This window comes from Arthrobacter subterraneus (genome assembly GCF_900099735.1).
GTDB lineage: Bacteria > Actinomycetota > Actinomycetes > Actinomycetales > Micrococcaceae > Arthrobacter_D > Arthrobacter_D subterraneus.
In genome coordinates, this window is sequence record NZ_FNDT01000005.1 from 1 (window position 1) to 55,835 (window position 55,835).

At 64.4% G+C, this 55,835-nt stretch carries 57 protein-coding genes (1 of these 57 running past the window's edge); 38 read left to right on the forward strand and 19 right to left on the reverse strand.

Annotated features, from left to right (window positions below):
* The first annotated feature begins 161 nt into the window (after window positions 1-161).
* Window positions 162-677 (forward strand): hypothetical protein, encoded by a 516-nt coding sequence (locus tag BLS52_RS07280; RefSeq protein WP_090585541.1) that lies wholly within the window; start codon window positions 162-164, stop codon window positions 675-677.
* Complete coding sequence (locus BLS52_RS07285) at window positions 670-1,002, forward strand: hypothetical protein (protein WP_090585542.1); 333 nt, start codon at window positions 670-672, stop codon at window positions 1,000-1,002. Before BLS52_RS07280 ends, BLS52_RS07285 begins: the two co-directional genes overlap by 8 nt.
* Window positions 1,003-1,063: 61 nt before the next feature.
* Here the strand turns inward: BLS52_RS07285 and BLS52_RS07290 are convergent, their stop codons facing one another.
* From BLS52_RS07290 to BLS52_RS07310, 5 genes are all read right to left on the reverse strand, one after another.
* Window positions 1,064-2,026, reverse strand: a complete 963-nt coding sequence (locus BLS52_RS07290; RefSeq protein ID WP_139186235.1) for a DUF6414 family protein — start codon at window positions 2,024-2,026, stop codon at window positions 1,064-1,066.
* A 724-nt stretch (window positions 2,027-2,750) separates the two neighbouring features.
* On the reverse strand, window positions 2,751-4,286 hold the full coding sequence (locus BLS52_RS07295) for a PTS ascorbate transporter subunit IIC (RefSeq protein WP_090585546.1): 1,536 nt from the start codon (window positions 4,284-4,286) through the stop codon (window positions 2,751-2,753).
* A 39-nt stretch (window positions 4,287-4,325) separates the two neighbouring features.
* Window positions 4,326-4,598, reverse strand: coding sequence for a PTS sugar transporter subunit IIB (locus BLS52_RS07300; protein WP_026545189.1), 273 nt, complete (start codon window positions 4,596-4,598; stop codon window positions 4,326-4,328).
* Window positions 4,599-4,636: 38 nt separating this feature from the next.
* Window positions 4,637-5,092: a PTS sugar transporter subunit IIA gene (locus BLS52_RS07305; protein ID WP_026545188.1), complete on the reverse strand. Its 456-nt coding sequence runs from the start codon at window positions 5,090-5,092 to the stop codon at window positions 4,637-4,639.
* Window positions 5,093-5,211: 119 nt separating this feature from the next.
* Window positions 5,212-6,372 carry an ROK family transcriptional regulator gene (locus BLS52_RS07310; RefSeq protein WP_090585548.1) on the reverse strand — a complete coding sequence of 387 codons (1,161 nt, stop codon included), beginning with the start codon at window positions 6,370-6,372 and terminating at the stop codon, window positions 5,212-5,214.
* Window positions 6,373-6,455: 83 nt separating this feature from the next.
* Here BLS52_RS07310 and BLS52_RS07315 point away from each other — a divergent pair, with 83 nt between their 5' ends.
* Complete coding sequence (locus BLS52_RS07315) at window positions 6,456-8,477, forward strand: transketolase family protein (protein ID WP_175460108.1); 2,022 nt, start codon at window positions 6,456-6,458, stop codon at window positions 8,475-8,477.
* Window positions 8,478-8,487: 10 nt separating this feature from the next.
* Here the strand turns inward: BLS52_RS07315 and BLS52_RS07320 are convergent, their stop codons facing one another.
* Entirely contained in the window at window positions 8,488-9,411 is a 924-nt protein-coding gene (locus tag BLS52_RS07320; RefSeq protein ID WP_090585552.1) for an acetamidase/formamidase family protein, read from the reverse strand.
* A gap of 144 nt (window positions 9,412-9,555) precedes the next feature.
* Between BLS52_RS07320 and BLS52_RS07325 the strand changes: the two genes are divergently transcribed.
* Window positions 9,556-10,335 (forward strand): alpha/beta fold hydrolase, encoded by a 780-nt coding sequence (locus tag BLS52_RS07325; protein WP_090585554.1) that lies wholly within the window; start codon window positions 9,556-9,558, stop codon window positions 10,333-10,335.
* 39 nt (window positions 10,336-10,374) lie between these two features.
* Here BLS52_RS07325 and BLS52_RS07330 read toward each other — a convergent pair whose 3' ends face one another.
* From BLS52_RS07330 to BLS52_RS07345, 4 genes are all read right to left on the reverse strand, one after another.
* Complete coding sequence (locus BLS52_RS07330) at window positions 10,375-11,571, reverse strand: type II toxin-antitoxin system HipA family toxin (RefSeq protein ID WP_090585556.1); 1,197 nt, start codon at window positions 11,569-11,571, stop codon at window positions 10,375-10,377.
* Window positions 11,568-11,774 carry a helix-turn-helix transcriptional regulator gene (locus BLS52_RS07335; RefSeq protein WP_035778704.1) on the reverse strand — a complete coding sequence of 69 codons (207 nt, stop codon included), beginning with the start codon at window positions 11,772-11,774 and terminating at the stop codon, window positions 11,568-11,570. The genes BLS52_RS07330 and BLS52_RS07335 overlap by 4 nt, the downstream gene beginning before the upstream one ends.
* 280 nt (window positions 11,775-12,054) lie before the next feature.
* Window positions 12,055-12,279, reverse strand: coding sequence for a helix-turn-helix domain-containing protein (locus BLS52_RS07340; RefSeq protein ID WP_090585558.1), 225 nt, complete (start codon window positions 12,277-12,279; stop codon window positions 12,055-12,057).
* Window positions 12,276-12,905 (reverse strand): hypothetical protein, encoded by a 630-nt coding sequence (locus BLS52_RS07345; protein WP_090585559.1) that lies wholly within the window; start codon window positions 12,903-12,905, stop codon window positions 12,276-12,278. Before BLS52_RS07345 ends, BLS52_RS07340 begins: the two co-directional genes overlap by 4 nt.
* Window positions 12,906-13,095: 190 nt before the next feature.
* Here BLS52_RS07345 and BLS52_RS07350 point away from each other — a divergent pair, with 190 nt between their 5' ends.
* The 7 genes from BLS52_RS07350 (at window position 13,096) to BLS52_RS07380 (ending at window position 23,423) form a co-directional block, all read left to right on the forward strand.
* On the forward strand, window positions 13,096-14,538 hold the full coding sequence (locus BLS52_RS07350; protein ID WP_090585561.1) for an HNH endonuclease signature motif containing protein: 1,443 nt from the start codon (window positions 13,096-13,098) through the stop codon (window positions 14,536-14,538).
* 75 nt (window positions 14,539-14,613) lie between these two features.
* Window positions 14,614-17,472 carry a PD-(D/E)XK nuclease family protein gene (locus BLS52_RS07355; RefSeq protein ID WP_090585563.1) on the forward strand — a complete coding sequence of 953 codons (2,859 nt, stop codon included), beginning with the start codon at window positions 14,614-14,616 and terminating at the stop codon, window positions 17,470-17,472.
* Window positions 17,469-20,762, forward strand: a complete 3,294-nt coding sequence (locus tag BLS52_RS07360; RefSeq protein ID WP_090585564.1) for a UvrD-helicase domain-containing protein — start codon at window positions 17,469-17,471, stop codon at window positions 20,760-20,762. The genes BLS52_RS07355 and BLS52_RS07360 overlap by 4 nt, the downstream gene beginning before the upstream one ends.
* Window positions 20,763-20,813: 51 nt before the next feature.
* Window positions 20,814-22,484 (forward strand): NERD domain-containing protein, encoded by a 1,671-nt coding sequence (locus BLS52_RS07365; RefSeq protein ID WP_090585565.1) that lies wholly within the window; start codon window positions 20,814-20,816, stop codon window positions 22,482-22,484.
* 9 nt (window positions 22,485-22,493) lie between these two features.
* A complete protein-coding gene (locus BLS52_RS07370; RefSeq protein WP_090585567.1) occupies window positions 22,494-22,850 on the forward strand; it encodes a hypothetical protein in 357 nt (118 codons plus the stop codon).
* 64 nt (window positions 22,851-22,914) lie between these two features.
* The gene (locus BLS52_RS07375) at window positions 22,915-23,166 is read left to right on the forward strand and encodes a type II toxin-antitoxin system Phd/YefM family antitoxin (RefSeq protein WP_090585569.1); all 252 of its coding nucleotides are present in this window, start codon (window positions 22,915-22,917) and stop codon (window positions 23,164-23,166) included.
* On the forward strand, window positions 23,163-23,423 hold the full coding sequence (locus BLS52_RS07380) for a Txe/YoeB family addiction module toxin (RefSeq protein WP_090585570.1): 261 nt from the start codon (window positions 23,163-23,165) through the stop codon (window positions 23,421-23,423). Before BLS52_RS07375 ends, BLS52_RS07380 begins: the two co-directional genes overlap by 4 nt.
* Window positions 23,424-23,451: 28 nt before the next feature.
* On the opposite strand, the gene BLS52_RS07385 is transcribed toward BLS52_RS07380, so the two are convergent.
* Entirely contained in the window at window positions 23,452-24,936 is a 1,485-nt protein-coding gene (locus BLS52_RS07385; protein ID WP_090585572.1) for a PucR family transcriptional regulator, read from the reverse strand.
* A 95-nt stretch (window positions 24,937-25,031) separates the two neighbouring features.
* Here BLS52_RS07385 and BLS52_RS07390 point away from each other — a divergent pair, with 95 nt between their 5' ends.
* From BLS52_RS07390 to BLS52_RS07410, 5 genes are read left to right on the forward strand one after another with little or no spacing between them, the layout of a single operon-like run.
* Window positions 25,032-25,787, forward strand: coding sequence for a 5-oxoprolinase subunit PxpA (locus BLS52_RS07390; RefSeq protein WP_090585573.1), 756 nt, complete (start codon window positions 25,032-25,034; stop codon window positions 25,785-25,787).
* Window positions 25,788-25,823: 36 nt separating this feature from the next.
* Window positions 25,824-26,063, forward strand: coding sequence for an acetyl-CoA carboxylase (locus tag BLS52_RS07395; RefSeq protein WP_090585575.1), 240 nt, complete (start codon window positions 25,824-25,826; stop codon window positions 26,061-26,063).
* Window positions 26,060-27,418, forward strand: a complete 1,359-nt coding sequence (locus BLS52_RS07400; RefSeq protein ID WP_342707433.1) for an acetyl-CoA carboxylase biotin carboxylase subunit — start codon at window positions 26,060-26,062, stop codon at window positions 27,416-27,418. Before BLS52_RS07395 ends, BLS52_RS07400 begins: the two co-directional genes overlap by 4 nt.
* Window positions 27,415-28,317, forward strand: coding sequence for a 5-oxoprolinase subunit B family protein (locus tag BLS52_RS07405; RefSeq protein ID WP_090585576.1), 903 nt, complete (start codon window positions 27,415-27,417; stop codon window positions 28,315-28,317). The genes BLS52_RS07400 and BLS52_RS07405 overlap by 4 nt, the downstream gene beginning before the upstream one ends.
* Entirely contained in the window at window positions 28,307-29,287 is a 981-nt protein-coding gene (locus tag BLS52_RS07410; RefSeq protein ID WP_090585578.1) for a 5-oxoprolinase subunit C family protein, read from the forward strand. Before BLS52_RS07405 ends, BLS52_RS07410 begins: the two co-directional genes overlap by 11 nt.
* A 48-nt stretch (window positions 29,288-29,335) precedes the next feature.
* Here the strand turns inward: BLS52_RS07410 and BLS52_RS07415 are convergent, their stop codons facing one another.
* Window positions 29,336-30,379 (reverse strand): LacI family DNA-binding transcriptional regulator, encoded by a 1,044-nt coding sequence (locus tag BLS52_RS07415; protein ID WP_090585580.1) that lies wholly within the window; start codon window positions 30,377-30,379, stop codon window positions 29,336-29,338.
* A gap of 180 nt (window positions 30,380-30,559) precedes the next feature.
* Between BLS52_RS07415 and BLS52_RS07420 the strand changes: the two genes are divergently transcribed.
* Genes BLS52_RS07420 through BLS52_RS07445 form a run of 6 tightly spaced genes read left to right on the forward strand, consistent with a single transcriptional unit; the run spans window position 30,560 to window position 35,757 of the window.
* The gene (locus tag BLS52_RS07420) at window positions 30,560-31,585 is read left to right on the forward strand and encodes an asparaginase (protein WP_090585582.1); all 1,026 of its coding nucleotides are present in this window, start codon (window positions 30,560-30,562) and stop codon (window positions 31,583-31,585) included.
* 33 nt (window positions 31,586-31,618) lie between these two features.
* A complete protein-coding gene (locus BLS52_RS07425) occupies window positions 31,619-32,503 on the forward strand; it encodes a polysaccharide deacetylase family protein (protein WP_026544554.1) in 885 nt (294 codons plus the stop codon).
* A gap of 2 nt (window positions 32,504-32,505) precedes the next feature.
* The gene (locus BLS52_RS07430) at window positions 32,506-33,888 is read left to right on the forward strand and encodes an MFS transporter (protein WP_090585584.1); all 1,383 of its coding nucleotides are present in this window, start codon (window positions 32,506-32,508) and stop codon (window positions 33,886-33,888) included.
* The gene (locus BLS52_RS07435) at window positions 33,881-34,645 is read left to right on the forward strand and encodes an SDR family NAD(P)-dependent oxidoreductase (RefSeq protein ID WP_090585586.1); all 765 of its coding nucleotides are present in this window, start codon (window positions 33,881-33,883) and stop codon (window positions 34,643-34,645) included. Before BLS52_RS07430 ends, BLS52_RS07435 begins: the two co-directional genes overlap by 8 nt.
* A 37-nt stretch (window positions 34,646-34,682) precedes the next feature.
* On the forward strand, window positions 34,683-35,399 hold the full coding sequence (locus BLS52_RS07440; RefSeq protein WP_090585588.1) for an SDR family NAD(P)-dependent oxidoreductase: 717 nt from the start codon (window positions 34,683-34,685) through the stop codon (window positions 35,397-35,399).
* Between the two features lie 10 nt (window positions 35,400-35,409).
* Window positions 35,410-35,757 carry a hypothetical protein gene (locus BLS52_RS07445; RefSeq protein ID WP_139186236.1) on the forward strand — a complete coding sequence of 116 codons (348 nt, stop codon included), beginning with the start codon at window positions 35,410-35,412 and terminating at the stop codon, window positions 35,755-35,757.
* A gap of 6 nt (window positions 35,758-35,763) precedes the next feature.
* On the opposite strand, the gene BLS52_RS07450 is transcribed toward BLS52_RS07445, so the two are convergent.
* Complete coding sequence (locus BLS52_RS07450; protein ID WP_090585591.1) at window positions 35,764-36,126, reverse strand: hypothetical protein; 363 nt, start codon at window positions 36,124-36,126, stop codon at window positions 35,764-35,766.
* Window positions 36,127-36,238: 112 nt separating this feature from the next.
* Between BLS52_RS07450 and BLS52_RS07455 the strand changes: the two genes are divergently transcribed.
* From BLS52_RS07455 to BLS52_RS07470, 4 genes are all read left to right on the forward strand, one after another.
* Window positions 36,239-36,937, forward strand: a complete 699-nt coding sequence (locus BLS52_RS07455; protein ID WP_090585593.1) for an HAD family hydrolase — start codon at window positions 36,239-36,241, stop codon at window positions 36,935-36,937.
* A 105-nt stretch (window positions 36,938-37,042) separates the two neighbouring features.
* Window positions 37,043-37,711, forward strand: a complete 669-nt coding sequence (locus tag BLS52_RS07460) for a maleylpyruvate isomerase family mycothiol-dependent enzyme (RefSeq protein WP_175460110.1) — start codon at window positions 37,043-37,045, stop codon at window positions 37,709-37,711.
* A 71-nt stretch (window positions 37,712-37,782) separates the two neighbouring features.
* Window positions 37,783-38,919, forward strand: coding sequence for an alcohol dehydrogenase catalytic domain-containing protein (locus BLS52_RS07465; RefSeq protein WP_090585596.1), 1,137 nt, complete (start codon window positions 37,783-37,785; stop codon window positions 38,917-38,919).
* Between the two features lie 45 nt (window positions 38,920-38,964).
* Complete coding sequence (locus BLS52_RS07470) at window positions 38,965-39,672, forward strand: endonuclease/exonuclease/phosphatase family protein (RefSeq protein WP_090585598.1); 708 nt, start codon at window positions 38,965-38,967, stop codon at window positions 39,670-39,672.
* Window positions 39,673-39,792: 120 nt separating this feature from the next.
* On the opposite strand, the gene BLS52_RS07475 is transcribed toward BLS52_RS07470, so the two are convergent.
* On the reverse strand, window positions 39,793-40,443 hold the full coding sequence (locus BLS52_RS07475; RefSeq protein WP_026544564.1) for an SDR family oxidoreductase: 651 nt from the start codon (window positions 40,441-40,443) through the stop codon (window positions 39,793-39,795).
* 217 nt (window positions 40,444-40,660) lie between these two features.
* Between BLS52_RS07475 and BLS52_RS07480 the strand changes: the two genes are divergently transcribed.
* The 9 genes from BLS52_RS07480 (at window position 40,661) to BLS52_RS07520 (ending at window position 49,666) form a co-directional block, all read left to right on the forward strand.
* Complete coding sequence (locus BLS52_RS07480; protein ID WP_139186237.1) at window positions 40,661-41,734, forward strand: matrixin family metalloprotease; 1,074 nt, start codon at window positions 40,661-40,663, stop codon at window positions 41,732-41,734.
* A 158-nt stretch (window positions 41,735-41,892) separates the two neighbouring features.
* A complete protein-coding gene (locus tag BLS52_RS07485; RefSeq protein WP_090585599.1) occupies window positions 41,893-42,156 on the forward strand; it encodes a hypothetical protein in 264 nt (87 codons plus the stop codon).
* Between the two features lie 21 nt (window positions 42,157-42,177).
* Window positions 42,178-42,843, forward strand: coding sequence for a class I SAM-dependent methyltransferase (locus BLS52_RS07490; RefSeq protein ID WP_245702748.1), 666 nt, complete (start codon window positions 42,178-42,180; stop codon window positions 42,841-42,843).
* A 64-nt stretch (window positions 42,844-42,907) separates the two neighbouring features.
* Complete coding sequence (locus BLS52_RS07495) at window positions 42,908-43,444, forward strand: GNAT family N-acetyltransferase (RefSeq protein WP_245702749.1); 537 nt, start codon at window positions 42,908-42,910, stop codon at window positions 43,442-43,444.
* A 162-nt stretch (window positions 43,445-43,606) separates the two neighbouring features.
* Complete coding sequence (locus tag BLS52_RS07500; protein WP_090585601.1) at window positions 43,607-44,443, forward strand: ABC transporter ATP-binding protein; 837 nt, start codon at window positions 43,607-43,609, stop codon at window positions 44,441-44,443.
* Window positions 44,440-45,291, forward strand: a complete 852-nt coding sequence (locus BLS52_RS07505; protein ID WP_216699039.1) for an ABC transporter permease — start codon at window positions 44,440-44,442, stop codon at window positions 45,289-45,291. Before BLS52_RS07500 ends, BLS52_RS07505 begins: the two co-directional genes overlap by 4 nt.
* Before the next feature lie 41 nt (window positions 45,292-45,332).
* The gene (locus BLS52_RS07510) at window positions 45,333-46,415 is read left to right on the forward strand and encodes an ABC transporter substrate-binding protein (protein WP_090585602.1); all 1,083 of its coding nucleotides are present in this window, start codon (window positions 45,333-45,335) and stop codon (window positions 46,413-46,415) included.
* 69 nt (window positions 46,416-46,484) lie between these two features.
* A complete protein-coding gene (locus BLS52_RS07515; RefSeq protein ID WP_090585604.1) occupies window positions 46,485-48,446 on the forward strand; it encodes an aconitate hydratase in 1,962 nt (653 codons plus the stop codon).
* 38 nt (window positions 48,447-48,484) lie between these two features.
* A complete protein-coding gene (locus tag BLS52_RS07520) occupies window positions 48,485-49,666 on the forward strand; it encodes an MFS transporter (protein ID WP_175460111.1) in 1,182 nt (393 codons plus the stop codon).
* 72 nt (window positions 49,667-49,738) lie between these two features.
* Here the strand turns inward: BLS52_RS07520 and BLS52_RS07525 are convergent, their stop codons facing one another.
* Together BLS52_RS07525 and folE are read right to left on the reverse strand one after the other, a co-directional pair.
* The gene (locus BLS52_RS07525; protein ID WP_090585607.1) at window positions 49,739-50,971 is read right to left on the reverse strand and encodes an NAD(P)/FAD-dependent oxidoreductase; all 1,233 of its coding nucleotides are present in this window, start codon (window positions 50,969-50,971) and stop codon (window positions 49,739-49,741) included.
* Window positions 50,972-51,000: 29 nt separating this feature from the next.
* Window positions 51,001-51,603, reverse strand: coding sequence for a GTP cyclohydrolase I (gene folE, locus BLS52_RS07530; RefSeq protein WP_090585608.1), 603 nt, complete (start codon window positions 51,601-51,603; stop codon window positions 51,001-51,003).
* A gap of 91 nt (window positions 51,604-51,694) precedes the next feature.
* Here folE and BLS52_RS07535 point away from each other — a divergent pair, with 91 nt between their 5' ends.
* Complete coding sequence (locus BLS52_RS07535) at window positions 51,695-52,441, forward strand: helix-turn-helix transcriptional regulator (protein ID WP_090585610.1); 747 nt, start codon at window positions 51,695-51,697, stop codon at window positions 52,439-52,441.
* A gap of 123 nt (window positions 52,442-52,564) precedes the next feature.
* Here the strand turns inward: BLS52_RS07535 and BLS52_RS07540 are convergent, their stop codons facing one another.
* Window positions 52,565-53,143, reverse strand: a complete 579-nt coding sequence (locus tag BLS52_RS07540; protein ID WP_026544576.1) for a helix-turn-helix domain-containing protein — start codon at window positions 53,141-53,143, stop codon at window positions 52,565-52,567.
* Between the two features lie 66 nt (window positions 53,144-53,209).
* Between BLS52_RS07540 and BLS52_RS07545 the strand changes: the two genes are divergently transcribed.
* Window positions 53,210-54,229, forward strand: coding sequence for an NAD(P)/FAD-dependent oxidoreductase (locus BLS52_RS07545; RefSeq protein WP_051470545.1), 1,020 nt, complete (start codon window positions 53,210-53,212; stop codon window positions 54,227-54,229).
* Window positions 54,229-54,888: a class I SAM-dependent methyltransferase gene (locus tag BLS52_RS07550; RefSeq protein ID WP_026544577.1), complete on the forward strand. Its 660-nt coding sequence runs from the start codon at window positions 54,229-54,231 to the stop codon at window positions 54,886-54,888. The genes BLS52_RS07545 and BLS52_RS07550 overlap by 1 nt, the downstream gene beginning before the upstream one ends.
* Window positions 54,889-55,025: 137 nt before the next feature.
* On the opposite strand, the gene BLS52_RS07555 is transcribed toward BLS52_RS07550, so the two are convergent.
* Window positions 55,026-55,460, reverse strand: a complete 435-nt coding sequence (locus BLS52_RS07555; RefSeq protein ID WP_026544578.1) for an SRPBCC family protein — start codon at window positions 55,458-55,460, stop codon at window positions 55,026-55,028.
* Window positions 55,461-55,518: 58 nt separating this feature from the next.
* On the reverse strand, window positions 55,519-55,835 hold the 3' end of the coding sequence (locus BLS52_RS07560) for an NAD(P)/FAD-dependent oxidoreductase (RefSeq protein ID WP_090585612.1). It continues 904 nt past the right edge of the window; the window shows 317 of its 1,221 coding nt (coding positions 905-1,221); the start codon falls outside the window, past its right edge; its stop codon occupies window positions 55,519-55,521.

Here is a 55,835-nt window from a genome sequence, read left to right on the forward strand (position 1 = left end):
CTCTTCGGGAAAGGCCTTGGGCATGATGAACATCCTTCCACCCGCGAGGTTAATCCTCACAGGTCAGGAGTCAACCAAACCTTCAGCAGTCCCTTGATCCCGATTACATGTAGTTCGAGTTGAGCATCAGGAGGCACCGTGCAGGTCTATAGGACCGTGCGATGACCTCGGACGAAGCGTGGATCATCGTCGAGCGTGCAGGCTTGATGGTGGGTTTTGTGGGTCTAGCCATTGCGATATGGCAGATAATCAAGACCAGGGGTGCGGTCGAAACAGCAAAGACAACAATCGAAGAATCGGTTTCGGGTCTGAGGGCCGGCTCTTTGCTTCTGTTGACTCAGCAACTCGGTGCCTGCGAAGCAGAGTTGGTGCAAGCGATGCGCGCCTCCAATGGCAGTCTCTTTGTCAAGCTTTGCAGTCAGTGGAAGTCTGAGGCTAGTCAGCTGAGAGGACTGCTCAGCTCAGATGAAACGATCGAGAGCGATTACCTTCGGGATATTCAGCACTCAATCGGCTGCGCTGGCACCGTCGGCATTCATTACGCTGAGACCCCTGAGACTGAATCGTTCGAACTGCAGGACCAAGCCCACGCCGTTCTCCTCGCCGTTGACAAAGTGACTGGTGAGTTTGGTTTCATCGCACAAAGAGCACTTGAGAGGTCAGTTGGCAATGTTTGAAGTGAACGACTACGTCGAACGAACCATCCGAAAGCTTATTCATCTCACGAAAGCTGAGCGGGTCAAATGGAAGAAGACAGGAGAGAACAGCTACTCCTATTCGACGAGCAACGCAACGGTCACCATGTCTAAGAACTTGTTTGTGGGAAGCCCTGTTTTCACCATGCTCGATTCCGAAGGCGAGGAAATTGAGCGCATTGATCGACCAAGGATTGGCCTCTCGTCCGGAGTCGAGATTGAAATGCTCTGGGACGCGATCATGTCGCAGGAAAGCGCCTCACAGGACGCAGTAAAACGATTCCTCAATGATCTCGACAGCCTCTGACCTCTCCCTTGGCGTTTCTTGACACATTCGCAAAGCGATCACCCTGCGCCCGTCCAGGCCGCTAAACGAAAATCGCCATAGGCAGTATCTGCACGGCTGGTCCAGCAACGATTACAGGTTCGGGGCTCCCCTCAGACTGCATCTGACTGAAGCCATCGATAACGCCCTGCGCGAGTTCGGCATTCACTGCGCCGAGGACGGTTCGTCGAGAAAGGTTGATGGACTCGTCCGCTGTGAATACGCGGGTAACCTTCCCCACTACTGTGAAATCGCCAGACTTCAAGTACTCGTTCGTCGCGGATGTGTAAAAATCGGACGAAACCGTCAGAACTGAGGAAAGACCTTCATCAGTCCTCATCAGCAGATCGTGGACATGGGCAGATCGTATGTCTTCGGCCATCTTGGCCACGAGGGCAACACCTTCCGATTCCAGTCCTGAATTGTTCTCAGGTTCTTTCGTATCGGTCGTTGCTGCTGATCTTACAGCTGGGTTGCCTGAGCGCTTCGCTTTGGCCCGGGTGGGCTGCGCAGGTCCAGGGGAAGCGTCTTGCTGCGTTTTCAAGTACCCAACCAGCGAGTCGACAAAAATCAGCATGTCCTCTAAGGGATTGCCGAGATAACGTCCATTGATCTCGACGAGACGGCCACTCGTGATACCGGCCAACTCTGAATTGTTTGTGACCGACGTTAGCTGACCATCTTCCCGCAAATACTTGTATAGCGCGTTGAACAAGCTCGCGGATGTGTGGTGGCGGTTGGTGGTGACCTCGCTGTTGGATTCATCTCTACTTTGAGTTGACCCATCACCACCCACGTTGACATCAGCAACAAGGGGGAGGTTGAACCGGAAGCCGGTCCGAGCGGCTAAAAGACGGTCTCGAAAGCCACCTTGGCGTGTGACTTCCTCTTCATCTGTGGATATGCCACCCTCAAGGTGGGCCAAAAAGCTAGTCATCATAGGCGTGTCCAGATACACAGGATGGTGCAGAAAGTATGGCGGTTCCTCAATAGCGTCAGCGGTCACTAGCACTTCTCCATTCCGTCCGTGTATGAGCCGTTGACCATGGTATCGACGCGTGGCCTGGCCAAGGCCTCCGACACCCCGAGAATGCCTGAGCCTAAGCTAAGACGAGGTACAAATGTCTGTTCATGCCCGGCACGGTTTCCGACTTTCGTCGGAGGGGATTTGGAGGGGATGCCCCGTTCTCGGGCAAAAGAAAACCGCCCAGCGACTGAGCTACTTCCCAGTGCTTGAGCGGTTCTTGATGGAGCCCCCTGTCGGATTCGAACCGACGACCCCCGCTTTACAAGACAAGAGTAGCTCCAAGAGTGCTGTGGTTCGCGGGACATTGTCGATCAGCATTCGCTGACCCGTTCACACGGATGGGACCGTGGCCGTCCATCATCGACAAACTGAGCACCTTCGAGTGCAGCTAATGTCGAAGAACTTCCCCTACATCTCCTGCTGGGGAATGATGAACGGGTGCGGCACGCCCTGCGCGATCGGGTCTGCCGGTTCTCGGTCCACACGATCTACCGGTCCCACTCGGACCGGCACCGCAGCGCGCACCAGGTGCCCAATCAGTTTCCCGAAGACCTTCGATCCGTGGCGAGTAGCATCGCGATCTCCATAGCCACATCCCCGCAGAGCGGTAGTGGCTGACGCCGTCGTCGTCGTTCAATCCATCAGTCTCTAGGGCAGAAAAGGCGGCACCGCCTTCGGTGCCGCCCTTCCCTGCCTCTAGCTCCTACTCAGCCTTCTGAGCCACGCTCGCCGACTTCCGCTCCTCAGCCTTGCGGGCCTTCTCCGCATCGAGGCGTGCCTTCTCCTCAGCCTTCAAACCATCCAGCCATTCCTGGCGGTTCGAGCCCGGCACCCAGCCCGTATCCACGAACTTCCGCTGGAAGAAGATGGCCGCGGTCACCAGTGCCACCGCAATCAGGATGGTCATGATGACGCTCAGCGTGGTTCCGCCCAGCAGGCTGACACCGATCAGGGTGCCGAACCAGCCGAAGTCGGCATCGCCGAACGTGCTGTTGGAGAACCCGAGCTCGCCGAGCACCAGCAGGAGGATCGCCGGCAGGATGGTGATGATCACGCCGTTCACAAAACCGCCGATCACAGCGCCCTTGCGGCCGCCCGTCGCGTTCCCGTACACGCCGGCACCGCCGCCGGTGAAGAAGTGCGGAACCATGCCGGGCAGAATCAGCGCCAGCCCAAACATCGGGTTCAGCCACAGTGCAAGGATTCCGAGGCTGATCAGGCCGCCGGCGAACGAGCTGAGGAACCCGATCAGCACAGCGTTGGCACCGAAAGGGAACACGATCGGGATATCCAGCGCCGGCTTCGCACCGGGCACAACCTTCTCGGCGATGCCCTGGAACGCGGGAACCAGCTCGCCCAGGACCGTGCGGACGCCATACAGGATGACCGCTACACCAACACCGAACTGAAGCGCCAGGCCAAAGCCTTCCATAATGAATGCGCCGGCGTCTGCCACACCGAAGATCGCCAAGGCCTCATCCAGCGGAAGGGCAATCAATCCCCAGACGGCGAAGACAAGGTAGATCAGGACCATGGACAGCGAGGTAGCAACCATGGAGTCACGCAGGAACTTGAGGCCCTGCGGGAACTGGATGTCCTCGGTGGACTTGCTCCGCCGGCCGACAACCTGGCCCGAGGCGCCTGCGGCGATGTAGCCCAGGGTGCCGAAGTGGCCGATCGCGATGGTGTCATTCCCCGTGATCTTCTTCGTCCAGGGATGGGCGAACGCCGGCATGACCACCATGATGACGCCGAGCAGCACCGCTCCGATGAGCACCACCAGCCAGCTCAGGCCGTCCCCGAATCCGACCGATAGCACCACAGTAAGCATGGTCGCCATGAACACCATGTGGTGCCCGGTCAGGAACACGTACTTCAGCGGCGTGAAACGTGCCAGCAAAAGCATCACGATGAACCCGAGCGTCAGGACGTAAGCGCTCTGCGCACCGAACTCTTCCTGGGCAAGCGCGGTAATGACCTCATTGGTAGGGATCACACCCTGCGCACCGGTCACGGCGAGGATCAGGACGCCCAGCGGATCCAGCGAACCGACCACCACCGTTGCGCCGGCACCTAGGATGAGGAACCCCAGCGCTGCTTTCAGTGCGCCTCCGATGACCTGCCCGGAATTGCGCCTCATGGCCATCAAACCAATGGCGGTGATGATGCCGATCAGGTAGGCCGGCACATTGAGGATCTGCTGACCAATAAAGTTCAGTACTACGACGAGCCACTCCATTGTGGGTGCTCCTTTTCTTCTAATTCGGGAGGTGAGGTCTTACTGGACGGCCGGAGTGAGTTTTTCGGTGATCTCATCAAGGTCAAAGAAGTTTTCGATGATGATGACCTCGGCGGGAACGTCGCCGATCTCCGGTGCCAGCTCGTCAGAGGTGAGGACAATGTCCGCGGTCTGCGCTGCGCCTCGGGCCACCCCAATATCCGCGGCCTCAACATCTGCGTCGATGCCCAGTGCTGCGAGAACTTTCTCTGCGTTCATCTTGAGAAGCACTGAGGTACCAATGCCCATTCCGCATACGGCGACGATCTTCATGAGATGCCTTTCAGGTCCAGGTTGAGTAGGGAGAACATCTATTTGGTGGCGAGACTGCTGAGGACGTCGCGGACCTCGTCCGGGGTGTCCGCTGCTTCGAGCCGTCCGCGAATCTCCTTGTTGGAGAGGACACCGGCGACTGCCTTGAGGACGTCAATGTGCGCGGACTTATCCAGCGCTGCCAACCCGATGACCAGGGTCACCGGATCATTCGACGCGTGGCCGAACTCGACGGGTGTTTCCAGGCTCACCCAGCTCAGGCCGCTCTTGAGAACCGAGTCCGCCGGGCGTGAGTGAGCCAGCGCGATACCCGGGGCGATCACAATGTAAGGTCCGTGTTCCTCGACAGCAGTGATCATTTCTTCGGTGTACGCTTCCGTGGTTACACCGCCGGCCACCAGGCCGTCTCCGGCGAGCCGGATCGCCGCCCTCCAGTCCGAGGCCGCCGCTTTGGTAGTGATCGACGACAGCTCCTGGGCAAGATTCAAGGTCACAGCAAATTCCTTTGGTAGGTGAGGGGTGCGTGGTGGCGCACGTCACACTCTATCGACAAAACGGGGCTTATGTCTACAAATATCCCAAAGTGCCTTAAATCACGACGACGGCGGGAGGCTCAGCCAGTTGGTCCAGTCCGGGTCAGCTTGCTGATCCGTTCGGCGTCGAACAGGGCGTCCTGGGCAAGCAGGGACGCTCCGGTGATTCCCGCTGCCAGGCCCAGCCTGCTGGGCTCGACCACCAGATCCCGCGTGGCGAACTCCCTGGCCCCCTTGAGGATCGTCTGCCGGATCGGATCCAGGAAAGAGTCCCCAGCCTGCGCGAGATTGCCGCCAATGACCACGGCCTCCGGATTGAGCAGACCGACCACATCGGCGAGGGTCTGGCCGATCGCCACGGCGGTCTCTTCGAGGAGTTTCAGCGTGATGTCGTCTCCGCTGTCGGCGAGGGCCACGATGTCGGCACTCGTGCGGACTTTGTAGCCCCGCTCCCTCAGCTCCCGCCGGATGACCGCACCGCTAGCCACCGACTCGAGCCGCTGAAGGCTCCCGCCGTACGGCGATGGTCTGCTCAGATCACCCGATCCACCCCGCGCACCACGGTAAACGCGCCCATCGAGGACAAAGGCGATGCCGAGGCCGATCCCGGCTTTCACCACCAGGAGGTTCTGGCGGTGGTTGCCGCCCTGCCGCGCCTCCGCGAGCGCCATGATGTTCACGTCCCGGTCCACTGCGAAGACCGCATGGTCGTAGCGGTTGTTGAAGTATTCGCGTGCCAGCACGCCGTCCCACTGGGGATCGATCTGCGGGCTGGCCAGTCGTCCGGTGGCAACGTCCACCGGCCCGGGCACGCCCACGCCGATTCCGACGACGTCCTGCCGCCCCTTGCCCATGGCCGGGAGCATGTAGTCGAACACCTGCCCGGCCCACTCGAAGATTTCGGCGGGACCTTCATTCAAGCCGATGTCGGCCTCGTCCACACTCAGCACCTTGGACACCAGGTCCGTGATGGCGAGGCGGGTGTGTGAACCGCCGATGTCCACCGCGAGGAGCAGCCCCGCATCCGCGTTCACTGCGAATGTTTCGGGCGGTCTGCCGCCGCTTGAGTCCAGCTGGCCTACGCTGACGATGATCGACGCTTCAAGCAATTCGTCGAGCCTTCGCGCCAGGGTGATGCGGGACCACCCCAGAGCCTCGACGAGCTCATTCCGGGTGGTGGCGCGACCCGACCGGATCAGGTCCAGCGCGACTCCGGACCCCGTTGCCAATCCCTTACCCATGTGCTCCCCTTCGCTCAGTCGATCCGCGACCGCACGCCACGCAACCATTGACTTAAGTACATGTGTATACCAAAGTGACGTCCGTGACTAGAGAACTTTCTACCGCCGTCGTCTTCCCCGCTGCACTTGATGCTCGCGCAGTCGCGGCCGCTCAGGCGATTCCACCCTTCCTTGTGCAGCAGAAAGGGCATGGGCACGCCGGGACCGCAATGGCATTGGCGCCATTGTCCCATGTCCTTTTCTCCAGGGTCCTGCGGCACTCTCCCCGGCATCCCCAGTGGCCGGCAAGGGACCGGTTTGTCCTGTCCGCCGGGCATGCGAGCCTGCTGCTCTACATCCAGCTGTACTTCACCGGGTATGGCCTGACGCTGGAGGACCTCGCGGCCAGCCGTTCGCTGGGGTCACGGACGCCGGGTCATCCCGAGGTGCACCACACGGTCGGTGTTGAAATGAGCACGGGACCATTGGGGCAGGGTGTGGCATCCGCCGTCGGCATGGCTATGGCGGCCAGGCGGGAGTCGGCTGTTCTCACGCCGGGCTCGGATCATCTGGAGCACACCATCTGGGCGCTGGCCGGTGACGGCTGCCTGCAGGAGGGGGTGTCCTCCGAGGCCTCCAGTCTCGCGGGCAGCCTGGGTCTGGATAACCTCGTGCTCATCTGGGATGACAACGGGATCACCATCGACGCCGACACCAGCGGCACCTTCGCCGAGGACGTCCGCGCCCGGTACCGGGCCTACGGGTGGCGGGTCCTCGAAATTGACGACGCCACTGACCTCGACGGAATCGAGTCCGTCCTTCGCACTGCCGCCGAGCGGACCGGTCAGCCCACGCTTGTTGCGGTGAAGACCGTCATCGGAACGCCGTCGGCCAGGTTCGGCGGTACGCCGGCAGCCCACTCCGGCGGGTTCGGTGCGGACGAGCTCGCGCGCGTGCTGGAATCGCTGGGCTATGCGCCCGACGCCTCCCTGGAGGAATTCGCCGACGCTGAGGTTCTTCGCCACACCCGCGCGGCCGCCGACCGCGGGGATGAGCTGTACTCCGCCTGGCAGGACCGGCACAATGCGTGGGCTTCGGAGCAGCCCGATGCTGCTGCGCGCTGGGAAAGCTTCCGTGCCGGCCATCTCGACTCCTCGACCCTGTCCCGAGTGCCTACCGGTTCGCCCGGAGACCTGGTGGCTACGCGCAAGACCAACGGTGCGGTCCTCACTGCCCTGCAGGACACCGTCCAGCTCTGGGGCGGCTCGGCGGATTTGAGCGGCTCGACCAATGTCAGCGTGGCAGGCAAGCCGTTCTCGGCGTCGAACCCTGCCGGAGAGTTCATCCGATTCGGCATTCGCGAGCACGCCATGGCCGCAATCCTCAGCGGCATCGCGCTGCATGGACCGTGGCGTCCGTTCGGATCGACGTACCTCGTGTTCAGCGACTACATGCGGCCGAGCATCCGGCTGGCTGCGCTCATGAAACTCGGCGTGATCTACGTGTTCACCCATGACTCCGTCGCCGTGGGCGAGGACGGGCCCACGCATCAGCCGGTGGAGCAGATTGCCTCCCTGCGTACGGTCCCGGGGCTCGACGTCGTCCGGCCTGCCGACGCGGTGGAGGTCGCGGCGGTGTGGCAGCGGATCATTGCCTCGCCGGATCGTCCGGTGGCGCTGGTGCTGAGCCGGCAGGATGTGCCGGTACTAACGTCCGACGACGCCACCGCCGACGGTGCCAGACGAGGCGGCTTTGTCCGCTGGCAGAGCGGCGAGGGGAACGAAGTCGCGCTGCTTGCCACCGGCAGCGAAGTGTCCCTGGCGATCGAGGCGGCAAGCGTACTCGAGGCCGACGGCATCGCGGCGAGAGTGATCTCGATACCGTGTGTTGAGTGGTTCAGCGAAGCGGACGGTGACTATCGGGAGTCGGTGCTTCCGGCGTCGTTGACGGCGCGGGTGGTGATCGAAGCCGGCAGGGGTGACGCCTGGTACCGGTGGGCAGGGTCCGCCCGCGAGGTGGTCTCCATCGAGGAGTTCGGTGAGTCCGGTTCCGGCGCGGAAATCATGCGCCTGCGCGGTATCCACCTCGAGGCGGTGCTGGAGGCCGCGCGGCGGGTTCTGCGCTGATTCGCGTCCGCTACCCGACGGCGTCGTGATCCAGCACCGCGTGGACGCCCCAGGTCTCGTTCGCGATCTGAGTGATCCGCAGGTCCACCACCGTGCTCGCGAGCGCCAGCGCCCTGGTGCGGTCCATGCCGAACAGGCTCTCCATCCAGGTCAGCATGGCCTTCAGGGCCTCCGCCGTGGCCAGGTTCAGGTCGGCATTGAAACCGAACGTGATTCGCGACGTCGGCGTCACGGCATGGATCGAGCGCAGCGGCGGATTGGCGACCAGATCGAGCACCAGTTCCGACGTCATACCGCACTCGATCGCGGTGCCGCCCACCTCGCCGTCACCCTGCGCGGCATGCCCATCCCCCACACAGAGGAGCGCATCGGGAACCGTGACCGGCAGGTACAGGGTGGACCCGGTGGTCAGCTCCCGGCAGTCGATGTTCCCGCCGCTATCGGCACGCGGCGGGGTAGTAGTTACCTCACCATGGGCGGCGGGCGGAAGTCCGACGACGCCGAGGAACGGTCCCAGCCGCACCTTCTGTCCGAGGTCATTGATTGCAATCCCCCGCTCGGCGTCCACCTCCCACAGCAGCCACTGCGGAACTCCGCGCTCAACGTCGAGCAGCCGGGTGAGCTCATCAGCCTTGCGCCCGGCGTTGGTGAAGCCCCAGCTGTCCGGCGTCAGCGACGCGAAGGTGACGGCCAGCATGTCGCCCGGCTGCGCTCCGGCGACGGCGATCGGCCCGGTGAGGCAATGCCCCTTCCGATCGGCGAACAGCTGAGGCTGCACCTCGCCTGGGAAGGTCTGGCGCTGCCGGTGGCCCCACGCATCGAGGGAACGGACGCGTACGGTGTCTCCGGGGTTGACCGTGAGGGCCGCCGGAATATCGCGGGAGAAGACCTGGACCGTCGTCTCGGGTCCCGGTTCCAGATGGTGAAGTGTCACGGCTGCCCCTTGCTGGTCGGAATGTTCAGCCTATCGGGCAAGCGCCGCGCCGCAGTTGCACGGAAACACCGGCGTGCGCGGTACTAGGCTGGATCATCTCAGCTCATCCCAGCACCCGCGTGGCCACCGAAGGACAGGATTCGCATGTTGAACACCGAACGAACCGGCTCCGGCAAACCACTCGTCCTGGTCCACGGACTCGGATCCAGCATCCGCAACTGGGACCCCGTCCTCCCGATGCTCCAGCCACAGCGCGAGGTCATCGCCATCGACCTCCCCGGTTTTGGGAAAAGTTCGCCCCTCACCGGTGAGGTGAGCATCGCAACCCTGACTGACGCCGTCGAACGCTTCCTCCGCGAGGAAAATCTGGAGGGCGCTGACATTGTGGGTAGCTCGATGGGCGCGCGAATGGTCGTCGAGATGGCACGGAGGGGACATACGGGCAACGCGGTCGCGCTCGACCCGGGCGGATTCTGGAACGACACCCAGGTGCGCATCTTCAACAGCACCATCAAGGCGTCCATCGCGCTGGTACGCCGGATCCAGCCCACCCTCCCATCACTGGTGAAGCAAGCGGCCGGCCGGACGGCGCTTCTTGCCCAGTTCTCGGCGGCTCCCTGGAAGCTCGACCCGGACCTGGTGCTCACGGAGCTGCGCGGGTTCGCGGATTCGCCCAGCCTGAACGCAGCGCGCCGGTCACTCGCGCACGGACCCCGGCAGGAGGGCGCGCCTCAGGGCAGCCTGAAGGGCAAACTCGCGTTCGGGTGGGGACAGCAGGACAGGGTCACGCCGCTGAGCGAAGCGGCCGTCGCGATGTCGCTCTACCCGGACGCCACGCTCCATGTGTTCGAGAACTGCGGACACTTCCCACACTGGGACCAGCCGGAGGAAACCGCGCGCTTCATTCTTGAGGCGACGGGCTGAGGCTGGCTCTTTGTACGGAACACAGGAACGGTTACTGGATCAGTCCGCAAGTTCCCGGCGCCGGAACCTCAGTTCCCGCTTCGCTCCGTTGAGCGGTGAACCGCTGAATGGGAGCTGGTCCAAATCGATCGATTTGGCCGCGGTAAGCGCGAGCCCGATTGCTGTTTTCACGGCCCGTTCCGGCAGCCCGAGAGTATCCGCAAATTCCGCCCAATGCTTCGCTTTCAGGTTCCTGATTCTGCCCGCAATCGGCAGCGCCATCGTGTTGTCGCCATAGAGCAACGTGCATGGGATGTCGTAGACCGGCGCCACCACGAAATCTCCACGTGTACTACCCAGTACCGACACATTCTTCGCGTGAAGGTCACCGTTCCCTGTAAGCCACGCGAAAAGGAACTGAAGGTAGAGGTTGCGGCGAGCGATGGCGCCGGCTTTGCAGACTCCTGCCAGAGCCAGGACAACTTCCTCGGCATCGACCCCGTATTTTGCACCCGGAGGCAGGTTCAGCACTTGAGTGGCGTCCTCCTGCGGCAGACGCTGAAGCGCGCCGGCTTCCCAGCGCCTGTCGAACCGTTCGACCAGCAGCCCGGGCAACATGTTCCGGTCTGCTACGAGAGAACTTCGCGTTACCGGAATCTTCAAAGCCTTCGCGCCTGCCAAATGCATAGCCTCGTTGTGAATCAAGTGCGGGTACTCCGGAGGATTCAACTTGAGGATGTACCGACGCCTCTGAATTGCCAGCGGCACGGTAAGCATGGAGGCACTGGCCTTGGCTTGAACACCCGGCAGAGCGTGCAGATCTACGGCGTCGAATAACGAGGCGAAGTCGGTTTCTTCGGGCGAAGTTGCGTTGGCAGCCGCCTTTGGTTCAGCCGGCGCTTCACCGTGAGGGACAACTTGCACATCGCCTGGAACATCTGCGCCGACCGCCAGCAGGAGAGTCAACTCGTCATCAAGGCTGGTCTTCACAGCCCTGCGCAGCAGGCTCAGCCTGTACCCTTCCGGCAACAGGCCCGCGAAAAACGCGGGCAGGGAGCCGGCAGGTGTCTCGACCGCGCTTTCGGTCAACGGCAACGTGGTGGCAATAGGACGTGAGCCGCTCCCCAGGAAGTCCGTGGTGTAGGAAAAGCGTGTTCCGGCGGAGGATGTCCGCTCCAAATGTCCGGCGAGCACTCCGTTCTGATAGACGTCGGATTTGCGGATGAACCGCAGATCCTGCAGGTCCGAGCCCCTCACCGGACCTCCACCCGCAGGCCCAGCACCCTTGCAGCGGCAATCACTGCAGCCATCGAAGGGTTGCCCGTACCGGTTTCGATCGCTCGGATCGTTCGCTCCGACACCCCTGATAAATCGGCTAGGTCCCTCTGCGTGATCCCTGCCTGCTTTCGCGCGTCACGCACGCTTTTGGCGATCTCGTCGACGCCCTCAGAGCCATCCATAATCGGCAGTATAGTGCCGATTATGGATGGGTTTATAAGCACCGCACACCCTTTCCTACCTAAATCGGCATTATCGTGCCGGTTTTTGCTGATTTACCGAATTTGAGCTCTCAAGGAGACCTCAACCGGCAAAATACTGCCGACTCACCAAGTATGAGCATCCAGTCGATTCACGGAACCTGACGACGTCTGGCTGGCTTTGGCACGCCGGCGACTCGGTCAAGACCCACACCGTGGGCACCGCTGATTTCCCCGACCTGAAACGACGACGCCGGCAAGCTCACGGCTCATGCACCAGCACCTCCCCCACCTCACAGTCGAGGACGTCGCAGATTGCCGACAGGGTGGAGAACCGGATCGCTCTCGCGCGGTCGTTCTTCAGGACTGACAGGTTCACCAGGCTCACCCCGACGCGCTTGCTCAGTTCCGTGAGGGTCATCCCGCTTTCCTCGAGGAGCTCATCGAGCCGGCAGTGGATCCCGGTATCCTCCTCGGCCGGCATCAGACCAGCCCCTCGGCGTCCTTCTGCAGGCGAAGGCCGAACTGGAAGACGCCGGCCACCAGCACTAGGACTATCCCGGCCATCACCGGTCCGATGTTGAAGTCCGCCATGAAGATGATGCTCTCGTCCGGGGTGCGCTGATTGGCCCCGACCAGTTCGGCCAGCCGGTTCCGGGCGACCGAGTCGATCACCTGTCCAACGGTGCCGGCGATGGCGAGCACCGCTCCGCAGGCTCCCACGATCCAGACGGATCCCGGTGTGAACAGGTTTTCGCCCCGCAGACGGAACGCCAGCAGGAACAGCAGCACCAGGACAGCAAGGATGCCCACCTGGCTCAGCACGCCGGCCCAGGCCAGGAGCGCTGCTTCGCCGGAGGGAACTGCCGGAAGAGTCACCTCGACGGCGGTGAAGCGCCCCTCTGCTCCGAGCTGCAGACCGGCCGGCTGCTGCTGCGTTGAGGCCACCGGCAGGGTAAGGGTCGCCGGACCGGTGAAGGTCTCGATGATGCCTGTGACGGTGAGGGCTGTCGTCGCGATTGCGGCAACGGCGGACGCGACCATCAGCGCAGTCGCGTCCACCCTGGAGACGACCTTCTTCGTTTTAGGCGATGCGCCCCTGGACCGTTCCATGAAATCCCCCTGAATTATCGACAGTCGATAATAACGACTATCGATAATGTAGTGGTCACTGCGCGCAGCCGTCAACAGCCCCGCGCCACCGTGGAAGCAGTGCGCCACTGTGGAAAACCAGTGCGCCACTCCTCCTCCACATTGGCGATTAACCGTCGCGCTTCGAACCTTTGTTCGATAACTTTTATCCATGGCCACCGCACTCCACGAGCACCAGCTGCAGGAACCCTCGCAGCTGCAATCATTGCGGACGGACCTTCAAGCGTTCAGCGAAGAGTTCGCTGACGGCTTTCTCCTCAGCACACGCGGGAAAACCGCGGCAACGCTGGTGGACATCGAGCACCTTGCGAAGCTCATCGATCATTTGCAGGTACTTGCCGTTTCCGCAGTCGTCGGCCATGACATCGCTGCTCTCGGCGAGCGCGATTACCAGCAATCCACGCCTTCACAGGACTGGAATGTAGAGGCCTCGGCACCGGAGCGCACCGTGCAACCTCTGTCGGTCCACCGGAACACCGCAGAGTACTTGCGCGCAAAGCTTGGGATCAGCCGGAGCGAGGCGAACCGCCGTTTGCGCCTCGCTGCGAACATCATGCCTCCAGGTTCGGGACCCGGTGTGCTCGCTGAACCGAAGCTGGCTGTACTCGCGGCCGCGTTCCGTGCAGGGTCCCTGAGCATGCGGGCGTCCACCGTCATTTGTGACGCGGTTGAGCGTGTGCGGCCCGTCGCCGATCACAACCAGCTGGATGCAATGGAACGGCATCTCACCACGCAGGCTGTCGAATCGGATGAAGACACATTGCGGGTACTCGCCCGCCGCTGGGAGAACACGCTCGATCAAGACGGTCAGGAACCCACCGACAAAGTGCTCGAGGCACGGCAGGGGGTATTCCTGCACGGACGGCGCAACGGCCTGCACTTTCTGGAGATCGGCGCCACGGATGAACAGTTTGAACACCTCTCCACCGTGATGAACACGGCAGCCAATCCGCGGGTTGTGGCTGAGGCTGAGAAGGGCGTCGGGGCGGACACCCTGGAACCCCAACCGACCCGGGCACAGAACCTGCTGATCGGCCTGGTTTCGGCCTGCCGTATTGCTCTGGCCGGTGATGGCCTCCCTGCCTCGGGCGGACACCGGCCGCAGGTCATGGTGACCATCAACTACCGCGATCTCCAGGCTGACCTCAGCAACGCCGGTCACGCCGTCTTTGCCCACCAGTTGAGCAACCGCAGCATCCGAAAACTGGCCTGCGATGCAGACATCATCCCGGTGATCCTCGGCGGCGAAGGCCAGATTCTTGACCTTGGGCGTGCCAAACGCCTTTTTCCGGCCTATCTGCGGCGGGCACTCGTTGCACGTGACAAGGGCTGCGCGTTTCCGGACTGCACCGTCCCGGCAACCTGGTGCGAAGCCCACCACATCATCCCGTGGGCAGCCGGGGGGACAACGTCCCTCAGGGAGGGCGTCCTGGTGTGTTCACGGCATCACCACGTCCTCCACGACGGGGAGTGGACTGTGGAATCCATTCACGGGGTTCCGTGGTTCAGACCACCCAAGTACCTGGACCCAAACCGCACCCCGCGAAGGAACTCGTACTGGCGCGTGGAGGAACTGGTTCAGCAGCAACTGTAGGGGTAAACCCAGCGGAAAATCATTACTGTCAGTGCCCCCTGTTATGTTGAGAATCACAGAAATCCAGGGGGCACCATGACCATTCAAACCACCGGATCCGTAAGCGAAGCTCTCGGTCTCCTCGAAACGCGGATTGCAGAGGCAAAAGCTGCAGATCCACTTGCGCCCATCACCATCATCGTGCCCTCCCACGCTGCGGGGTTGGACGTCACCCGCTACCTCGGACGGACACTGAATTCAGGGGCTGGCAGCGTCGGCGTCCGTGCCTTCACCCTCAAAGACCTCGCCACTGAGCTGGTCGCCGCGGATCCCTCGCTCATCGAACGGTCGCCCCTGACTCCGTCCATTCGCCAAGCCGCGATTAGCCGCGCGCTCTCTGAAGCCCCCGGAGACTTTGAACAGGTCGCTGACCAGCCCGCAACAGCGCGAGCCATCACACGCACGGCGCCGCTGCTGGACTCCATTGCAACGCATCACGACGCCGATATGCCTGGCCTCGTGCGTGAAGTGCTCCGCATCCACCGCACAGCAATGGCCGGCCTCGAAGATCGTTGGTTCACCGACCACTACATGTTCGAGTGCGCGGGCCGCCGTCTCCGCGACCCGGGTACCGCCCGGCGGCTGGGCACCCTCATCGGTTTCATGCTCGGAGCACAGCTGCAGCCCGCGGTAGCGGCTTTCCGGCGGCAGGTCGAAGAGGCTGGGCTGCACCACATCCAGGCCACCGGCACGTTCAATGAAAATACCTCTCTGCTCAGCGCGTCCGACGCCGACGACGAGGTGCGCACGGTGGTACGCCTCGTCATCGAGCGCCTCCGCGCAGGCGTCCCCGGCCACCGCATCGGCGTTTTCCACTCCACCGCCCACCCCTACCGTGCGCTCCTTACGCAACGGCTGGATCAGGCGGGCATCACCTTCGTGGGTCCTGCAGCCCAGCGGCTGGCCGACGCTCCGCTTGCACGCGGGCTCCTTCAACTGCTCACGCTTGACCCGGACGAGCCGGACGTCCGCACCATACTGAACGTGCTCGCCGAAGGAACACTGGTCTGGCACGGCCACGATTTGCCGAGCAGCACCGTGTGCGAGCGCCTCCACACCAACCCTCCCTCGGAAGAAGATGACGACGACGAGCCGGACGAGCGCCTCGCCGCGAAGCTCGAGCAACTCGCACTGTTCCGCACATTTGTGGATGCTTTGGGGGCCGGCGTCCGTCGCGTCTCTGAGGCTGCCTCCTGGCGTACTGCAAGACTCGCGCTCGGCGCTCTGCTGAGCGACTTCATGGGACCGCGCAGCACGAACGAACTACCGGCCAAAGCGGCAGCCCGGGCCGCACTCCTCGACATCATCCACTCTCTCGGAAACCTTGACGGCATCGGACCGGCACCCCGTCCCGCATTCATCCGAAGCACCCTGGAAGACAACATCACCGCCAAAGGAGGCTGGACCGGAAAAAGCGGCACCGGCGTGGTCATCGGCGGATATGCGGACGCGGTCGCGCGTGATCTCGACGCCGTCTTCCTCATCGGTGCCGCCGAAGGACTGGCACCGGCACGCATCCGTGAGAATCCGCTGCTCCCGGACTCGGTCAGTGAGGCCATCGGCGGTGACCTGCTGACGGTTGACCAGCGTGCCAGGGTTGCCAAAGACCAGTTCCTCTCCGCACTCGCCGCGGGCAGGTTGCGGGTGATCCTCACACCGCGGGGGGACCTGCGCGGCTCAGGCGACAAGTTGCCCTCTCGTTGGCTTCCTCCTGAACCGACAAGCATGAAGTCGTTTGCCTACGGCATCGAACACGGCTCTCCCACCATCGCCAGTGCAGGCAGCTCCGCTGTCGCAGCCACGGGCCAGGAGTGGCGGCTACGCCACCTCCTCACCCCCGGGCACGGCATCCGTGCGCTTGGTGAGGATGACGTCCTGCATCGCGCTGTCACGGCCACCCGTGACCGGCGCACCGGGGTGTTCTCCCGATACACCGGGAATCTCAGCGCCTACGCCGGGGAGATTATTGAGGAGTCGAAAGCCCTTTCACCCACCCGGTTGGAAGATTGGGTTCACAGCCCCTTCAGCTTCTACCTCAAGCATGTGCTGAAAGTGAGCATCTTCGAGGACGTCGAACTCGAAGTACAGATCAACGCCATGCAGCGGGGCAATCTCGTGCACAAGGTCATGGAGGACTACGTCCGGGAGATTACCGTGCAGCAGCGTGGGCGCTCTCTCGACCGGCTGATGGAATTGGCTGAGGCAGCGTTCGCTGAGTTCGCCAACCCGGCATGGCTGCCGCACGTCTGGGAACAGAACCAGGCACGGCTGCGCCAGGACTTCCGGCGACTGTTCGAGAAAGACGGCGAGACGGCACTTGACGGTTGGGACTACCGGGATGCTGAAGCGCCGTTCGGCATGGATGAAGTCACGCTTCCGGTTGAACTTGAGCTCGAAGACGGCACCGTCTTCCGCTTCCGGGGCAAGGTGGACCGCATCGACCTGCATCGGGACGGCCGGATCCGCGTCGTCGATTACAAGACCGGCAAGCTGGACAAGTACAAGGATCTGAGGAAGCACCCCACAGCCTACGGAACCAAGTTCCAGCTGCCCGTCTACGGCCTGTTCGCGCGGTCATTGGCGGAACACACATCCGCGGATGTGAAGGCAAGCTACTGGTTCACCTCCCGGGCAGGCAATTTCGAGGAGATCGGCTACTCGGTCACCGAGGAGGTCGTCGACCAGCTGAGGAAAGACGCCGGGCTCATCATCTCAGCGATTCGGGATGGAGTCTTCCCCTCCAAGCCCGAACCCGAACAGCACATCACCCGCGACCGTACGGCGGTGACCTTCACCTCGCTGGCCGGCCAACTGGGTATGGATCAGCACTGGGTCGAGCTGCAGAACGCCCCAGAGCTTGTCCGTTACGCACAACTCTTGAAGGGTGAAAAATGAGCGCCGATGTCCTCGAACTCTCCGATCAGGCGGACCGTCTGCTCATTGAGGAAAAACTGGACGCGAATGTCTTTGTGGAGGCCGGAGCAGGCAGCGGTAAAACTCACGAGCTGGTCGAGCGAATCTGTGCAATGGTCGACGACGGCACCGAGCTGAAATCCATCGCCGCCATCACCTTCACGGAGAAGGCCGCCGGTGAACTGCGAGATCGGGTGCGCCGGAAACTCGCAGCAGACAAGACAGACCTGCGCGTCCGTGCCCTGGACCAGCTGGACACCGCGCCCATCGGGACCATCCATTCCTTCGCGGCACGGGTGATCAGCGAACATCCGATCGAGGCCGGCGTTCCGCCCCTCATCACGGTCGTTGATGAGCTCCGTTCCCAGATCGCGTTCACCCGGCGCTGGGAAACCATCCGGCAGAAACTGTTCAGCGACCCTGGCCTCGACGCTGCGTTGCGCATCCTGCTCGCCGTCGGCGCGAAGCTGGACCAACTGGAGAGTGTCGCAGCAGCTCTGGACGCCAACTGGGACCGCCTGGAGATCCACCCGCCGCAGCCGCGCCCGATCCCCGCGGTGGACCTCGGTCCGCTATTGCGCCAGACAGCGGAAGTCCTGGAGCAGGCCACACACTGCAAAGACCCGAAGGACAAACTCGTTGCTGCTTTTGAAAGCATCAAGTCCTGGCACGGTCAGCTCGAGAACGTCAGCACCGCTGAGTTGGCGGCAGTGCTGGACATCCTGGATTCCGTTCCGCAAAAGGGCTTCAGCTACGGGGCTGCAGGCAACTGGGGAGTCCCCCTCGCCGGCGTCCGTGAGTCCTGCAAGGATCTCGCTGAACAGGCCCTCGCCCTGCGCAACAGTTTCGTGGCACCGGCGGTGGATACCGTCACCGCTGCCATGGCCGGGTTGATCGTGGAGGCGGCCAGGGAACGTCAACGCACCGGTGAGCTTGAGTACAACGATCTCCTCATCCATGCGCGGGACCTGCTGGTCGGCACCGACCAGCGCACCGTCGACGTGCACCGCGCGCTGCATGAGCGCTACCGCTGCATCATGCTCGACGAGTTCCAGGACACCGACCCCGTTCAGGCTGAGATCGCCACCCGAATCGCAGCCAGGGAGGTCTGCGGGAACGACGGGTGGAAACAGCTGGAGGTGCCGCCCGGACGGCTGTTCACGGTGGGGGATCCCAAGCAGTCGATCTACCGCTTCCGCAGGGCCGACATCGCCACCTACCTCGACACCCAGCACCGCTTCACACATTCGGAACACTCACGCGTCGCCACGCTCCGGACCAACTTCCGCTCGACGGGCCGGCTCCTCGAATGGATCAACTCGACCTTCAGCACCCTCATCCAGGAAGACGGCCACATCCAGCCGCCCTACCAGGCCCTCACTCCAGATCCACTGCGGCCTGAATGGGACAGCGCCGCCGGTCATCCGGTGTCGATTCTTGGACGCAACGGCGCAGTCGCAGGAGAATCCGGAAAGGTGACCGCGGAGCAGATGCGACAGCAGGAAGCCGCAGATGTGGCAAAGGCAATCCTGTTGGCCACCGGACAGTCGGGACAGACCGCCTGGCAGAAGCAATCCAAGCGGTCAGACAAGCCGAGCGAGAACTTTGCGCCGAGTCGGATCCGATTGAAAGACATTTGCATCCTTTTGCCCACCCGAACCGCGCTCGCCGCGCTGGAAGACGCGCTCGACGACGCCGGTATTGAGTACCGCGCGGAAGCTTCCTCCCTGGTGTATTCAACGCAGGAAGTAAACGACCTGCTGCTGGCACTGAAAGCCATCGCCAACACTGCCGACGAAGCCGCGCTGGTCCTCTGCCTGCGCTCCGCTCCGTTCGGTTGCGGTGACGACGAATTGTTCGAATGGAAGCGGGCCGGAGGCCACTGGAACCTCCTGGCGCCGGCTCCGGAAGATCTTGCCGAATCAACGGTCGCTCACGGAATGCAGTACCTGAAGCAGTTGTGCCGGGAAATTAGCATCCTCACCCCCGCAGAGCTCATGGACCGCATTGTCACGGAACGCCGGATGATGGAGACCGCCATCGCATCCCCCCGATACCGGGATGTGTGGCGCCGGCTCCGTTTCGTCATCGACCAGGCGCGGGCCTGGACCGAAGCAACCCATGGCAGCCTTCGGGATTACCTGGTGTGGGCAGGAACGCAGCAGGAAGAGAACACCCGGGTACGTGAATCCGTAGTGCCGGAAACCGACGTGGACGCTGTCCGCATCATGACAATCCATGCCTCCAAGGGCCTGGAGTTCCCGATGGTCATCCTCGCCGGAACCGGTTCCAGCCCACGCCCGGCTAACGACGCCGCACTGTGGGACGCTGACGGCCAGCTGCACGTTTCTCTCGTCAAAGCGATCAGATCCGGCGGCTATGCAGACGCCCAAATGGTTGAGAAACGGTTCGACGAGGCAGAACGGTGCCGTCTGCTGTACGTGGCCTGTACGCGCGCGGAGAGCCATCTGGTGGTCTCCCACTACGTCCATCCCAGTGCAAAGGACAGCCTCGGACAACACCTCAAGAACGCCGATTGCCCCTCCGTGCCGTCTCTTGAGCTGCCTGCGGAGCCAGGTGCCCATGAGAAGCCCTACAACTCCGTGGAACCTGTCGGATCGTGGGCGGAGTGGCAGCAGGAAAGCGAGCGCTGGCAGGAACAATCGGCAGTCGTCTCCACTACGTCGGTCACCGCGATAGCGAAGGGTAAGGGCGGGCCTGTCACCGGCCCACCGGCTGAGCCGCTCCTCCGGTTCATCCCACTCGATGACGAGACTCTGCCCGCGCCCGCCGCTCCGGATGCCGAACACGGCGCTGTGTACGGCACAGCGATGCACCGTGTCCTGGAGCTCAGCGACCTGCAGGAATCCGCTGACGTGGAGGCGATTGCAGACAGTGTTGCCCGGCTCTCACTGGGGGTCGCTCCGGTGGCACTGGCCGCCAACGCCCGCGCTGCACTTGCCAGTGAACCGGTCCGGCGCGCGGCGCAGCGGGAACGGTGGCTTGAGCTCCCCGTCGTAGCGCCGTCCGGCGGGGTGACCGTCGAGGGCGTCATCGACCTGATGTACCGCGAGGATGACGGCACCCTGGTCATCGCCGACTTCAAGACGGACAAACAGCCGCAGGAGGAAACCATCGCGGCCTACTGGCGCCAGCTTGAAACCTATGCCGCGATGATCCAGCGGATCACCGGGCAGACCGTCGGCGAGCTCGTGCTGATCTTCTGCCGGGAATCGGGAGCCGAAGCGCGCCGCCGGGGAGCAGCGTCATGAGCCCGACCGCTACCCCGACCCCGCGACATGAGCGGCGGGAGGCGAGAAACGATGCGCTGCATACCGGAACAGCCGGCGTTCAGTGACGGACAGGCTGCCGAGCGGGCAGTGTGGCTGAAGCTTCGTGCGAGCCTGCCTGACGACGTCGTGCTGGCGCATTCCGTGCAGGTGCGCCACGGGCGCGCCGAACATGAGATCGACATCCTCGTGTTGTGGCCCGGGGTCGGATTGGCCGCTATTGAAATCAAGGGCGGGCTTGTCGGCGTGGAGCGTGGCCAGTGGTGGCAGTCAGGCGGAAAGAATGGCAAACACAACATCCAAAGTCCGATCGCCCAGTCCCAGAGCTCCGCTCATGCGTTCAGAAAATGGATCTCGGACGAGCTCGGAAGTCCGCTGACCAGCCGGCTTGTCTACATGGCGTGTTTCCCGTACACGGCTGTGGCAGAGGCCTGGAGCATGGCCGGCTGTCCTCGCGAACTGATCCTCGATCAACAGGACCTGCTATCGCCCGCCGAGAAGATCCGCCATGCCATCGAGGTGGAGGGTGCTGGAGCTGTTTCCCTGGCTAGCACTTATCTGGAGCGCATTGCCCGCCGTCTGGAGGGCACGCTCGAGCCGGCGGGCACTCCCGAAGGAGAAGGAGAAGACTTCCAGAACCTCCTGACCGAACGGCAGTCGACGCTGCTGCAGGCAACCCGCGATCTTCCGCGCATCCGGTTCACCGGAGGTGCCGGAAGCGGGAAAACCTGGCTCGCACTCGCCAAGGCGCAGGCACTGTGCAGCCAGCGCAAGCGGGTCGGCGTTTTCTGCTACAACAAAGGGCTCGGCCGGTACCTGCAGAATGAGGTGGAGAGCTGGCGTTCAGCAAAGCCGGCGTTTACCGGCGAATTCCACGAGTACGTCCGTTCGCTGGGCATACCGGACGGCAGCGGCCAGGCTTATTTCGATGAGGATATGCCGCGCATGCTCAAGAAACGCGCCGCCCTGCTTTCACCCGACCAGAAGTTCGACGCCATTGTCATCGACGAAGCACAGGACTTCGCTCCGCTCTGGTGGGAGGCTCTCCTTGCATGCACCAAAGAGCCGGACCGGTCAGAGGTGTATGCCTTCATGGACGACCGCCAGGACGTCTATCGACGCTGGGGCGGTTCACATGATGGGGTGCACGGACCAGCTGCAGAACTGACCCCCATCCACGTCGATGACAACCTGCGGAATACCCGCCGCATCGCGGAAACCTTCAAAGGGTTCGCGGGAGAGCACTTCACGCCGCGCGCGGGCACCGGGCTGCCGGTGCGGCGGGTCGAGTGTTCAACCGAGGATGCACTCGGGGTTGCCGAAGACTGCGTGGACGCCCTCATTGCGGAAGGTTGGGCGAACAACCAGATAGCGCTCCTGACCACCCGCCACCGCCATTCCATCCATCAAGACCACTTCGACAGCGGCACCCTCGAAGAATATTGGCGGGAATTTCACGCAAACGAGGGGGAATTCTACGGACACGTACTTGGGTTCAAAGGGCTCGAGCGCTCCGTGGTGATTCTGTGTGTCGACGGGTTCAAAGAGATGGACCGCGCTCAGGAACATCTCTATGTGGGTCTATCGCGGGCGCGAAGCCTTCTCGTTGTCGTCGGAGATCCCGCGCTGCTCGCTGAGATCGGCGGCCGCAGGCTGGAGCGAGCGCTCTCACAAACGGTGAAGTGGGAGCTTCCTTCCCCCTAAGCTGGTGCCATGGAATTCCTGCGCAACCTGCTCCTCGTCCTGCACTTCGTCGGTCTCGCCGCGATCCTCGGCGGTGTCATTGCCCAGATCCGCAGCATGCGTACCGGCGGGGCCGTGGTCACCCCGGGCATCATGCACGGCAGCTGGCTACAGCTGATCACCGGGCTGGGACTGGTCGGCGTTCTTGAAGCCGGTGACCTGGCGGAAGTCGACAACATCAAGATCGGAGTGAAGCTCCTGGTGATGATCGCCGTCGTCGTACTGGCCTTTCTCAACCGGAGGAAGGACGCGGTGCCGTCGGGCATCCTCGGTGCGATTGGCGGGCTGACGCTGCTCAACATCATTGTGGCGGTGTTCTGGGGGTAGGCTCCTGGGCCGTTGCCCGCAAGGAGGTAGCGGACGTACAATAATACGTACGTAAGGAGACGCAATGAAGACAATGACCTACTCGGAATCCCGGGCCAACTACGCGGCAACGCTCGACTCGGTGCTGGACGACCGCGAAGAAATTGTCATCACCCGTGCCGGCAAGGATCCCGTGGTGATTGTTTCGTTGGACGATTACCAGTCGCTGAAGGAGACTGCGTACCTGCTCCGCAGCCCTGAGAACGCCCGGCGGCTTCTGGGTGCTATCGAGAACCTCGAACGCGGTGAGGGCACCGAACATGATCTTGTCGAATGAAGCTGCTCTGGGATGAAGCCGCCTGGGAGGACTACCTCTGGTGGCAGACCGAGGATCGTAAGATCCTCAAACGCATCAACAGCCTGATTCATGACGTGCAGCGGAATGGAAACGAGAGAATCGGAAAGCCGGAGCCCCTGAAGCACGGCTTCCAGGGTTACTGGTCGCGGCGAATCAATGACGAGCACCGGCTGGTCTACAAAGTTGCGGAAGGTGAAATCCGTATCGCGCAATGCCGCTACCACTACAGCCGGTGACGGCTTTCGGCGGCACGTAATCCTCCGCCTACGTCTCGAGAATCCGCAGAGCCATCAGGCACGTAGCCTGACCCTCCAGCGTGTTTAGCCGAAGATTGAGCAGCCGCTCAAGTTTCGCCAGACGCTGGGCCAAAGTGTTGCGGTGAATGAAGAGGTTCGCACAAGCGCGTGAGGGCTGACCGTCATGCGCCAGGTAGGTCCGAAGCGTATGCATCATGTGCCCCGTGTGCTCATGATCGTAGGCAATGACCGGCGCCAGCAGCTTCTGGGCGCTCGTCCGTGCACCCCGCGTCACGCTGGAAGCCACCAGTGCGCCGATCGCGAGTTCAGGAGCCAGCGTGGGCTGCGACACGGCGGTCACCATCTCACCGGCCTGGTGGACTCCCAACCGAAACTCGTCCACGCTGTTGCACGGCCCTTTCACCACCAGCGGCTGCCTCGGCATTTCCTGCCGGAGGCGGCGAAGCAGCGGTTTCAGAACGCCGCCGGAGGAGTCAGCGCTTGGTATTGGAACCTGCGCAAAGGAGTATAGAGTTCCCGCTCTGACCACCAGCCTCACGTCCTCGAACAGCTCATGGAGGATCAACCGTAGCCGCCACGCGTGGGAGAGGTTCGCGTGTCCCGCCGTCGCCGTGACCACATAGGTGTCCCCCGCTGGATCAAGCCCGGTGGCCGCAAAACCACGGCTGAACTCTTCCAGGGCAACACCGTTCCAGTCCGGAACCATATCCAGAAGCCGCTCCAGTTCCTGCTCCCGTTGGGACGCCGAGTTGAGTGCGGTCTGGAGTTGCACTGCAATGATCGACGCCGCCGGGCCCAGGAGCGTGGCCACCGGGTGCTCAGCCGAACTGCCCCTGGCCACCAGATGGAACGAGTCACCTCCACCCATGGGCAGTGGAACAACTCCTTCGCGACGCCCGGCAGCCACCCCCTCCAGATCGGAGTGCGTCCAGACTCCGCTCGCAGGGAAACTGGCAATGACGGCTCCGCTCACGTCGAAGATCGCCAATTCCGCCCCGGTCTCTTCCGCGAGCGCGCCGAGGATCTCGCCGAGGCTTGCTCCGGATGCCGCCAGACCCGCACACATTTCGGCGAGCTCCCACGAACGGGTGGTCGACGCGAAGTATTCGCTCTGCAGCACGTTGGTGACGTGCCGGTGCACCTGCAGGAACGGCACCACCCTCGGTATCTCGAGTAACGGCATCTCCTGTTCCGTGGACGCGCGCACCAGCCCACGCGGAACCAGCCGGTGCGCTGTGCCCGTTCCGAACGCAATGGCCGACACACGCGCAGCAACAAGCCGCTCCACATAAGCGGCCCACGTGCGCTCATCCTCCACATTGAGCCCGATCCCGTTGGTCAAAAGCAGGACGTTCGGGCTGAGGAACGGCGTGGGATCCATGATCTCGGTCGGGGCACACCAACTGATCTCCTGGGCCAGCCGCTCCACGCTCGACGGCGTGTGTAGACGCAGTTGCAGGGAGTCAGCTGCGAGAAGGTCTGCGACGATCATGGAACACAGCAGGTAGGCATCTGCACATTCTACGGCGAATGAGACAGCCGGTTGCCCACTATCCTGCACCGCGCTGCAGCCCTAGGCTGAACCGCATGACTGAAACCGTGACCGGCACCACACGTGCCACCACCCTCACTCTCAACTCGGACATGGGCGAATCCCTGGGCCTGCACTCCTTCGGCAATGACGCCGAGCTGATGGACATCATCGATGTCGCCAACGTCGCCTGCGGATTCCACTCCGGAGACCCGGACACCATGGCGGCAACAGTGGCGGCTGCCCGCGACCACGGCGTCCGGGTCGGGGCGCATCCAGGCCTGCCCGACGTCGTCGGCTTCGGCCGCCGCGAAATGAAACTAACCCCCGAAGAGGTTGAAAACCTGCTGCTGTACCAGGTCGGAGCGTTGAGTGCCTACCTGCGGCAGGCGGACGTGGAATTGAACCACATCAAGCCCCATGGCTCGCTCTACGGCATGCTGGCCCGGGACGCTTCGCTGATGGAAGCGGCGGCACGGGTAGCCACCCTGTATGACGTTCCCTTCTATGGTCTGGCCGGCACCGAGCACCAGAAGGTGTGCGAGCGCGCAGGCGTCCCGTTTGTCGCCGAACTCTACGTGGACCTGAACTACGACCCTGCCGGTGAACTGCTCATCCAGCGGCGCCCCGAGCCCACCGACCCTGCAGCTGCCGGAGAACGGGTGCGGCGGGTTCTTGACGATGGGAAGGTCGAAGCTTCCGACGGCACGCTCCTTGATATCGAGTTCCAGAGCATCTGCGTCCACTCCGACGCTCCGAATTCGGTCGCCGTCGCTCAGGCAGTCCGCGACGAGCTGTCCGGCACCAACTGATTTCCGCAACTCCAGCACCGTCCAGAAAGGACAAACATGTCTGACATCATTTCTCCCCTGCCGGGAATCTTCTACCGCAAGCCCGGTCCCGACAAGGAGCCCTACGCGGAGGAGGGCGAGCGGATTGAAGCGGGCCAGACCATCGGCGTCGTCGAAATCATGAAGCAGTTCTCGGAGATCCGCAGCGACGTTTCCGGAGTCCTTGAGAAGTTCCTCGTCGAGGATGCCGGCACCGTGAACCCGGGCGCCGTGATCGCGACTGTGACCGCCGAATGATACAGAAAATACTGGTAGCTAACCGCGGGGAGATTGCAGTCCGCATCATCCGCTCAGCCCGCGGACTCGGCATCCGCACCGTTCTGGCGGCCAGCGAGGCGGATGCGGAATCGTACGCTGCGCAACTTGCTGACGAGGTGCGCATCATCGGCCCCGCACCCGCGAGCAAGAGCTACCTTGACGTCGCGGCGGTGCTGCGCGCCGCCACGGAGAGCGGGTGCGACGCCGTCCACCCCGGCTACGGATTCCTGTCCGAGAACGCCTCCTTCGCGAAGGCGGCGACTGACAGCGGACTGACCTGGATTGGACCTCCCGCCTCCGCAATCGAGCTGATGGGCAACAAGGCCCAGGCACGGCAGGCCGCCAAAAAGGCAGGAGTGCCGACTTTGCGCGGCAGTGACGGCCCTGTAACGGAGGGCGCAGATGCGCTCGCCATCGCCGCCGAGGTGGGTTACCCCCTCGTGGTGAAGGCCTCCGCCGGTGGCGGCGGCCGCGGCATCCGGCTGGTGACGGAGGAAGGCGACCTCGAATCGACCATCAGCATCGCCCGCGCAGAGGCGCAGGCAGCATTCGGTGACCCGGCGGTGTACCTTGAGCAATTCGTCGCGAAGGCACGGCACGTCGAAGTGCAGATCCTTGGCGATGGACAACGCGTGATCCACATCGGTGACCGGGACTGCTCTCTGCAGCGCAGGCAGCAAAAAATCGTTGAGGAGGCACCAGCTCCGGGCCTGCCGGACCACGTCCGGAATACGATCCTCCAATCCTCGATCGATCTCGGACTGCAGTGCGGCTACGAAGGTCTCGGAACCATCGAATTCCTCTACGACCAGGACGCCGAGGAAGCCGCCTTCATCGAGATGAATACCCGCCTGCAGGTTGAGCACCCCGTCACGGAGATGATCACCGGCCTGGACCTGGTCCGCGAGCAAATTCTGGTGACCAGGGACAAGTCGCTCCGCCTGCAGCAGGAAGACATCCGGTTCAGCGGCCACGCCTTCGAATTCCGCATCAACGCGGAAGATGCCGACAACGGCTTTATGCCCAGCCCCGGCACGCTCCAGCGTCTGGACTGGCCCGGCGGACCGGGCGTCCGGGTCGACTCGGGGGTGGTCTCCGGCTCAGTCGTCGCCCCCTTCTATGACTCCCTGCTTGCCAAGCTCATCGTGTGGGACAGCAGCCGGGAGGAAGTGATCGCACGCTCAGCCCACGCCCTGCGGGAAGTGCACATAGAGGGAGTGAAAACCACGCTGCCGCTGCTGAAATCCCTGCTCGAACGCGAGGAAGTGCTTTCAGCCCAACACCATTCAAAGTTCATCGAATCAACGCCCGAACTGTTAGGAGCGCTCACATGACAAGTGCCCCAGCTGTCCCCCAGACAGCCCGCTACACCTGGGGAGGCGATGAGTTCCTGTTCGTCGAAATCGCCGAAGACATGAGCCTTGCGGCCAACTTCAAGGCCAACGCGATGGCAACCCTGCTCGGAGAGGAGGACATCGCGGGCGTCACCGACATCTGCCCCGCGAATGCCTCGCTCCTCATCCGCTTCGACCCCGACGTCGTACCACCGTCAGAACTGGAGTCTGCCGTCCGGGCCCTGGAAGACCAGGTGGTACATGCCTCTTCGCGCGTGCTGGAAACGCGGGTCATTGAGGTTCCGGTCTGGTATGACGATCCCTACACCAATGAAACCGGTGCACGCTTCCGCAAGGGCCACCAGCGGCCCGAGGGCAACGACCTCGATTTCGCCGCCGAGGAGAACAACCTCGAGTCCGCCGCGGAGTTCATCCGCCGCCACCATGAATCGGCATGGCTCGTGTCCATGGTCGGCTTTGTGGCGGGTCTGCCTTTCATGTTCCAGATCGTTCCGCAGGAGGAGCAGCTGGAAGTCCCCAAGTACCTCAGCCCCCGCACCGATACGCCCGCCCTCACCGTGGGGCATGGAGGATGCTTCGCCTGCATCTACTCGGTCCGCGGAGCAGGCGGCTACCAGATGTTCGGCATCGCGGCGGCCCCGATCTTCGACCCGGCACAGCGTCTTGAGGACTTCAGGGACTTCATGATCTTTTTCCGCCCCGGAGACATTGTGAAGTTCCGCCCCGTCGAGGAAGCGGAATACCTCGATATCCAGGCGCAGGTGGAAGCCGGTGCCTACCGTTACCGCCAGGCACCGGTCACCTTCGATCTTGAGCGTGCTCTGGATAACCCCGCCCAGTACAACAAGGACATCATGGAGCAGCTCAATGGCGTTTAACATCCTCGAACCGGGCCTCGCGACCACCGTCCAGGACAGAGGCCGTCCCGGCTACTACAACGTCGGCATCCCACAGGGCGGAGCCATGGACCAGCTCTCGGCGGAAATGGCCAACTCCCTGGTCGGCAACACGGGGACGGAAGCGGTGCTGGAATGCACCTACATCGGACCGAAGCTGGTCAGCGATGAAGACGCCGTTGTCGCCGTCACCGGGGCGCCGGTGGAAGTGAAGATCAACGATGTGGTGCAGGAGCAGTGGGCGCGCCTGCAGCTTCGGGCAGGCGATCAACTGTCCTTCGGCATGCTGAGTGGCGGCACCCGCTACTACATCGCCGTCCAGGGCGGCATCGACGTCCCCTCGGTGTTGGGCAGCCGCTCGACGTACACGCTGGGCGCCATGGGAGGCTTCAACGGCCGGGCCCTGCAGGCCGGGGACACAGTCCCCGTCGGTGCACAACACACACCGTACGACGACGTCCCCTCGCCCGCCCGCGTTGATGAAGCGGAGCGTCCGGCCTTCGACAGGGAAGTCACCGTCCGTGTGCTGCCCGGCCTCTACGACCACCGGCTGACGGAGGACGGTCTGTCCACTTTGCTCAGCGCCGAGTGGACCCTGACCCCGGTCGCCGACCGCATGGGGCTGCGCTACGCCGGACCGGAGCTGTCCTGGAAACCGCGGCAGCAACCGTTCGGCGCGGGATCGGATCCCTCAAACATTGTCGACGCCGGTTACGCCGTCGGGTCCATCCAGGTTCCCGGCGGAAAGGAGCCGATCATCCTGCACCGGGATGCCGTCTCCGGCGGCGGTTACGCCATGGTGGCTACCGTCATCAGCGCGGACATGGATCTACTTGCCAGAAGCGCACCGGGCACGACGACGGCTTTCCGCTCCGTCTCGATGGACGAGGCGCTGCAGGCCCGGCGGGAGATGAACGAGCGCCGGGCGAGGATTTGGGAGTGGGCCCGGTGAGAGCCGGCGGTGCGAGGGAAACCGTAACTGTCGGCGTCCGCCGACCCGTCAGCTGCCTTCGACGCCGAAGTCACTGCTTTCACGGACCATCAGCTGCGGCTCCAAGAGTTGGGACTCAGCCGAATGGTGGTCCAGCACGTTCAGCAACAGGCCGACCGCTCTCCGCCCGATCTCCATCATGGGTGAGCGCACCGAAGAGAGCGGGATGGGCAACTGCGCAGCCAGTGACGTGTCGTTGAAGCCAACAACGGCGATGTCCTTTCCCACGGTGAGGCCGGCAGCACGCAGCGCGCCCATCGCGCCGATGGCGGCGAAGTCGTTCACCGCGAAGATGGCGGTAGGAACCGGGCCCGGCGCGAGCATGATCTGCTCGGCGGCCTCCCGTCCGCCCTCGGTGTCGAAGTGGGACCATACCACCGACTCGTCGGGAAGGGTTCCACCGAGCGCTTCCCAGCGCTTGCGGAAGCCTCCCGTTCGGTCCAGCGCAGTACTGGCGTAGGTTTCACCGGCGATCACGGCGACCCGGCGGTGACCCTGCGCCCACAGGTGATCGGCCACCAATTCACCGCCGACAACGTCGTCGCACGTGGATGACGGGTACTGCGGATGACGGCGATTCATGAGAACAAATGGGACTCCGCGTGATGAGAGCTCGTGGACGAGGTCACTGTCAGCATGAACATCCCCGAGGATCAGTCCGTCGACACGCCTGGCGAGCATGATTCCGGCCTTGCGACGCTGCTCGTCCTGGTCGTCGTGGGAGTTCATGACAAACGTCGAATAGTTGTTCGCCGCCGCGGTCTCTTCGACACCCTCATACATTGTTGCGAGGACGATGTCGGAGAGCCTCGGCACGATCACGCCGATCGCCCTGGTTCTTCTGGTTCTCAGGCTGGTGGCCTGCGGATCAGGCGAGTAGCCGCGCAACTGCGCCAGTTCCCGGACTTTTTGGGCGGTTGCGGAGGAGGCGGCCCGGCGCGCTACGTCGTCCCGGGAATGAAGGACACGGGAGACGGTCGAGAGATGAAGCCCCAGCTCGTCGGCGAGGTCCTTCAACGTAACCGCCGGTTGGTTCCGTTGTCCCTGGTTCACCCCGCGGTCCTTTCCATTCACGTGTAGCACCCTACGGTACGGATAAATTTTCCGGCGCACCTCTTGACGTGGTCCAAGTCACACCATAGGGTCTCATCTTGAACCCACCCAAACGTTTGGTCAAGCCTTTCGTAAAGCGAACCCAAACGATTGGGCAAACAACCTCGAACAGGAGTTTTCGTGGACACGAACGTCACCACTCCCCATGTCGTACTCCTCGCGACAGGCGGCACCATCGTGTCCCGCAACACCCCGGAGTCCGGCGCTACCCTAGCCGCGGACGGCGGCAGCGATCTGCTGGCCAGCGCAGGGCTGGACCCTGAGCTGGCCGTCAGGGTCGTGGATGTGATGCGCACCGGGTCGTATGCGCTCAGCTTTGCGGACATGCTGGAGATCTGTTCCTCCATCAGGGAGGCGCTGGCCGATGAGAACGCGGTAGGCGCGGTGGTGACCCACGGCACGGACACGATGGAAGAATCCGCTTACCTTGCAGACCTCCTCCACAATGACGAGCGACCCGTCGTGTTCACCGGAGCACAGCGTCCGGCCGACCACCCTGATCCGGACGGGCCGGGAAACCTGAAGCAGGCGGTCGCCGTCGCCGCGTCGGCCGGCGCCCGGAACCAGGGCGCACTCATCGTCTTCAACGGCAGGATCTTCCGCGCCGCAGGAGTCCGCAAGATTCACACGTCAGACCTGCAGGCATTCGGTGACCCGGACGCCGGTCCGGCTGGACGGGTGTCCCCTGCCGGCGAGGTTGAGCTGGGCACAGCAACCAGGCGCCTGGCTCCCCTTCCCTGGGCGGGTCCTGCCGCATCCCCTGCACCGCGGGTCGACGTCATCGCCTGCCATCCGGGTGCTGACGGCTCGCTCCTGGCTGCGGCGTTGGAGGCCGGATCCCGCGGAGTCGTCCTGCAGGCTACCGGGAACGGTAACGCCAATCGCAGTTTCGTTGCCGTGGTCGGTCAGGCCGTGGCCGCCGGGGTCCCGGTGATCGTCAGCACCCGGGTCCAGGCCGGTCCAGTGATGGCCGTGTACGGCGGCGGAGGCGGAAAGGACCTGGAAGCAGCCGGAGCCATCTCCGCCGGCATGCTCAAACCTTCCCAGGCGCTTGCCCTGCTCCAGTTGCTCATTTGGCTGGGCACCCCCCTTGCCCGCATTGCAGAAGTGTTTGCCGAACGCGGAAACCTACATCAAACCAACTGAAAGACAGCAGTAACCGTCCATGAGAGGTGGATTATGAGTAAGGAAATTCAGGTAGCCTTCGGGGTCGACGTGGATGCCGTTGCCGGCATGCTCGGTTCTTATGGAGGCGAGGACTCGCCGTGCGATATCTCCAGAGGCCTCTTCAGCGGCGAGGTAGGCGGCCCGCGGCTGCTGCGCCTCTTCGAAAAGTACAGCCTTCCTTCAACCTGGTTTGTACCGGGCCATTCGATCGAGACGTTCCCGGACCTCACCCGGATGATCGTTGATGCCGGCCAGGAGATCGGCGTGCACGGATACTCCCACGAGAACCCGATCGCCATGACCCGCGAGCAGGAAACGGCCATTCTCGACCGCTCCATCGAGCTGATCGACAAGGTCTCCGGCAAGCGGCCCACCGGTTACGTAGCGCCCTGGTGGGAGTTCTCCAACGTCACCAACGAGATCCTCCTGGAGCGGGGCATCAAGTATGACCACTCGCTTATGCACCGCGACTTCGAGCCCTACTACGTCCGCGTCGGCGACAGCTGGACCAAAATCGACTACACCCAGCCCGCCGAGTCCTGGATGAAGCCCCTGGTGCGCGGTGAAGAGACCGACCTCGTGGAGATACCCGCCAACTGGTACCTCGATGATCTCCCTCCCATGATGTTCATCAAGGCCGCGCCCAACTCCCACGGGTTTGTGAGCCCGCGTGACATCGAGCAGATGTGGCGGGACCAGTTCGACTGGGTCTACCGCGAAATGGATCAGGCGACCTTCACCATGACCATCCACCCCGATGTGTCCGGCCGCCCGCAGGTTCTCCTCATGCTGGAGCGCCTCATCGAGCACATCAACAGCCACGACGGCGTGAGCTGGATGAACTTCGACCAGATCGCCGACTCTTTCCTCGCCCGCAATCCCCGAAAGGCAAGCTAGACATGAGCATCTCAACTGATCAGATCAATCTCTCAACGCCGAGGGATGGCGAGCAGCGGAAGCTGCCGGTCTTCAGCAAGAAGAACACCACGATTGCCACCTGGCTCGCTCTGCTGGCGTGGACTATCGCCGTCTTCGACTACGGCCTGTTCGGCACCCTGCTTCCGGCCATGCAGGAGGAGTTCGGGTGGACTGAAACCGAGGCCTACGCGGTCAACACCTGGATTGCCGTCGGCACGGCCATCGTCTGCTTCGGTGTGGGACCCGTGATCGACCGGCTTGGACGCCGCAAGGGCATGATGGTGACGGTCGGCGGCACGGCGCTCGTTTCTGCTGTGACCGCAGCCATTCCCGCGACGCTCGGCTTCTTCAGCAACGCACTCCTGGTTTTCGTCCGCTCCTTCGGCGGGCTTGGATTCTCTGAGCAGGCTGTCAACGCCACCTACATGAACGAGGTCTACCAGGTCACCGAGGACACCAAGAAGCGCAAGCGTCCCGGCTTCTACTACTCGTTCATCCAGGGTGGCTGGCCGCTCGGCTTCCTGCTCGCCAGCGCGCTCGCCTTCGCCTTCCTGCCCTCACTGGGATGGCGCGCGCTGTACATCATGGCAGCCATCCCGGCCGCCATCACCGTCTGGCTGATTTCCAAGAAGCTCAAGGAAACACCCCAGTTCGAGCTTCACGAGAAGCTGACTGCGCTGGAAAAGAGCGGCCGCGTCGATGAAGCGCACGCTCTCGCCGGTTCCTTTGGAGTGCAGCACTCCTCGACGGCGCCCCTGAAGCGCATCTGGGAACCGGGACTTCGCCGGAACACCATCGTTTTCTCACTCGCCTGGATCGTCAACTTCTTCGGCATTATGGTGTTCAGCATCCTGGGCTCGTCGGTGCTGGTGAACTCTCGTGGTGTTGAACTCGCCGACGCGTTCTGGATGCTGATCGTGATCAACGCACTGGCCTACTTCGGCTATGTGTTCCACGGCTGGTTCGGTGACGTCATCGGACGCAAGAAGACCATCATCATCGGCTGGATCATCTCGGGCATCTCCTTCGCCGTCATGCTCAGCCCTATCGCATCGACCCCCACCCTGATCATCCTGAGCTACGGAACCGGGCTGTTCTTCCTCGTCGGCCCCTACGCCGCGATCCAGTACTTCATGGCCGAGTGCTACCCCGTCAGTTGCCGCGCCACGGGCCTGGCCTTCATCGGAGCCATGAGCCAGCCCGGCATCATCCTGGGCGGAGCGCTCTTCACGCTGGTGACGGCCGCGGCTGGGACCACTGCCGCTGCCCTCTGGGTGGGCGCATTGGGAACACTGGTTTCCGGCCTCCTCATGATGGCTGCGAAGCCCATCCCCCGCGAACTCCTCGAGGATCCCAATGCCTGACGCCAGAGCCGCAATCATCACCGGCGCCGCAAGCGGCATAGGCCGGGCACTCAGCGCACACTACGCAGCGCGGGGCGTGCACGTAGTCATCGGAACATTCCCCGGTGACCCGCATGATCCGGAAGAAACCCTCAAGCTGGTTGAGGACGCGGGCGGCAAGGCGGTCATCAAGGAAGTCGATGTCCGCAGCACCGACTCGGTGGAATCCTTCGCCGAGGAATCGCTGTCATCATTCGGACGGCTGGACTACGCCATCGCCAACGCCGGCATTCTCCGCAACGCGGCCCTGGATTCACTCACCGATGAGAAGTGGACCGACATGCTCGACGTCGACCTCACCGGCGTGCTGCGCACCTTGCGGTCCGGCGCCGCCCGGATGAGCGACGGCGGTGCCATGGTGGCGGTGTCCTCGATCGCCGGCGGCGTGTATGGCTGGGAGGAACACGCCCACTACGCGGCCGCGAAGGCCGGCGTGCTGGGCCTGGTCCGGAGCGTGGCCGTAGAGCTCGGTCCCCGGAAGATCCGCGCGAATGCGGTCATTCCGGGGCTCATCGAAACGCCGCAGTCGCTCGACCCGGTCAATTCCCTGGGGCCGGAGGGCCTCAAGCGGGCGGGACAGGACATCCCCTGGGGTCGTGTCGGCCGACCGGAAGAGGTTGCCAGCGTCATCGGCTTCCTCACCTCCGAGGACTCCGTGTACATCACCGGCCAGTCCCTGATTGTCGACGGTGGACTCACTGTCAAGATGCGGGCCTGACCATGGCGATCAAAGCGGCTGAACGAAAGGACAGAATATGAGCGGAGGGCCAGCAGGCTCAGGCGGGCGCGCCGTCGTCGTCACCGGTGGCGGCAGCGGGATCGGCGCGGCTATTGTCGAAGCCTTCGCGGCAAACGGGGATCGCGTAGTGGTGCTGGACCGGGCACCGGGACCGGACACAATCGCCGTCGACGTCTCGGATGAATCGAGCGTCCGCGCCGCCTTCGCTGAAGCACGGGAGAAGCTCGGCCCCATCGACATCCTCGTCAACAGCGCCGGCCTGCTCACGGAGTCGCCGCTGCGCGACATGTCGCTGGCGATGTGGAACGAGACTCTCGCCGTCGATCTCACCGGCATCTTCCTGTGCTGCCGTGAGGTGGTGCCGGACATGCAGCAGGCGGGGTGGGGAAGGATCATCAACATTTCCTCACAGCTGGGCATCAAGGGAGGCACCGGGCTGAGCCATTACAGCGCTGCCAAGGCCGGAGTGATCGGATTGACCAAGTCGCTTGCGTTGGAGCTCGCTCCGCACAATGTCCTGGTCAATTCGATCGCGCCGGGTCCAATCGAGACTCCCCTGGTCGAGGGGATTTCAGCTGATTGGAAGCGCGCGAAAATGCAGGAGCTGCCGTTGGGCCGCTTCGGCACACCGGCGGAGGTGGCGCCGACGGCGCTCCTCCTGGCAAGTGACCCGGGAGGGAACCTCTACGTCGGCCAGACGCTGGGACCCAATTCCGGCGACGTGATGCCTTAGGAAGCCCGGCATGTGTGGTGCATGCGGCCGGACTGTGGTCGCCGACGATGTGCTGGGACCGGTGCGTACCCTGCGTTCCCAGCACATCGTCGCACAGACAATCAATGCCCTCTGCACAGCTGTTCCCGGGCTGCCAACCATCCAGGTGGCCGGGGACGCCTGGACTCTTCGCTCTGCAACGGGCGCAGTCCAGAGCTGCAGCACCGTACGGGACCTATGGGCTGCATTAGTAGCCCGGGTCGGAGCCGCCGCTGTACCGCTGCTTCGGCAAAATATCGAACTCGCACTGACGGATGCCGTCGGACTGGACCGGGACGTTCTCCTGGCCGGGAAAAAAGCGCTGGTGACCGAACGCTAAACCTCGTTAAACCGGAATCCCGTTCTCGAACGCCGTCGACAGACCCGCCGCAAACATCAGGAAGAAGCCGATCACCATCAGGATGCTCAGCACCCCGAGGATGATAGCCACCCAGCCCAGCAGACGGCCTCCGGCGGCTGATTCGCCCATCCGTTCGGCCTTGTTTGCGGAGCTGATGGCCATGGGACCGAAGACGAACCAGAACAGGAACATCCCGAGCACACCGTAAGCGAGTGAAAGCTGCGCAGCACGCTTCCCCTCATGGCCGGGCCCGGCAAAACTCATGGCCGGCGACTTCCGGGAAGGGGTCGCGGCGAAGGGCTGTTCGCTGGGATAAGGGGTACGTGACTGGCTGGAGTAACTCGACATGGGTTTCCTTCTGAGACAAGGTGGATAGTCCGGGATCCTGTTGGTGAGTTACCGCCGATACCCCCGTGATGCAGCACATCCTATTCCACAACGGACCCACCGAGGCGGCACCATGACAGAAAAGTACGACGGCGGGGCGCGCGGCGTCCTTTTCGACGTTGACGGCACACTCGTGGACACCAATTACCTGCACACCCTGGCGTGGTGGCAGGCCTTCCGCCGCTACGGCCACGACGTCCCCATGGCGTCCATCCACCGCACCATCGGCATGGGCGGCAGCACCCTGATCGAGCACCTCCTCGGCGAGGACCGGGACAAGGACCAGGACGAGTCGCTTGAGGACACCCACGGCGCACTCTTCTCCGCCCAATGGCCCGCGCTCCGCCCGTTCGACGGCGCCCGCGACCTGCTCCAGCACTGCGCCGACGCCGGCCTCGCCGTCGTGCTCGCCACCTCCGCGTCCGAAGAAGAGCTCGCCGTCCTGCGAAAAGTAATCGACGCGGACAGCGCCATCTCCGGCGCCACCAATGCCACCGACACGGGCATCAGCAAACCTGCCCCGGACATCCTCGAAGCGGCCCTAAAGGCAGCCGATCTCAAGGCCGAGGACGCCGTATTTGTCGGTGACGCCGTCTGGGACGTCGTCACCGCGAACAAGCTCGGCATCCCCACCATCGCGGTCACCACGGGCGGCACCAGCGAAGCTGAACTGCGCGACGCCGGCGCCAGGTACGTGTTCGCAAACGTCCGGGAACTGCTGGACGCCGTCCTCGCCGGTGAGGTAAAGGAACTGGCGAAAGGAGCCCGATGAAACCCGACTACCCCTACGCACTCCCCTATGACCGCTACCGGGAGCTGATGGCCCAGGACTTCGCGCGGTTGCTGAAGCTGACCACGACCGCGGATCCGGGCACCCGTGTTCCGGCCTGCCCGGAGTGGGACATCGAACAGCTGGCACGGCACACCGCACTGGTCTACCTGCAGAAGGCCGAGACCATCCGCACCGGCGTCAAACCACAGGGACTGGGTTCCAGAGGAAGTCCGGCAGCTCGGTCCGGCCCGGATGCTGGAAACCTGCTACCGGCGGCTGACCAGCGAGTTCAACTCGCACGAGTCCTCGGACCCGGCAGAGTCCTGGGTTGCAGAGGACCAGACTGTCGGGTTCTGGATCCGCCGCCTCACCCATGAGACCGCAATCCACCGCTACGACATCGAAGCGGCCCTCGCTGATCCGCAGCCCATCGACCCAGAGCTCGCGGTCGACGGCATCGATGAGATCCTCACCGTCATGTTTGAGCGCGGACGGGCCGCCCGGGGAACGGATACTGCGCCGGAGGGCACCACGGGAGACCTGGTCCTCGAAAGCGGCGGACACACCTGGTTCGTCCGTCTGCTGCCGACCGACGTCGAAATTTCCCGCGAAGTTTCCCGCGAGGCACGCAGCGCAGCCAGTACCATCATCTCCGGAGAGCCGCACGATCTGCTGCTGTGGTTGTGGGGGCGCGGACCTCTACCCGCACCGAATAACGACGACGACGGCGGTGCTGCCGCAGAGCTGCGCCGGCGCCTTGCTGCCAGCACCTGAAACACCCCTGAAAAACCCCGCCTGAACCGCAACCTCAGCAACCACCAGCGGTCCACAGAACGAAGGCCTACATGAAGATCACCGGAGCAGTCCTCGAGGAAATCGGCCGGCAACGCCCCTACGCGGATTCCCGGCCCATCAGCATCGGTGAAGTGGAGCTGGACGGGCCCGGCCCCGGTGAAATCCTCGTCCGGATCGAGGCCGCTGGGCTCTGCCACTCGGACCTCTCCGTAGTGGACGGCAACCGGATCCGGCCCGTCCCCATGCTTTTGGGCCACGAGGCGGCCGGCCGCGTGGAGCAGTTGGGGGACGGCGTCGTCGGGCTCTCCATCGGCGACCGGGTGGTCATGGCGTTCCTGCCGCGCTGCGGCGAGTGCAGGAACTGCGGGACCGACGGGCTGCTACCCTGCACCGTGGGTTCGGCCGCCAACAATGAGGGCGTGCTGCTCGACGGCGGTCAGCGCCTCCACCGCAATGGTGAGGACATCCGGCACCACCTCGGCGTCTCCGGGTTCGCCACCCACGCGGTGGTCAACCGCAAGTCCGTGGTGAGGATCGACGACGACGTCCCACCGGAAATCGCCGCCGTCCTGGGCTGCGCTGTCCTCACCGGCGGCGGCGCCGTCATCAACACCGGCAAGCCGCAGGATGGTGATGCTGTGGTGGTGGTCGGGCTGGGCGGCGTTGGCATGGCTGCGCTGATCACGGCTCTGTCGCTCGGGAAGGGCGACGTGATCGGAGTGGACGCCGTACCCGCCAAGCTGGAAGCAGCGAAGGAGTTGGGCGCCACCGCCGTCTACACCCCGCAGGAAGCACTCGACCAGGGCGTCAAGGCGCCGGTGGTCATCGAGGCCGCCGGGAATGCCCGGGCTTTCGAAACCGCCGTGCAGCTCACCGGGGTCGGCGGAACCACGGTAACGGTCGGGCTGCCGTCACCGGATGCCCGGGCGTCGATCGCACCGCTCGGTCTCACCGCTGAGGCGCGGACCATCGTGGGCAGCTACCTCGGCTCGGCGGTCCCGGAGCGGGACATCCCGCGGTATGCGCAGCTGTGGCGGGAAGGGAAACTGCCCGTCGAGGCGCTGATCTCCTCCCATATTTCACTCGATGACATCAACGAGGCGATGGACCAGCTCGCGGAAGGGAATGCCATCCGGCAGGTCATCCTCTTCGACTCATCCTCCGCTTCCCTGCGCAGGAGTGTCTAAACTGAACGTGCTTCTGCCCTCCATCGCCAAAGGAGTACGGCCCTGATACGCACAATCAGCTACAACCTTCGCGAGCACAAAGCCAGTGGAGAGCTGGAATCCCTGGTGCAGTACTACAAGGTGGATCTGCTGTGCCTGCAGGAGTGCGATGCGTCTGACCTTCCCGACGTCGTCGGTAACCTCCAGATGGCCACCGTCACCAAGGAAAACCGGCTGGGACTGGCGATGTACTACAGCCGCGAGCGGTTCGACATGGTCCGGGCCGACGCGTTCTCGCTCAAGAAGTCGCTCCATGACCGTGTGCTCTCGCCCGCGCACGAGCGGTTGATCGGCGTGAAGTTCCTCGATCTCGAGACTGAGCGCACGCTGGTGGCCGGTTCCTTCCACGCCGCTCCCCTGACGGCGTCGAACTCGCTGCGACGGCATCAGATCGACGCCGCGCACGCCGAACTGCTGAGCATGGGCGACGGCCTCGCAACCCTCATGGTCGGCGATTTCAACTACCCGTTCTTCACGCAGAAGCTCACCGCGCACATGACCGAATCCGGCTACGATCTCTCGCTGAGCGACCGCCGGACCTACACGCGTGGAATGGTGTTCCGCGGGCACTTCGACTTTGCCACCTCGCGTGGGCTGGAAATCGACCGGGTGGAGACCCTGCCGCGCGGTGCATCGGACCACCTCCCGATCCTCGTGCTGGCGGACTACCGGAACGACAACGGGAACGGGGAGGAAACCGCACCCGCCGAATAGCTATCACCGATGCCGAGAGAACGCGCCCGCCCACTGGGTCTATTCGCTCGGTGGGCAGGAACGTATCCTGCCCACCGAGTTCCACGAGCCGCTGGGCAGATTCCGTCTCGGGTGTAGGCGTTACACCACCTCGACGGCCTCCGCGATCGGCGTCTCGCCGCTGTTGAACTGGATGAACTTCCCCACCGTCCCCGGGTTGCTCAGCACTGCAGCCGCCACCTGTGCCACGTCTTCACGGGCCACCGAATCCTGCTGCGGCTCCGGCGATACCTCGATTGCACCGATGCCCGGATCCGTGGTGAGTGCGCCCGGTCCGAGGATGGTCCACGCAAGATCGGTGCCGCGCAGGTACTCGTCCGCTGCAGCCTTCGCCTCGGCGTAGTGGAAGAACCCGGTCTCCGGTGAGACACCGTGGTCCTTCCGGGCACCGATGTAGGAGACCATCACGTAGCGGTCCACGCCCGCCTCCTTCGCGGCGTCCATGGACCGGATCGCCGCGTCCCTGTCGATCGCGTACGTGTCCTCCGGGCTGCTTCCCGCCGCGCCGGCCGACCACACCACCGCGTCATGCCCGCGCACGACGTCGGCCAACTCGCCAACCGACAGCTTCGTTACATCCGCGACAACCGGCTGCGCACCCGCGCTCTCGACGTCCGCCGCATGGTCGGGATTGCGGATGATCGAACTCACCTGGTGTCCGGCGCCGGACAGCATCCGGGACAGGTGCAGCGCCACTTTTCCGTGGCCTCCAATAATGGCAACTCGCGACATGACCGCTCCTTCTCATGGGGTTCTCGTTCACTGGGTGTGCTGCCCGCAACGCTACGAGGACGACGACGGCAGTGGCTACCTATTCAGCGTCCGGCGAATACCGGTGGTGCCGCCTTCCTGAAACTTTTCGGCAGGTTTGGCACAAATCGGCAGCTCCCGGGCACGCATGAGCGATGCTGTTCCGAGAACATCTGCGCGAGAGGACTAGCTGGACACCATGGGGGTACTGGACCGCGAGTGGTTCCAACGGGATGACAACCCGTCCGGAGGTTCTCAGCCGCCGGTGGGACAGCCGCCCGGTATGAGGCAATCCGGCTCGGGACGCGTCCCGCAGTGGGCACTGGAGGAAGCACTCAACGAACAACTGCGCGCCTACCGGACCGAAACCGGCGGCCGATGGCCCGGAGACAACCGGGCAGGCAGCAACCGGGCGGGCGGTCTCCGGGGAGGCGGCAATCCGGCGGGAGGAGGGCGCCGTCGTCGTCGTGGGCAGTCAGCGGTGCGAAAACTGCGAGTCCGCACCGCTGCGTTGGTTGTGTTCGTCGTCGCGCTGTATCTCACGCCGACCGTCTTTGAACGGGACATCTTCCCCGACGTTCTCCCGCTCCTCCCCTGGTCCAACGTTCCCCCGCGCGGAGTGGAAGCATCCACGGTCCCGCTGGGCACTCCGCCGCCGTCAACCGGTTCAGCCCAATACGCGCTGTTCGACTACCCCAACCTGCAGCAGGAATTCGTGGCGTATGACCCGTGCCGTCCGGTCCACTACGTCGTGCGGCCGGACAACGCACCCGCGGGTACGGAGGGCATCGTGCAGGAGGCTGTCGCCGAGGTGTCTGCGGCAACCGGGCTCACCTTCGTTTTCGACGGGCCCACCAGCGAACCACCGAGCCCCGGGGAACGGGACTCCTACCAGCCAGACCGCTACGGCAAACGCTGGGCACCGGTCCTGATCACCTGGACCAGCCCGTCCGAAATTCCCGAACTGGCCGGAGACACCGCAGGCCTCGGCGGCAGCGAGATCGCGCAGCGGCCCGACAAACCCCTTGTCCTGGTGGCCGGGCAGGTCATGCTGGATGCACCGGCCATGGTCCAGATCCTCGAATTCGAGGGCGGGCGGGAACATGTCAGGGCCATCGTGATCCACGAGCTCGCCCACGTGCTGGGGCTGGACCACGTGCAGGACCCAACGCAGCTGATGCATGAGGAGAACACCGGACAGATCCACCTCGCCGAGGGAGACCTGGCAGGCCTCGCAAAGCTCGGCGCGGGACCCTGCGTGCCGGAGCTCTAAGAGGGTTCCGCGACCGCCGAAGCGACGCCGGCCCGAATGAAGTCCAGCACAAAACCCGCCGCCGGGCCTGGGCATTCGCACAGCGACTGGACAGACCCGGCGTCCTAGAATTTCAGTAGTTCCACCCCGCCCGAACCGACAACGGAGTCAGATCAGCGATGAAGAAGCACCACCCGCACCATCACGTGCAGGGCACCGGCACGCACAAGACCCGCGAGGCCCGAACCGGCGAACACTGCCCCGTGGACGGCTGGTGGGCGCCCGCCGGCAGGGAAGCCGACCGGCGCTACATTGCCCAGGGCAGCGTCCTGCCCGCCCACGACGGCGACACCGTCACCTGGATCTTCGTCGCCAGACGGTCCGACTCACGCCAGCCGAAATATGCCCTGCCCGCAGCCGGCGCTTTCATTGACAACTTCTAGCGTCCAGGGCTGTTTGCGCCCGTGACCGATCCCGATCCCGACCGGGGACCTGCAGACCTCCAGCATCCCCGCTTTGCCCGCGCGTATGCGCGTGCCGTGGAGGGAATGAACATCAGGGGCGCCACCGAACACCGCCGTGCACTGCTTCACGGGCTGAACGGCAGGGTGGTCGAGATCGGAGCCGGTGACGGATCGAATTTTAGCCACTACCCGGCTATGGTCACCGAGGTCCTGGCAGTCGAGCCCGATGACCACCTCAGGTCCCTCGCCCGGAGCCGGGCTTCCTCCGCGCCGGTTCCCGTTCGGGTGGTCGCCGGAACGGCCGAGGAGATTCCAGCCGCTGACGGGAGCGCCGATGCTGTGGTCGCGAGCCTCGTGCTGTGCAGCGTTTCAGATCAGTCCGTGGCGCTGGCCGAGGCCCGCAGGGTGTTGCGCCCGGGCGGCGTTCTGGCCTTCTACGAGCACGTCCGCTCCGACCGCACGGTGCTTGCCGCCCTCGAGGATCTGCTGACACCCCTGTGGCACCGTGCGGCAGGGGGCTGCCACCCGAACCGGGACACGCTGGAATCAATCGTGGCGGCCGGCTTCGAAGTCCGCGACACCAAGCGTTTCGGTTTCTCGGTCCAGCCGCTGGTGCCGCCGGTTGCGCATATCCTCGGCCACGCGGTGTCGCCCGCCTCCAGCTGAACGGCACCGCTTATTACGCACCAGCCGGTGCCCGAAGAGGCGAATCGGCGCTAACCTGACTTCCGTGACCGTTGTTATTGACCATGCCACCGCGAACGACGCCGGCCCCCTTGCCTCCCTGGCGGCCGTCACCTTCCCGCTCGCCTGCCCGCCGACTTCCCATCCGGACGACATTGCGCACTTCGTCGCCACCGAGTTGTCCGAGGAGCGGTTCACCCAGCACATCGCAGATCTGGACAAGATCCTGCTGTGCCTGCGGGAAAACGGGCACCTCCTCGCCTGGAGCATGCTCGCCAAAGGATTCCCGAAGGACGAACAGGTCCGCTCCACGCTGTCCATCTTCCCCACAATCGAACTCAGCAAGTTCTACGTCCATCCGTCACAGCATGGGCAGGGCTCGTCCTCGCACCTGATGGAGGCGTCCCTGGAGATCGCCGCCCAGGGCACTGAGGCAGCGGGTATCTGGTTGGGCACCAATGACCGGAACGCCCGCGCCGTCCGCTTCTACGAGAAGCACGGATTCACCCGCGTCGGCGCCAAGACCTTCCAGCTGGGACGCAACGTCGAGACTGACTTCGTCATGGAGCGTCCGCTGGGCTGACCGGCCCATATCAGAAGGCTGACGCCGCAGGCTAAGAAAAACCGCAGTCACGTAGCGCTTGAGTGTGACGCACATTACTGTGTACTATTCAAACCACATCATGAAGAACAACCCACAATGTGGTTCCGCGGAATGAGCGTTGTGGCTTTCAGGAGATGAGCAATGACGCATCCTGCACAGACCGAGTACGCCGTTGAACTGAACGGCTGCACCAAGGAGTTCGTCACCCCGGGCGGCGGGTCCTACTTCGCCGTGCGGGATATCGACCTCAAGGTGGAGCCCGGGCGGTTCGTCTCAATCGTCGGCCCTACCGGCTCCGGCAAGTCCACCATCCTGAACATGGCAGCGGGACTGCTCAATCCGTCGTCGGGCACTGTCCATAGTTTTGGCCAGCCCGTTGACGGCGTGAACCGGCGGGCCTCCTACATGTTCCAGCAGGACGCGCTGCTGCCCTGGAAGTCGGTCATCGACAACGTCAGCCTGGGCCTCACCATGGCCGGCGTCTCCAAGGCCGAGGCCTATGACGAGTCCCGCCGCTGGCTCGAGAAGGTGGGCCTGAAGAACTTCGCCGACCGGTATCCGCACCAGCTTTCCGGCGGCATGCGCAAGCGCACCGCCGTGGCGCAGGCCTGGATCGTCAACCCGGACATCCTGCTCATGGACGAGCCGTTCTCCGCCCTCGACGTCCAGACCCGGCAGATCATGGAGAACGAACTCCTTGAGCTCTGGCAGGAATCGAACAAGGCAGTCGTCTTCATCACCCATGACCTGGATGAGGCCATTGCCCTCTCCGACGAGGTGATCATCCTCGGTGCGGGACCGGGCAGCACCGTCGTCGGCAGCTACGACATCGACATTCCGCGCCCCCGCGACCTCCTCGACATCCGCGACGACCCCAAGTTCGTGGACCTCCACCGCGAGATCTGGGGCCGCCTGAAGGTTGAAGTCTCCAGAACCTATGAATCCGCCCGGGAAGAAGAAGAGAGCGACGCAGCATGACCGTGGCACCAGCATCGAAAAACGTTGAGAAGAACATCAGCCCCGCCGCGGCGCAGAAGCCCCGGCGCAAGCGGGCCGAGACGTCGAACTTCTCCATCCGGATGGGACAGCTGGCGCTCGCCGTGGGCGTGCTGGGATCCTGGGAGCTCCTGTGCCGGATCGGTGTCATTGACCCGTTCTTCTTCCCGCTCCCCTCCGACATCCTGGACACCGTGTGGGTCTGGATCTCCACCGGCTTTGTGTTCCCGCACCTGTGGGTCACCCTGCAGGAGGCCATCCTCGCATTCATCACCGGCGCCGCAGCCGGCCTGATCCTCGGCTTCCTCCTTGCCCGGGTACGCCTTCTCGAACGGCTCTTCGACCCGTTCCTGCAGATGTTCAACGCGCTCCCCCGCGTTGTGCTGGCGCCTATCTTCCTGCTCTGGTTCGGTCTCGGCATCTGGTCGAAGGTGGCCTTCGGCTTCACCCTGGTGTTCTTCATTGTCTTCTTCAACACCCTCGAAGGCGTCAAGAGCGTGGACCGAGTCCTGGTGGACAACGCCAAGATGCTCGGAGCCTCCGAAAAGCAGCTCCTCCGCCACGTCTTCATCCCCAGCGCCCTGACGTGGATTTTCTCCAGCCTCCACATCAGCGTCGGTTTCGCCATCACCGGTGCGGTGGTCGGTGAATACCTCGGCGCGTCCGCCGGTGTCGGCTACGCCATCGCCCAGGCCCAGGGCGTGTTCGACACCGAAGGCGTCTTCGCCGGCATGTTCATCCTCATGTTCGTGGTGCTCATCATCGATCTGGGCGTCAACCGCGTTGAACGCCACCTCCTGCGCTGGCGCCCGCCGCAGCAGGCCTCCTAACCTCCTTCCTCACCCAGCCCATCCGTCCGAAAGGGACTTCCATGTTCAGCTCCACCCGCCGGCAAGGTCGCCGCACATCCCTCACCAAGCCCCTCGCCGTCGTCGCCGGTCTTGCCCTTGCCCTGTCTGCGTGCGGCGCCCCACAGTCCGCACCTCCGGGGCAGGAAGGGAACGACGGCGGCGGCGAGGCCGGCGGCGAGACCGTCACCATCGGCGTCGGAGGCCAGACCCTGCTCACCTACCTGCCCACCACGCTTGCCCAGGAACTGGGCTACTACGAGGAAGAGGGCCTCGACGTCGATCTCCAGGACCTCCAGGGCGGCTCGAAGGCGCTGACGGCGATGATCGGCGGCAGCACCGACGTCACCAGCGGCTACTACGAGCACACCATCCAGATGCAGGCCAAAAACCAGCCGATCAAGGGGTTCGTCAACATGAACCTCTCCTCCGGGCTGGTCCTCGTGGTTGCTGAGAAGAACAAGGACACCATCAAGTCCGTGGCTGACCTCAAGGGCAAGAACGTGGGCGTGACCTCCCCGGGCTCCTCCACGGACATGTTCGTGAAGTACCTGCTCTCCGAGAACGGAATGGCGCTCGACGACGCCGCGGTGTCCGCTATCGGAGCCGGCTCCTCCGCCGTCGCCGCCGTCGAGCAGGGCCAGGTGGACGCCGCCGTCATGCTCGAGCCGGACGTCACCGTCCTCGGCAAGCGCCTGGGCACGGAACCGACCATCATCGAGGATGTCCGCACCCCGGAGGGACTGCAGGAAGTCTTCGGTACCGACGCCTGGCCGTCGTCGAGCCTGTACGCCACGTCCGCATGGCTTGAGGAGAACCCTGAGTCCGCGCAGAAGCTGGCCAACGCCATCAAGAAGACGCTGCAGTTCATCGCCGACCACTCCGGTGAGGAGATCGCCGCAGAAATGCCCGAATCGTTCGCCGGCGGCGATCCCGAACAGTACGCCAAGGTCATCGAGGAAATGAAGCCGGCTCTCAGCACGGACGGCGTCTTCACCGAGGCAGGCGTGGAAGCGGTCCTGAAGACCCAGCGGGTGGCGAACCCCGAGGTCGGCGATGCCGAGATCAACCTCGAGGAAACCTACACCAACGAGTTCGTCGAATAGTCCACCACCGCTGCGGCCCGTTCTGAAAAGGACGGGCCGCAGTTGTCTGTCCAGCCCCGGAGGATTCCCATGACCCAGAACCTGACCCAGAAGCTCCTCGCGAGCCACCTTGTTTCGGGTGAGCTGACACCCGGCACCGACATCACTATCGCCGTGGACCAGATCCTCATCGAAGACGCCACGGGGACGATGACCGCAATGCAGTTCGAGATGCTCGGTGTCGAGTCCGTGGCCGTTCCGCTGGCCGTCATGTACGTCGACCACAACGTCCTGCAGATCGATGACAAGAACATGCAGGACCATCACTACCTGCGGACCTTCTCGGCGCGTTACGGCCTGCGGTACTCTCCCGCCGGGCACGGGATCTCGCACTACATCCATCTTGAGCACTTCGCCCGGCCCGGCGGGGTGCTGGTCGGCGCCGACTCCCACACCTCAACAGCCGGAGCGCTCGGCATGTTCGCGCTGGGAGCCGGTGGTCTGGAGGTGGCCGTTGCCATGGCCGGCTACGGCTTCGACTTCGTGTGCCCCGCCGTCGTCGGTGTGGAACTGACCGGGGAACTGGGCTCCATCACCGAGGCGAAGGACGTGGTGCTGGAGCTCCTGCGCCGCCACGACGTGCGCGGCGGGCGCGGGAAGGTGTTCGAGTTCCACGGCGACGGAGTGGCGTCCCTGACCGTCTCGGCGCGGGCGACGATCTGCAACATGATCATCGAAACCGGTGCCGCCACGGCCGTCTTCCCCTCCGACGAGCAGACGCGTGGCTGGCTGCGCGCACAGCAGCGGGAGGACGAGTTCACGCCGCTGGCCGCAGATGACGGCGCCGCGTACGACGACGTCGAACAAATTGACCTCTCATCGCTGGTGCCGCTGGTGGCCGTGCCGCACTCCCCCGGGAACGTCGTCGCCGTCTCGGAACTGCCGCGGACCGAGGTGGTCCAGGTCTGCGTCGGCTCCTCGGTCAACAGCTCGTATGAGGATCTCGCGACGGTCGCCGCCATCCTCAAGGGCCACACCGTCCACCCCGCCGTTCAGCTCACGGTCACGCCGGGTTCCCGGCAGATCCTCCAGACCATCATCGCGTCCGGTGTCTACGGTGACCTGATGGAGGCCGGTGCCCGCATGCTGGAGCCGGTCTGCGGACCCTGTGTCGGCATCGGACAGGCGCCGACCGCGGGGCAGGCGTCCCTGCGCACGTTCAACCGCAACTTTCCCGGCCGCAGCGGCACGGCGGCGGACAGCGTCTACCTGTGTTCGCCGTCGACGGCGGCGGCCAGCGCGCTGGAAGGCGCCATCGTCGATGCCTCCACGGTCAGCCTCGGTGAGCTGCGCCCTGCCGCCGCCCCGAATCCCGGAGTCCACGACGTGCACATCGCGGGGGTGCTGCCCGCCTCCGTGCGCAGCGGCATCGAGATCGAGCGCGGCCCAAACCTCGTCCCGCCGCCCCAGCCGGAACCCCTCCCGGCCGATCTCGACGCTCCGGTGCTCATCGTCGTCGGGGACGACATCTCCACCGGTGACATGGCACCCGACGGGGCCATCGCCATGTCAGTCTGGTCCAACATCGAGGCCTGCGCCCGGTTCATGTTCAATCGGCTGGATCCGCAGTTCCACGACCGCGCCCGCACAGAGGGCGGCGGCGTCATCGTCGGCGGCGAAAATTACGGGCAAGGTTCCTCACGCGAACATGCGGCGCTGATCCCGCTCTTTCTGGGCATCCGCCTGGTGGCGGCGCGCAGCTATGCGCGGATCCACCGCCGGAACCTGATCGCCGCCGGCATTGTGCCGGCCCTGATTGCCGCGGACGCCGACGCTGCCGTCGGGCAGCGCTGGATGATCGAGGGACTGCGTGAGGCCGTGGCGAACGGTGCCACCTCCGTCACAGCCACGGCCGACGGCGGCACACCGGTGACGCTCACGCTGGACTTCTCGCCGGGCGAGCGTGCCGTCCTCGCCGCCGGTGGTCTGCTGTCTCATGTCCGCAGCGGCGGCCGCCCGCTCCCGGCACAAACCGATGCGCACGCGTCCTAAACTCGTTCAGTGAGGCAATCAACGACGGCGGCGAACCAGTGAACCAGAAACACCCAGGCCAGCGGGCCACCGGCATCGCGGCCCTGACCACCGTGGTGGCCGTCCTCCCCGCGTTCCTGGTGGGCGGACTCGCCGTCCAGCTCGAGGGTGACCTCGGGATGACGGCCGCGGCCCTTGGCCTGTGCGTTGCGTCCTTCTGGGCGGTGTCCGCGCTCCTGTCGGCGCCCGCCGGCTTCATCGCCAGCGCGCTGGGGCTCCGCCGCGGCATGCTGCTCACCGTCGGCCTCGGCTTCACGGCCATGGTCGGCATCGCGGTCTTCACGCCGCATTGGCCGTTCCTCATTCTCTGGCTCAGCATCGCCGGCGCCGCCAACGCACTGAGCCATCCGCTCTCCAACGGCCTCATTGTGGACCAGGTGGGCCCCCGTAACCGCGCCTTCTCATTCGGGCTGAAGCAGGCCGCCATCCCCACCGCCACGCTCACCGCCGGTCTCTCGGTGCCCATCTTCGCGCTCACCATCGGCTGGCAGTGGACCTTCGCAGCGACCGCGCTTCTCGCCGTCGCACTGGTTCCCATCCTCCTCCGCGGCCTGCCGCGCCGGGCACCCACGACGGCGACGAAAGCCGGCCGCGCGCCCCGCGCCCCACTGCCCAAACGGCTTCGCCCGTTCCTCTTCGCCACCGCCGTCGCCGGCGCCCTGGGCTCCGGTCAGGCGAACGTGGTCGGCGCGTTCACCGTGGCTTCCGCCGTCGAAACCGGATTCAATCCCGCCGCCGCCGGCCTGCTGCTGGGTGGCGCAAGCGCCGCCGGCATCCTCGCCCGGCCGCTGGTGGGCGTCCTCGCCGACCGCGGGATCGGCGGATCCATGGCCACCGTCGCCCTGATGATCGGCGCCGGCTGCCTGGGCCTGATCGGCATGGCGTCCGGTAATCCGCTCGCGTATGGAATCGGCGCCGTCGTTGCCTTCGGCCTCGGGTGGGGCTGGAACGGCCTGGTGCACTACGTGGTCTCCCATACCGCGCACCCCTTCACCGCACAGGCCACCGGCATTACCCAGACGGGAACGTACGTGGGCGGAACCGTGGCTCCGCTGGTGTTCGGCCTGTTGTTTGCCGCCTACGACGACAGCGTGGGCTGGGCGATTGCCGCCGGCGTCGCTGCGGCCGGGGCCATTGCGGCCGCCGTCGCCTTCAGGCTGGAAAAGGGTCTTCGCACCTAACCGCACAGCCGACCCCCTCGGGCTCCTTCCGGGACGGACATCTGGCCCGTTGGCGGCGTCAGGGTAAGAAGGCTAGAGGGAGCGCAGAGCGCGTTCGGGGTCCGCGAGGGCTTTCCGGTCCACTGTCCTTTCGCTCCGGATGAGCTCCTGGATGTCCTCCTGGACGTCCCACACATTCACGTTCATGCCGGCCACCACCCGTTCCTTCAGAAGCCAGAACGCGATGAACTCGCGGCTCTCAAGACTGCCGCGCACCACCAGGTCGGCGTCTGCGGTAAGTGCGCCGTACCCGGAGTACTCCATCCCGAGGTCAAACTGGTCGGTGTAGAAGTAGGGGATGTCGTCCAGCGCGGCGTCCTGTCCGAGCATCGACCTGGCGGCCACCTTGCCGCCGGCAATGGCGTTGGCCCAGTGCTCGCTGCGGGTGTACCGGCGGGTGACCGGATGCAGCACGTTGGCTACATCGCCGGCCGCGAAGATGTCCTCGGCGCTGGTGCGCAGGGCCGAATCAACCTGGATTCCGTTGGTGACGGTCAGCCCGGCCGACTCTGCCAGGGCCGTCTGCGGCAGCACACCCACCGCGATGACCACGAGGTCCGCGGGCAGCGTCTCCCCGGTATCGGTGACGACGGCGGTGACGCGCCCTGCGCCGTCGCCCCGGATTTCCGCAGCCTCAGACGGGAGCCTGAACCGGACGCCGGCTTCCAGATGGCGGTCAAGGAAAACCTCCCCGAGGTCGCGTCCGATGGCTGCACTGAGCGGAATGTCCTCGCGTCCCAGCAGGGTGACCTCGTTTCCCAGTTCCCGTGCTGTTGCCGCGATCTCCATGCCGATCCACCCCGAGCCAATGAGCACCAGCTTTTTCCCGCCGCCGGCGAGCTCGGAATGCAGCCACTGGCTATCGGTCTTTGTGCGGAAATAGTGCACTCCCTCGACCTCCGCGCCGGGAATGTCCAGCCGCCGGGGAACGGCCCCGGTGGCGAGGAGCAGCTTGCCGTACCGAAACGAGCGGCCGCCGGCGAGGGCAACGGTGTGCGAGGCCGGATCGATGCTGACCGCGGCATCCGAGGTGAGGAGTTCGACGTCGTTCTCCCGGAACCACTGCTCCGGGTAGGGCAGGAGCGATTCCTCGCTCTCCTTGCCCGCGAGGAATCCTTTCGACAGCGGCGGGCGCAGGTAGGGCACCTGGCCTTCCGCCCCCAGCAGGACCACGGGACCGGCGTAGCCTTCCTCCCTCAGGGTGGCCGCCGCCGTCGCTCCCGCCAGCCCCGCGCCGACGATCACCATTGCCTGGTTGCTGTCCATGAGAAGTTCTCTCTTCCTCGGGAGGGTTTTCAGTTGGGGAACTGGTCCCGCAGCGGGCCGGCAACGGCAAGCTCGCCGTAGAACGTTGAGGTCCGGGTAGTGGTGCCCGCGCTCTGGACGCCGCGCAGGGACATGCACAGGTGCTCGGCTTCGAGCACCACGCCGACGCCGCGCGGATTCAGCAGGTCTGAGAGCCAGTCCGCAACCTGCTTGGTGAGCCGTTCCTGGACCTGGAGATCGCGGGAGAACTGCTCCAGGGCGCGGGCCAGCTTGGACAGCCCGAGCAACCGCGCACCCGGCAGGTACCCGATATGTGCGATTCCCCGGAACGGCAGCAGGTGGTGCTGGCACAGCGAGTTGAACGGGATGTTCCGTACGAGCACCAGGTCGCTGTACCCCTCGTCGTTGGGAAAGGTGGTCCATGACGTGGCGCGCGGGGTGAGCATCTCCTCGAAGGCGCCCGCCACCCTGCGCGGGGTGTCGCTGAGGTGCGGATCATTCACATCGCGGCCGAGTGCGCGGAGCAGGTCAGCCACCGCGGACCGGGCGGCCGGCAGGTCGATGGCACCAGCGACGTCGGGCTCGATGTCCTCCTCCAACAGGCGGAGGGCAACCTCTGAATGCGATGACATGGCAACCCTCTTTCTAAATGTTGTAATCTTGACTTTAGAAGCGCACACTGAAGAAGTCAATGGTGTGCAGGACGGGAGATAGGCTCGGCATATGTCCGACGTTGAAGGCGATTCGGCCCGGTCCGCCGGCACCGGTACCGGGAGCTCAGGCGCACCGTCCCAGCTCAGCGCGAACCTCACCGAGCGGCTGGAGTCGGTGGCGGCACTGGGTGATCCCGTGCGCCGCGTCGTGTACCAGGCGCTCCAGCGCAGCGGGGACGCGCTGACCCGGAACCGGCTGGCGGAAGTCACGGGCATTGCGGCCAGCACGCTGCTGTTCCATTTGGAGAAGCTCGTGGACGCGGGCCTCCTCACCGTGGAGTTCCGCAAGCTTGGCGAACGCAGTGGTCCGGGATCCGGCCGCCCGGCGAAGCTATACCGGCTCGCCCAGGCGGAAGTGGCGGCGTCTATCCCTGACCGGCGCTATGACCTTGCTGCTGAGTTGATGGCGGCCGCGATTGATACATCCATCCGGGACAACACCGCTATCGAGCAGGCGCTGACACAAACCGCCTACGACGCCGGACACCGCCTGGGACTGAAAGCCGGCAGCATGGAGGGGGTCCTCGACGGGACCGGGTACGAACCTTATCCGGATGGAGAGGGCGGCTTCCTGCTGCACAACTGCCCGTTCCACCGCCTGTCTCGCAGCCATGCCGAGGTGGTGTGCGGGCTGAACGGAGCCCTGCTGACCGGTGCGCTCGAGGGCAGCGGCGATGCGGAGTACGCGGTGACTCCTGATCCCGACGGACCCTACTGCTGCGCCCGCATTACCCGGCTGGCGCAGCCTTCCATCTAGCGGGGCGTCAGGCTTCCGCCTGGCGACTCACCCGGCCCGCGGATTGGCGGGGCGTCAGCCTCCCTGCCTCGCGGGGCGTCAGCCCGCCGCCTGCTGGGCATCAGGTTGTCCGCCTGATGGGCGTCAGGTTGTCCGGGCCCGAAGGTGCATCCGTTCACCCTGGCGCCCGAACAGGCTGAGGAACTCCACAGCGGCACGGTCCGCTTTCCCGAACCAGTGCGGTACGCGCGTGTCGAACTCCACCACCTCACCGGCGGGCAGCACCAGGTCGAGGTCACCCAGCACCATTCGCAGGTTCCCATTCAGCACGTACAGCCACTCGTACCCCTCGTGGACCTTGAGGTCCGGTTCCTCGAGCGGCATGTCCGCGTGCAGCACGTGCTTGTAGGCCTGAATGCCGCCGGGACGGCGGGTAAGCGGCACCACGGTTCCCCGCCCCATGTCGATGGGGCGGAGATGCACGCGGGGATCACCCGTCGTCGGAGCTCCCACGAGTTCATCCAGTGGCACCTGATGCGCCTTGGCGAGCGGCAGGAGCAGCTCGAGGTTCGGTTTCCGCTGCCCGGATTCCAGGCGGGACAGCGTGCTCACCGAAATTCCCGTCGCCTCGGACAGCGACTGCAGCGTCACGTCCCGCTTCACCCTCAGCGCCTTCAGACGGGGTCCCACGCTCGCGAGTGCTTCGCCGATTTCATGTGTCATGCTGTCCATTTTGCCAGATCAGCAAACTTTGTTGCCGACGTCGAGTCTGGCTTCCATGCTGGGACGATGAAACCTGAATCTTCCTCTTTCGACGTCGTCGTCATCGGCGGCGGAGCTGCCGGCCTCAGCGCTGCGCTCATGCTGGGGCGTACCCGCCGTAGTGTCGCCGTGATCGATGCGGGCGCTCCCCGCAACGCCCCAGCCGCAGGCGTGCACGGCTTCCTCACCCGCGAGGGCATGGACCCGCCGGAGTTGGCGGCCGCCGGACGCCTGGACGTCCAGTCCTACGGCGGGGTCATCATTCCCGGCACCGCCGTCAATGCTGTTCCTGCCGGTGAACCGCGGTACCGCTTCCGCACCACGCTCGCTGACGGTACAGCGCTCCGCTCGCGCCGACTCCTGCTGGCCACCGGGCTCACGGACGTACTGCCGGACATCCCCGGCCTTCGCGAGCGGTGGGGCAAGGAGGTGCTGCACTGCCCGTTCTGCCACGGCTGGGAGGTCCGCGACCGGCACATCGGCATCCTCGGCACCAGCGCCATGTCGGTGCATCAGGCCCTGCTCTTCCGCCAGTGGAGCACCCGCATCACGCTCTTCCTGAACAACACGGTCAACCCGGGCCACGATGAGCGCGAGCAGCTGGCCGCCCGGGGTGTCACCGTCCTGGAGGGGGCGGTAACGCGGGTACTGACCCGCAACGACGACGACGGGAGACTGAGCGGCGTGCAGCTCACCGGCGGCGGGGTGGTTCCGGTGGATGCCCTCGCCGTTGCGCCCCGCTTCGTCGCCAACACCGGGATCTTCGCGGGCCTGGGGCTTGAACCGGTCCAGCATCCGATGGGAGTCGGTGAGCACCTTGCCGTGGATGAGATGGGCGCCACCGCGGTGGACGGGGTCTGGGCTGCCGGCAATGTCGCGAACCTGATGCTGCAGGTCCTGCCGTCTGCGGCTTCCGGGTCGACCGCCGCCGTGGCGATCAACAACCACCTGATGGCCGAGGAACTTCAGGAAGACCTCGCGGTATATCGCCGTTCCTCTTCCCACGCCTCCGGCCCGGAGAGCAGGATAGGAGCGGAGGTTTCCTGATGCACACCCAGCACCAACACCACGGGCACGAACCACGCGCCTTTGACGAGGCCTTCTGGAACGCCCGCTACGGCGGGAAGCGGATCTGGAGCGGGCGGTCGAACCCGCAACTGGTCGCGGAGATCGATGGTCTGCCGCCCGGCAGGGCGCTTGACGTCGGCTGCGGCGAAGGCGCCGACGCGCTCTGGCTTGCCGCGCGCGGCTGGGAGGTCACCGGCGTCGACATTTCCTCGGTGGCCCTCGAACGGGCCGCTGAGCACGAGCGCGAGCATCGGCCAGGCAATGAAGGCGTTCACCCGGTCCGGTGGGAACATCACGACCTCACGGTGTGGGAGCCGCCGTCGGGGTTCTACGACCTGGTAAGCGCCCAGTACATGCACCTGCCCACGACGCAACGGGAGCCGTTGTTCCGGAACCTGGCACGCGCCGTCGCGCCGGGCGGGACGCTGCTGATTGTCGGGCACCACCCGTCGGACCTGCACGGCCCGGCACCACGGCCGGACCTGCCGGACCTGTACTTCACGGCGGAGGACATTGCGGCGTTGCTCGACGACGGTTGGGAGCATGGTGTGATCGAGGCGCGTTCGCGGGAGGCCAGCGGACCCGACGGCGCGACCCTACCCGTGGCCGACACCGTGTACCGCGGGCGCCGTCTCTGAGACACAGGGGCAGCTGCACCTTTCCCGAAAAGTGACTGCACTGCACTCGTTGCATGCAATGAGTGCAGTGCAGTCACTTTTTTAAAGCACCACCGCTCCCCCTCGACAAGAAAGATGCGGCAAGCCGGTGTCCCCGCTCAGGAGACCACCAGCGCCTCCATGTCGTCGAAGAACGCCTGGTAGCCTGCGGCGGTCTGTTCCCGCTGGTCCTCGGTGAACTCCGGGGCGTCCTGCACGAGGGTCATCTGCGTGCCTCCCTCGACCTCCGCGAACGTAACGCTGATCGGTGCTCCGGGCTCTGTGCCGGGCTGGTCGGTGATGGTGAGGCCCAGCCGTTCGGGCGGGGTGACCTCGGTGTACCGGCCTTCCCAGTTGATGGTGTTGCCATCGGGCAGTTCCATCACGGCCTGCCAGCTGCCGCCGGGGCGGACGTCCAGGACAAGCGAATCGCGCGGTACGGTTACCTGCGAACTCCCGAACCAGACGGCGAAATCCGCCGGATCGGTCCACGCCGCGAAGACGCGTTCCCTCGGCGCGGCAAAGGTGCGGGTGACGGTGATCTGGTTGGACATGCTGGTCCTCTCTGGCTCTGGGGCTCTGTGAGTTGGTACTCAGAAGTGGGAGGTAAGCCTACGCCCGGCCCTTCAGGATGGCGTACCAGTACAGCCGGATGAACCCGTACCGCTCCACCAGCCAGGTGAGGCGCTTCTCCTTCGCCAGGCCCTTCCAACCGGGGACGGAGGGCTTGGGCGTGAGGGTGTCATCGAACTCGGCAAGCACCACTGTAGAACGGCTGACAGTGAAGGGACAGGCCCCGTAACCGTTGTACTTCCGGCTCGGCCCGCCGCCCTTGAGGACCGCTTTGATGTTCTTCGCCAGAACCTTGGTCTGCTGACGCAGAGCCGCACCGGACTTCGAGTTCGGTGTACCTGCGGCGTCACCGAGTG

What these genes read in the sequence shown, in the direction of transcription:
- BLS52_RS07435 (WP_090585586.1), top strand. Translation starts at nt 33,881, where the DNA reads ATGCCTGACGCCAGAGCCGCAATCATCACCGGCGCCGCAAGCGGCATA.
- BLS52_RS07475 (WP_026544564.1), bottom strand. Translation starts at nt 40,443, where the DNA reads ATGTCGCGAGTTGCCATTATTGGAGGCCACGGAAAAGTGGCGCTGCAC.
- BLS52_RS07400 (WP_342707433.1), top strand. Translation starts at nt 26,060, where the DNA reads ATGATACAGAAAATACTGGTAGCTAACCGCGGGGAGATTGCAGTCCGC.
- BLS52_RS07540 (WP_026544576.1), bottom strand. Translation starts at nt 53,143, where the DNA reads ATGACACATGAAATCGGCGAAGCACTCGCGAGCGTGGGACCCCGTCTG.
- BLS52_RS07500 (WP_090585601.1), top strand. Translation starts at nt 43,607, where the DNA reads ATGACGCATCCTGCACAGACCGAGTACGCCGTTGAACTGAACGGCTGC.
- BLS52_RS07525 (WP_090585607.1), bottom strand. Translation starts at nt 50,971, where the DNA reads ATGGACAGCAACCAGGCAATGGTGATCGTCGGCGCGGGGCTGGCGGGA.
- BLS52_RS07555 (WP_026544578.1), bottom strand. Translation starts at nt 55,460, where the DNA reads ATGTCCAACCAGATCACCGTCACCCGCACCTTTGCCGCGCCGAGGGAA.
- BLS52_RS07350 (WP_090585561.1), top strand. Translation starts at nt 13,096, where the DNA reads ATGGCCACCGCACTCCACGAGCACCAGCTGCAGGAACCCTCGCAGCTG.
- BLS52_RS07375 (WP_090585569.1), top strand. Translation starts at nt 22,915, where the DNA reads ATGAAGACAATGACCTACTCGGAATCCCGGGCCAACTACGCGGCAACG.
- BLS52_RS07450 (WP_090585591.1), bottom strand. Translation starts at nt 36,126, where the DNA reads ATGTCGAGTTACTCCAGCCAGTCACGTACCCCTTATCCCAGCGAACAG.
- BLS52_RS07505 (WP_216699039.1), top strand. Translation starts at nt 44,440, where the DNA reads ATGACCGTGGCACCAGCATCGAAAAACGTTGAGAAGAACATCAGCCCC.
- folE (WP_090585608.1), bottom strand. Translation starts at nt 51,603, where the DNA reads ATGTCATCGCATTCAGAGGTTGCCCTCCGCCTGTTGGAGGAGGACATC.
- BLS52_RS07300 (WP_026545189.1), bottom strand. Translation starts at nt 4,598, where the DNA reads ATGAAGATCGTCGCCGTATGCGGAATGGGCATTGGTACCTCAGTGCTT.
- BLS52_RS07295 (WP_090585546.1), bottom strand. Translation starts at nt 4,286, where the DNA reads ATGGAGTGGCTCGTCGTAGTACTGAACTTTATTGGTCAGCAGATCCTC.
- BLS52_RS07480 (WP_139186237.1), top strand. Translation starts at nt 40,661, where the DNA reads ATGGGGGTACTGGACCGCGAGTGGTTCCAACGGGATGACAACCCGTCC.
- BLS52_RS07345 (WP_090585559.1), bottom strand. Translation starts at nt 12,905, where the DNA reads ATGGAACGGTCCAGGGGCGCATCGCCTAAAACGAAGAAGGTCGTCTCC.
- BLS52_RS07425 (WP_026544554.1), top strand. Translation starts at nt 31,619, where the DNA reads ATGAGTAAGGAAATTCAGGTAGCCTTCGGGGTCGACGTGGATGCCGTT.
- BLS52_RS07440 (WP_090585588.1), top strand. Translation starts at nt 34,683, where the DNA reads ATGAGCGGAGGGCCAGCAGGCTCAGGCGGGCGCGCCGTCGTCGTCACC.
- BLS52_RS07550 (WP_026544577.1), top strand. Translation starts at nt 54,229, where the DNA reads ATGCACACCCAGCACCAACACCACGGGCACGAACCACGCGCCTTTGAC.
- BLS52_RS07535 (WP_090585610.1), top strand. Translation starts at nt 51,695, where the DNA reads ATGTCCGACGTTGAAGGCGATTCGGCCCGGTCCGCCGGCACCGGTACC.
- BLS52_RS07410 (WP_090585578.1), top strand. Translation starts at nt 28,307, where the DNA reads ATGGCGTTTAACATCCTCGAACCGGGCCTCGCGACCACCGTCCAGGAC.
- BLS52_RS07465 (WP_090585596.1), top strand. Translation starts at nt 37,783, where the DNA reads ATGAAGATCACCGGAGCAGTCCTCGAGGAAATCGGCCGGCAACGCCCC.
- BLS52_RS07405 (WP_090585576.1), top strand. Translation starts at nt 27,415, where the DNA reads ATGACAAGTGCCCCAGCTGTCCCCCAGACAGCCCGCTACACCTGGGGA.
- BLS52_RS07360 (WP_090585564.1), top strand. Translation starts at nt 17,469, where the DNA reads ATGAGCGCCGATGTCCTCGAACTCTCCGATCAGGCGGACCGTCTGCTC.
- BLS52_RS07545 (WP_051470545.1), top strand. Translation starts at nt 53,210, where the DNA reads ATGAAACCTGAATCTTCCTCTTTCGACGTCGTCGTCATCGGCGGCGGA.
- BLS52_RS07380 (WP_090585570.1), top strand. Translation starts at nt 23,163, where the DNA reads ATGAAGCTGCTCTGGGATGAAGCCGCCTGGGAGGACTACCTCTGGTGG.
- BLS52_RS07390 (WP_090585573.1), top strand. Translation starts at nt 25,032, where the DNA reads ATGACTGAAACCGTGACCGGCACCACACGTGCCACCACCCTCACTCTC.
- BLS52_RS07515 (WP_090585604.1), top strand. Translation starts at nt 46,485, where the DNA reads ATGACCCAGAACCTGACCCAGAAGCTCCTCGCGAGCCACCTTGTTTCG.
- BLS52_RS07370 (WP_090585567.1), top strand. Translation starts at nt 22,494, where the DNA reads ATGGAATTCCTGCGCAACCTGCTCCTCGTCCTGCACTTCGTCGGTCTC.
- BLS52_RS07385 (WP_090585572.1), bottom strand. Translation starts at nt 24,936, where the DNA reads ATGATCGTCGCAGACCTTCTCGCAGCTGACTCCCTGCAACTGCGTCTA.
- BLS52_RS07355 (WP_090585563.1), top strand. Translation starts at nt 14,614, where the DNA reads ATGACCATTCAAACCACCGGATCCGTAAGCGAAGCTCTCGGTCTCCTC.
- BLS52_RS07285 (WP_090585542.1), top strand. Translation starts at nt 670, where the DNA reads ATGTTTGAAGTGAACGACTACGTCGAACGAACCATCCGAAAGCTTATT.
- BLS52_RS07510 (WP_090585602.1), top strand. Translation starts at nt 45,333, where the DNA reads ATGTTCAGCTCCACCCGCCGGCAAGGTCGCCGCACATCCCTCACCAAG.
- BLS52_RS07280 (WP_090585541.1), top strand. Translation starts at nt 162, where the DNA reads ATGACCTCGGACGAAGCGTGGATCATCGTCGAGCGTGCAGGCTTGATG.
- BLS52_RS07485 (WP_090585599.1), top strand. Translation starts at nt 41,893, where the DNA reads ATGAAGAAGCACCACCCGCACCATCACGTGCAGGGCACCGGCACGCAC.
- BLS52_RS07455 (WP_090585593.1), top strand. Translation starts at nt 36,239, where the DNA reads ATGACAGAAAAGTACGACGGCGGGGCGCGCGGCGTCCTTTTCGACGTT.
- BLS52_RS07310 (WP_090585548.1), bottom strand. Translation starts at nt 6,372, where the DNA reads ATGGGTAAGGGATTGGCAACGGGGTCCGGAGTCGCGCTGGACCTGATC.
- BLS52_RS07335 (WP_035778704.1), bottom strand. Translation starts at nt 11,774, where the DNA reads ATGGATGGCTCTGAGGGCGTCGACGAGATCGCCAAAAGCGTGCGTGAC.
- BLS52_RS07445 (WP_139186236.1), top strand. Translation starts at nt 35,410, where the DNA reads ATGTGTGGTGCATGCGGCCGGACTGTGGTCGCCGACGATGTGCTGGGA.
- BLS52_RS07430 (WP_090585584.1), top strand. Translation starts at nt 32,506, where the DNA reads ATGAGCATCTCAACTGATCAGATCAATCTCTCAACGCCGAGGGATGGC.
- BLS52_RS07395 (WP_090585575.1), top strand. Translation starts at nt 25,824, where the DNA reads ATGTCTGACATCATTTCTCCCCTGCCGGGAATCTTCTACCGCAAGCCC.
- BLS52_RS07365 (WP_090585565.1), top strand. Translation starts at nt 20,814, where the DNA reads ATGCGCTGCATACCGGAACAGCCGGCGTTCAGTGACGGACAGGCTGCC.
- BLS52_RS07325 (WP_090585554.1), top strand. Translation starts at nt 9,556, where the DNA reads ATGTTGAACACCGAACGAACCGGCTCCGGCAAACCACTCGTCCTGGTC.